The organism is Azonexus sp. MM2026_4 (assembly GCF_055901855.1).
This window is the reverse complement of sequence record NZ_CM148380.1, coordinates 3,147,561-3,202,412: the sequence shown is the minus strand read 5'-3', so window position 1 is coordinate 3,202,412 and position 54,852 is coordinate 3,147,561. Positions and strand designations below refer to the sequence as shown.

At 65.5% G+C, this 54,852-nt stretch carries 58 protein-coding genes and 2 riboswitches (2 of these 60 running past the window's edge); of the genes, 37 read left to right on the top strand and 21 right to left on the bottom strand.

The window, feature by feature from the left end; all coding sequences use genetic code 11:
* The 4 genes from AC0KWY_RS15045 to AC0KWY_RS15030 form a co-directional block, all read right to left on the bottom strand.
* A protein-coding gene (locus tag AC0KWY_RS15045; protein ID WP_474026303.1) for an adenosylcobinamide-GDP ribazoletransferase crosses the window boundary here: on the bottom strand, positions 1-629 show its 5' portion. It extends 133 nt beyond the left edge of the window; the window shows 629 of its 762 coding nt (coding positions 1-629); the start codon lies at positions 627-629; the stop codon falls past the left edge of the window.
* Positions 630-631: 2 nt separating this feature from the next.
* Positions 632-1,675 carry a nicotinate-nucleotide--dimethylbenzimidazole phosphoribosyltransferase gene (gene cobT, locus AC0KWY_RS15040; RefSeq protein WP_474026302.1) on the bottom strand — a complete coding sequence of 348 codons (1,044 nt, stop codon included), beginning with the start codon at positions 1,673-1,675 and terminating at the stop codon, positions 632-634.
* A 94-nt stretch (positions 1,676-1,769) separates the two neighbouring features.
* Positions 1,770-1,908: riboswitch (cobalamin riboswitch) on the bottom strand.
* Positions 1,909-1,943: 35 nt separating this feature from the next.
* Positions 1,944-3,515, bottom strand: coding sequence for an AAA family ATPase (locus tag AC0KWY_RS15035; RefSeq protein WP_474026301.1), 1,572 nt, complete (start codon positions 3,513-3,515; stop codon positions 1,944-1,946).
* Positions 3,512-4,672, bottom strand: a complete 1,161-nt coding sequence (locus AC0KWY_RS15030; protein ID WP_474026300.1) for an ATP-binding protein — start codon at positions 4,670-4,672, stop codon at positions 3,512-3,514. The genes AC0KWY_RS15035 and AC0KWY_RS15030 overlap by 4 nt, the downstream gene beginning before the upstream one ends.
* 130 nt (positions 4,673-4,802) lie before the next feature.
* On the opposite strand from AC0KWY_RS15030, the gene cobU reads away from it, so the two are divergent.
* Complete coding sequence (gene cobU, locus AC0KWY_RS15025) at positions 4,803-5,354, top strand: bifunctional adenosylcobinamide kinase/adenosylcobinamide-phosphate guanylyltransferase (protein ID WP_474026299.1); 552 nt, start codon at positions 4,803-4,805, stop codon at positions 5,352-5,354.
* Here cobU and AC0KWY_RS15020 read toward each other — a convergent pair whose 3' ends face one another.
* On the bottom strand, positions 5,355-6,026 hold the full coding sequence (locus tag AC0KWY_RS15020) for a class I SAM-dependent methyltransferase (RefSeq protein WP_474026298.1): 672 nt from the start codon (positions 6,024-6,026) through the stop codon (positions 5,355-5,357). It abuts the gene before it with no gap.
* 51 nt (positions 6,027-6,077) lie between these two features.
* Positions 6,078-7,607 (bottom strand): cobyric acid synthase, encoded by a 1,530-nt coding sequence (locus tag AC0KWY_RS15015; protein ID WP_474026297.1) that lies wholly within the window; start codon positions 7,605-7,607, stop codon positions 6,078-6,080.
* A 68-nt stretch (positions 7,608-7,675) separates the two neighbouring features.
* A riboswitch (cobalamin riboswitch) is annotated at positions 7,676-7,851 on the top strand.
* A 40-nt stretch (positions 7,852-7,891) separates the two neighbouring features.
* On the opposite strand from AC0KWY_RS15015, the gene bluB reads away from it, so the two are divergent.
* From bluB to AC0KWY_RS14975, 8 genes are read left to right on the top strand one after another with little or no spacing between them, the layout of a single operon-like run.
* Positions 7,892-8,617 (top strand): 5,6-dimethylbenzimidazole synthase, encoded by a 726-nt coding sequence (bluB, locus tag AC0KWY_RS15010; RefSeq protein ID WP_474026296.1) that lies wholly within the window; start codon positions 7,892-7,894, stop codon positions 8,615-8,617.
* Entirely contained in the window at positions 8,614-8,859 is a 246-nt protein-coding gene (locus AC0KWY_RS15005) for a hypothetical protein (RefSeq protein WP_474026295.1), read from the top strand. Before bluB ends, AC0KWY_RS15005 begins: the two co-directional genes overlap by 4 nt.
* Positions 8,847-9,770 carry an adenosylcobinamide-phosphate synthase CbiB gene (cbiB, locus tag AC0KWY_RS15000; RefSeq protein ID WP_474026294.1) on the top strand — a complete coding sequence of 308 codons (924 nt, stop codon included), beginning with the start codon at positions 8,847-8,849 and terminating at the stop codon, positions 9,768-9,770. The genes AC0KWY_RS15005 and cbiB overlap by 13 nt, the downstream gene beginning before the upstream one ends.
* Positions 9,763-10,755, top strand: coding sequence for a threonine-phosphate decarboxylase CobD (cobD, locus tag AC0KWY_RS14995; RefSeq protein WP_474026293.1), 993 nt, complete (start codon positions 9,763-9,765; stop codon positions 10,753-10,755). Before cbiB ends, cobD begins: the two co-directional genes overlap by 8 nt.
* Positions 10,752-11,633 (top strand): cobalamin-binding protein, encoded by an 882-nt coding sequence (locus AC0KWY_RS14990; RefSeq protein ID WP_474026292.1) that lies wholly within the window; start codon positions 10,752-10,754, stop codon positions 11,631-11,633. The genes cobD and AC0KWY_RS14990 overlap by 4 nt, the downstream gene beginning before the upstream one ends.
* Before the next feature lie 7 nt (positions 11,634-11,640).
* On the top strand, positions 11,641-12,441 hold the full coding sequence (locus AC0KWY_RS14985) for a cobalamin-binding protein (protein WP_474026291.1): 801 nt from the start codon (positions 11,641-11,643) through the stop codon (positions 12,439-12,441).
* Between the two features lie 49 nt (positions 12,442-12,490).
* Positions 12,491-13,384: an ABC transporter substrate-binding protein gene (locus AC0KWY_RS14980; RefSeq protein WP_474026290.1), complete on the top strand. Its 894-nt coding sequence runs from the start codon at positions 12,491-12,493 to the stop codon at positions 13,382-13,384.
* Positions 13,381-15,474: a diguanylate cyclase domain-containing protein gene (locus AC0KWY_RS14975; RefSeq protein ID WP_474026289.1), complete on the top strand. Its 2,094-nt coding sequence runs from the start codon at positions 13,381-13,383 to the stop codon at positions 15,472-15,474. Before AC0KWY_RS14980 ends, AC0KWY_RS14975 begins: the two co-directional genes overlap by 4 nt.
* 9 nt (positions 15,475-15,483) lie before the next feature.
* Here AC0KWY_RS14975 and AC0KWY_RS14970 read toward each other — a convergent pair whose 3' ends face one another.
* Together AC0KWY_RS14970 and AC0KWY_RS14965 are read right to left on the bottom strand one after the other, a co-directional pair.
* Positions 15,484-17,550 (bottom strand): TonB-dependent receptor plug domain-containing protein, encoded by a 2,067-nt coding sequence (locus AC0KWY_RS14970; protein WP_474026288.1) that lies wholly within the window; start codon positions 17,548-17,550, stop codon positions 15,484-15,486.
* A 13-nt stretch (positions 17,551-17,563) separates the two neighbouring features.
* Positions 17,564-18,151 (bottom strand): PilZ domain-containing protein, encoded by a 588-nt coding sequence (locus AC0KWY_RS14965; protein WP_474026287.1) that lies wholly within the window; start codon positions 18,149-18,151, stop codon positions 17,564-17,566.
* Positions 18,152-18,402: 251 nt separating this feature from the next.
* On the opposite strand from AC0KWY_RS14965, the gene metX reads away from it, so the two are divergent.
* Genes metX through AC0KWY_RS14950 form a run of 3 tightly spaced genes read left to right on the top strand, consistent with a single transcriptional unit; the run spans position 18,403 to position 21,412 of the window.
* Positions 18,403-19,536 carry a homoserine O-succinyltransferase MetX gene (gene metX, locus AC0KWY_RS14960; protein WP_474029737.1) on the top strand — a complete coding sequence of 378 codons (1,134 nt, stop codon included), beginning with the start codon at positions 18,403-18,405 and terminating at the stop codon, positions 19,534-19,536.
* Positions 19,533-20,144 carry a methionine biosynthesis protein MetW gene (gene metW, locus AC0KWY_RS14955; RefSeq protein WP_474026286.1) on the top strand — a complete coding sequence of 204 codons (612 nt, stop codon included), beginning with the start codon at positions 19,533-19,535 and terminating at the stop codon, positions 20,142-20,144. Before metX ends, metW begins: the two co-directional genes overlap by 4 nt.
* A 35-nt stretch (positions 20,145-20,179) precedes the next feature.
* Positions 20,180-21,412 (top strand): AmpG family muropeptide MFS transporter, encoded by a 1,233-nt coding sequence (locus AC0KWY_RS14950; protein ID WP_474026285.1) that lies wholly within the window; start codon positions 20,180-20,182, stop codon positions 21,410-21,412.
* On the opposite strand, the gene AC0KWY_RS14945 is transcribed toward AC0KWY_RS14950, so the two are convergent.
* From AC0KWY_RS14945 to AC0KWY_RS14925, 5 genes are all read right to left on the bottom strand, one after another.
* Entirely contained in the window at positions 21,396-21,695 is a 300-nt protein-coding gene (locus AC0KWY_RS14945) for a hypothetical protein (protein ID WP_474026284.1), read from the bottom strand. The two genes, AC0KWY_RS14950 and AC0KWY_RS14945, sit on opposite strands and share 17 nt — an antisense overlap.
* Before the next feature lie 5 nt (positions 21,696-21,700).
* Positions 21,701-21,985, bottom strand: coding sequence for a YqjK family protein (locus AC0KWY_RS14940; protein ID WP_474026283.1), 285 nt, complete (start codon positions 21,983-21,985; stop codon positions 21,701-21,703).
* Positions 21,982-22,383: a phage holin family protein gene (locus AC0KWY_RS14935; RefSeq protein ID WP_474026282.1), complete on the bottom strand. Its 402-nt coding sequence runs from the start codon at positions 22,381-22,383 to the stop codon at positions 21,982-21,984. Before AC0KWY_RS14935 ends, AC0KWY_RS14940 begins: the two co-directional genes overlap by 4 nt.
* 4 nt (positions 22,384-22,387) lie before the next feature.
* On the bottom strand, positions 22,388-22,702 hold the full coding sequence (locus tag AC0KWY_RS14930) for an ElaB/YgaM/YqjD family protein (RefSeq protein WP_474026281.1): 315 nt from the start codon (positions 22,700-22,702) through the stop codon (positions 22,388-22,390).
* Between the two features lie 62 nt (positions 22,703-22,764).
* A complete protein-coding gene (locus AC0KWY_RS14925; protein ID WP_474026280.1) occupies positions 22,765-23,562 on the bottom strand; it encodes an exodeoxyribonuclease III in 798 nt (265 codons plus the stop codon).
* Positions 23,563-23,604: 42 nt separating this feature from the next.
* Between AC0KWY_RS14925 and pyrE the strand changes: the two genes are divergently transcribed.
* Both pyrE and AC0KWY_RS14915 read left to right on the top strand, forming a co-directional pair.
* Positions 23,605-24,246, top strand: coding sequence for an orotate phosphoribosyltransferase (gene pyrE / locus AC0KWY_RS14920; protein ID WP_474026279.1), 642 nt, complete (start codon positions 23,605-23,607; stop codon positions 24,244-24,246).
* Positions 24,239-24,883 (top strand): hypothetical protein, encoded by a 645-nt coding sequence (locus tag AC0KWY_RS14915; protein WP_474026278.1) that lies wholly within the window; start codon positions 24,239-24,241, stop codon positions 24,881-24,883. The genes pyrE and AC0KWY_RS14915 overlap by 8 nt, the downstream gene beginning before the upstream one ends.
* Here AC0KWY_RS14915 and gatB read toward each other — a convergent pair.
* From gatB to gatC, 4 genes are read right to left on the bottom strand one after another with little or no spacing between them, the layout of a single operon-like run.
* Positions 24,849-26,300 (bottom strand): Asp-tRNA(Asn)/Glu-tRNA(Gln) amidotransferase subunit GatB, encoded by a 1,452-nt coding sequence (gene gatB, locus AC0KWY_RS14910; protein ID WP_474026277.1) that lies wholly within the window; start codon positions 26,298-26,300, stop codon positions 24,849-24,851. The two genes, AC0KWY_RS14915 and gatB, sit on opposite strands and share 35 nt — an antisense overlap.
* A gap of 12 nt (positions 26,301-26,312) precedes the next feature.
* Positions 26,313-26,846, bottom strand: coding sequence for a hypothetical protein (locus AC0KWY_RS14905; RefSeq protein ID WP_474026276.1), 534 nt, complete (start codon positions 26,844-26,846; stop codon positions 26,313-26,315).
* Positions 26,843-28,300, bottom strand: a complete 1,458-nt coding sequence (gene gatA / locus AC0KWY_RS14900) for an Asp-tRNA(Asn)/Glu-tRNA(Gln) amidotransferase subunit GatA (RefSeq protein ID WP_474026275.1) — start codon at positions 28,298-28,300, stop codon at positions 26,843-26,845. Before gatA ends, AC0KWY_RS14905 begins: the two co-directional genes overlap by 4 nt.
* A complete protein-coding gene (gene gatC / locus AC0KWY_RS14895) occupies positions 28,297-28,584 on the bottom strand; it encodes an Asp-tRNA(Asn)/Glu-tRNA(Gln) amidotransferase subunit GatC (RefSeq protein ID WP_474026274.1) in 288 nt (95 codons plus the stop codon). Before gatC ends, gatA begins: the two co-directional genes overlap by 4 nt.
* Positions 28,585-28,689: 105 nt before the next feature.
* Here gatC and AC0KWY_RS14890 point away from each other — a divergent pair, with 105 nt between their 5' ends.
* Genes AC0KWY_RS14890 through AC0KWY_RS14865 form a run of 6 tightly spaced genes read left to right on the top strand, consistent with a single transcriptional unit; the run spans position 28,690 to position 35,155 of the window.
* Positions 28,690-29,733: a rod shape-determining protein gene (locus AC0KWY_RS14890; RefSeq protein ID WP_374325816.1), complete on the top strand. Its 1,044-nt coding sequence runs from the start codon at positions 28,690-28,692 to the stop codon at positions 29,731-29,733.
* A 31-nt stretch (positions 29,734-29,764) separates the two neighbouring features.
* Complete coding sequence (mreC, locus tag AC0KWY_RS14885) at positions 29,765-30,679, top strand: rod shape-determining protein MreC (RefSeq protein ID WP_474026273.1); 915 nt, start codon at positions 29,765-29,767, stop codon at positions 30,677-30,679.
* The gene (mreD, locus tag AC0KWY_RS14880) at positions 30,679-31,200 is read left to right on the top strand and encodes a rod shape-determining protein MreD (RefSeq protein ID WP_416694780.1); all 522 of its coding nucleotides are present in this window, start codon (positions 30,679-30,681) and stop codon (positions 31,198-31,200) included. The genes mreC and mreD overlap by 1 nt, the downstream gene beginning before the upstream one ends.
* A gap of 10 nt (positions 31,201-31,210) precedes the next feature.
* A complete protein-coding gene (gene mrdA, locus AC0KWY_RS14875) occupies positions 31,211-33,130 on the top strand; it encodes a penicillin-binding protein 2 (protein WP_474026272.1) in 1,920 nt (639 codons plus the stop codon).
* Positions 33,131-33,134: 4 nt separating this feature from the next.
* Positions 33,135-34,238, top strand: a complete 1,104-nt coding sequence (gene rodA / locus AC0KWY_RS14870; protein WP_474026271.1) for a rod shape-determining protein RodA — start codon at positions 33,135-33,137, stop codon at positions 34,236-34,238.
* Positions 34,235-35,155 carry a septal ring lytic transglycosylase RlpA family protein gene (locus tag AC0KWY_RS14865; RefSeq protein WP_474026270.1) on the top strand — a complete coding sequence of 307 codons (921 nt, stop codon included), beginning with the start codon at positions 34,235-34,237 and terminating at the stop codon, positions 35,153-35,155. Before rodA ends, AC0KWY_RS14865 begins: the two co-directional genes overlap by 4 nt.
* 6 nt (positions 35,156-35,161) lie before the next feature.
* On the opposite strand, the gene AC0KWY_RS14860 is transcribed toward AC0KWY_RS14865, so the two are convergent.
* Positions 35,162-36,064 (bottom strand): response regulator, encoded by a 903-nt coding sequence (locus AC0KWY_RS14860; RefSeq protein ID WP_474026269.1) that lies wholly within the window; start codon positions 36,062-36,064, stop codon positions 35,162-35,164.
* A 124-nt stretch (positions 36,065-36,188) separates the two neighbouring features.
* Between AC0KWY_RS14860 and ubiU the strand changes: the two genes are divergently transcribed.
* The 3 genes from ubiU to ubiT are packed head-to-tail and all read left to right on the top strand — an operon-like array spanning position 36,189 to position 38,556.
* Positions 36,189-37,196 (top strand): ubiquinone anaerobic biosynthesis protein UbiU, encoded by a 1,008-nt coding sequence (gene ubiU / locus AC0KWY_RS14855; RefSeq protein ID WP_474026268.1) that lies wholly within the window; start codon positions 36,189-36,191, stop codon positions 37,194-37,196.
* A gap of 2 nt (positions 37,197-37,198) precedes the next feature.
* On the top strand, positions 37,199-38,107 hold the full coding sequence (locus AC0KWY_RS14850) for a U32 family peptidase (RefSeq protein WP_474026267.1): 909 nt from the start codon (positions 37,199-37,201) through the stop codon (positions 38,105-38,107).
* Complete coding sequence (gene ubiT, locus AC0KWY_RS14845) at positions 38,104-38,556, top strand: ubiquinone anaerobic biosynthesis accessory factor UbiT (protein WP_474026266.1); 453 nt, start codon at positions 38,104-38,106, stop codon at positions 38,554-38,556. The genes AC0KWY_RS14850 and ubiT overlap by 4 nt, the downstream gene beginning before the upstream one ends.
* A gap of 43 nt (positions 38,557-38,599) precedes the next feature.
* Here ubiT and AC0KWY_RS14840 read toward each other — a convergent pair whose 3' ends face one another.
* From AC0KWY_RS14840 to AC0KWY_RS14830, 3 genes are all read right to left on the bottom strand, one after another.
* Positions 38,600-39,265 (bottom strand): YiaD family glycine zipper/OmpA-like lipoprotein, encoded by a 666-nt coding sequence (locus tag AC0KWY_RS14840; protein ID WP_474026265.1) that lies wholly within the window; start codon positions 39,263-39,265, stop codon positions 38,600-38,602.
* A gap of 136 nt (positions 39,266-39,401) precedes the next feature.
* Positions 39,402-41,234, bottom strand: a complete 1,833-nt coding sequence (locus AC0KWY_RS14835) for a PHA/PHB synthase family protein (protein ID WP_474026264.1) — start codon at positions 41,232-41,234, stop codon at positions 39,402-39,404.
* Positions 41,235-41,249: 15 nt separating this feature from the next.
* The gene (locus AC0KWY_RS14830) at positions 41,250-42,290 is read right to left on the bottom strand and encodes an MBL fold metallo-hydrolase (protein WP_474026263.1); all 1,041 of its coding nucleotides are present in this window, start codon (positions 42,288-42,290) and stop codon (positions 41,250-41,252) included.
* Positions 42,291-42,387: 97 nt separating this feature from the next.
* Between AC0KWY_RS14830 and AC0KWY_RS14825 the strand changes: the two genes are divergently transcribed.
* The 14 genes from AC0KWY_RS14825 to AC0KWY_RS14760 form a co-directional block, all read left to right on the top strand.
* A complete protein-coding gene (locus AC0KWY_RS14825) occupies positions 42,388-42,777 on the top strand; it encodes a MerR family transcriptional regulator (protein ID WP_474026262.1) in 390 nt (129 codons plus the stop codon).
* A 61-nt stretch (positions 42,778-42,838) separates the two neighbouring features.
* Positions 42,839-43,282 carry a PaaI family thioesterase gene (locus AC0KWY_RS14820; RefSeq protein ID WP_474026261.1) on the top strand — a complete coding sequence of 148 codons (444 nt, stop codon included), beginning with the start codon at positions 42,839-42,841 and terminating at the stop codon, positions 43,280-43,282.
* A gap of 28 nt (positions 43,283-43,310) precedes the next feature.
* Positions 43,311-44,483 (top strand): isovaleryl-CoA dehydrogenase, encoded by a 1,173-nt coding sequence (locus AC0KWY_RS14815; protein ID WP_474026260.1) that lies wholly within the window; start codon positions 43,311-43,313, stop codon positions 44,481-44,483.
* 111 nt (positions 44,484-44,594) lie between these two features.
* The gene (gene can, locus AC0KWY_RS14810) at positions 44,595-45,737 is read left to right on the top strand and encodes a carbonate dehydratase (protein WP_474026259.1); all 1,143 of its coding nucleotides are present in this window, start codon (positions 44,595-44,597) and stop codon (positions 45,735-45,737) included.
* A 48-nt stretch (positions 45,738-45,785) separates the two neighbouring features.
* Entirely contained in the window at positions 45,786-46,976 is a 1,191-nt protein-coding gene (locus AC0KWY_RS14805) for an acetyl-CoA C-acyltransferase (RefSeq protein ID WP_474026258.1), read from the top strand.
* A complete protein-coding gene (locus AC0KWY_RS14800) occupies positions 46,977-47,891 on the top strand; it encodes a DMT family transporter (RefSeq protein ID WP_474026257.1) in 915 nt (304 codons plus the stop codon).
* Entirely contained in the window at positions 47,888-49,024 is a 1,137-nt protein-coding gene (locus AC0KWY_RS14795; protein ID WP_474026256.1) for an acyl-CoA dehydrogenase family protein, read from the top strand. The genes AC0KWY_RS14800 and AC0KWY_RS14795 overlap by 4 nt, the downstream gene beginning before the upstream one ends.
* A gap of 63 nt (positions 49,025-49,087) precedes the next feature.
* Entirely contained in the window at positions 49,088-49,708 is a 621-nt protein-coding gene (locus AC0KWY_RS14790; protein WP_474026255.1) for a DsbA family protein, read from the top strand.
* A 1-nt stretch (position 49,709) separates the two neighbouring features.
* Positions 49,710-50,528 carry a metallophosphoesterase gene (locus tag AC0KWY_RS14785; RefSeq protein ID WP_474026254.1) on the top strand — a complete coding sequence of 273 codons (819 nt, stop codon included), beginning with the start codon at positions 49,710-49,712 and terminating at the stop codon, positions 50,526-50,528.
* Positions 50,525-51,124 carry an LOG family protein gene (locus AC0KWY_RS14780; RefSeq protein WP_474026253.1) on the top strand — a complete coding sequence of 200 codons (600 nt, stop codon included), beginning with the start codon at positions 50,525-50,527 and terminating at the stop codon, positions 51,122-51,124. Before AC0KWY_RS14785 ends, AC0KWY_RS14780 begins: the two co-directional genes overlap by 4 nt.
* 55 nt (positions 51,125-51,179) lie before the next feature.
* Positions 51,180-52,799 carry a carboxyl transferase domain-containing protein gene (locus AC0KWY_RS14775; protein ID WP_474026252.1) on the top strand — a complete coding sequence of 540 codons (1,620 nt, stop codon included), beginning with the start codon at positions 51,180-51,182 and terminating at the stop codon, positions 52,797-52,799.
* A 129-nt stretch (positions 52,800-52,928) separates the two neighbouring features.
* Positions 52,929-53,999, top strand: coding sequence for an IS30 family transposase (locus AC0KWY_RS14770; RefSeq protein WP_474025629.1), 1,071 nt, complete (start codon positions 52,929-52,931; stop codon positions 53,997-53,999).
* A gap of 33 nt (positions 54,000-54,032) precedes the next feature.
* Positions 54,033-54,821 (top strand): enoyl-CoA hydratase/isomerase family protein, encoded by a 789-nt coding sequence (locus AC0KWY_RS14765; protein ID WP_474026251.1) that lies wholly within the window; start codon positions 54,033-54,035, stop codon positions 54,819-54,821.
* Between the two features lie 3 nt (positions 54,822-54,824).
* A protein-coding gene (locus tag AC0KWY_RS14760) for an acetyl/propionyl/methylcrotonyl-CoA carboxylase subunit alpha (RefSeq protein WP_474026250.1) crosses the window boundary here: on the top strand, positions 54,825-54,852 show its 5' portion. The gene runs 1,970 nt beyond the window's last position; the window shows 28 of its 1,998 coding nt (coding positions 1-28); the start codon lies at positions 54,825-54,827; its stop codon lies beyond the right edge, outside the window.

The window sequence follows — 54,852 nt, the reverse complement described above, 5'->3', positions numbered from 1 at the left end:
AGCGCCAGCAGCAGGCCGGCCGCCGCTTGCGGCCAAGGAAGCCAGAGTAGCGGCGCCAGCGCGAACGCCAGGGCGAACAGCAGCGCCCCCGGCGCCAGCCGGCTGGCCAGCGGCCTGGCCTTCGACTGCGCGTCGTCGCGCACGTAGTCCATGCTCGCCAGCAACAGCGTCGCGCAGCCGCGCGAGCAGGCATGGCCGGCGAGCAGCGCCACCGGCACCAGCGCCGGATCGAGCGCCGCCAGCAATACGAACTTGCCGGTCAGCCCAAGCCACAGCGCGACCACGCCGTAACTGCCGACGCGCGAATCCTTCATGATCGCCAGGATGCGCGACTTCTCCCAGCCGCCGCCGAGACCGTCGGCAGTGTCGGACAGACCGTCCTCGTGGAAGGCGCCGGTGGCGTAGAGCGTCGCCGCCATCGCCAGCAGTACCGCCACCGATTGCGGCCAGAACTGCAGCGCTGCCAGGTAGACCAGCGCGCCAATCCCGCCGACGACCAGACCGACCGCCGGGAACCAGCGCGCCGAATGCTGCAGCGCCTCGGCCGAATGACCGACCCAGGCCGGCACCGGCAGCCGGGTGAAGAAACGCAGGGCGCCGAGGAAGTATTCGAGCTCGCGGCGCAGCATGGCTAGCCGGCGACGCCGGCCGACTCGAAACTGGCCATTTCGTTGAGAAAGGCGACCGCCGCCTGGACCAGCGGAAAGGCCAGCGCGGCGCCGGTGCCCTCGCCCAGGCGCAGGCCCAGGTCGAGCAGCGGCTCGGCTTGCAACGCCTGCAACTGGGCACGCTGGCCGGGCTCGGCCGAACGGTGGCAGAAGACGCAGTAGTCGAGCAAGGCCGGTTCGAGACGCGCGGCGACCAGCGCCGCCGCGCCGACGATGAAGCCGTCGATGAGCAGCACCATCTTCGCTTCCGCCGCCGCCAGCATGGCGCCGGCCATGGTTGCTATCTCGAAGCCGCCGAACTCGGCGAGCACGGCAAAGGCGTCGTCGTCGCCGCCAGCGGCGCGATAGCGGGTCAGCGCCTGCTCCAGCAGCGCCTGTTTACGCGCCAGCCCGGCATCGTCGAGACCGGTGCCGCGCCCGACGCAATCGGCCAGTGGCACGCCGGTCAGGCAATGGGTAATCAAGGACGCCGAAGCGGTGTTGCCGATGCCCATTTCGCCGAAACCGACCACCTTGCAGCCGGCTGCCGCCAGCCCGAAGACCACGCCCGCCCCCTGTTCGATCGCCTGCGCGCATTGCGCTGCCGTCATCGCCGGGGTTTCCAGGTAATTGGCCGTGCCCGGCGCCACCTTGAGATCGATCAGGCCTTCACGCGGGCCGCCGAAATCGTGCGCCACACCGGCATCGACCACCGCCAGGCCAAGCCCGTTCTGGCGCGCGAAGACGTTGATCGCCGCGCCGCCGGCGAGGAAGTTCTCGACCATCTGCCAGGTCACGTCCTGCGGATAGGCCGAGACACCGGCCCTGGCGGCGCCGTGATCGCCGGCGAAGACCAGCATCTGCGGCCGGTCGAGCGACGGCGTCAGCGTCTGCTGGATCAGGCCGATGCGCACCGCGAGCGACTCCAGTTGACCGAGCGCGCCGAGCGGCTTGGTTTTGCGATCAACCTTGTGTCTGAGCGAATTTTCGATGCCCCGGTCGGGGGCGACGATTGCGAACGAATGCATCCGATTCTCCAAAAGCGAAAGGGCCTCGTGCCCGCATCGTCCAGACGCGAACACGAAGCCCTGTCCACAGGCTTTCTGTTTTTCCGTCCGACAGGTCTTCTGGCTTCCGGATCGTCCCCCTGACCGCGCCTTCCCGGAGCGTCTGTTTCCGCTCGTAGTGGCCTATTGCGATCGGAGTCCCCGGTTACAGCGGCGGGCCCGCCCCGGAATAGAGTTGCCTCGCACCGGGTTCCGTTTTGTCGAACGCGGCGATTATACCCGCGCCGCGCTAGCCGGCGACCAGCGACGGCGCCATGCGGGCGAGGATCTCCCGCGCCGGCAAGCGGATTTCGGGCGCCACGTCGTTGAGCAGTTCGGCGTTGCCGGCCACCGCCGCCACCAGGGCGGCACGCACCGGCTGCAGGGACTCACCAATGCCGGAGGCGTCCAGCTCGGCCAGGACGCGCTTGCCGACCTGCAATTCCACGGCAGACGGAAGCAGCGCCACGATTACCCGCAAAAACGCCGTGCCTGCAACCACTTCGTGTTGCTGCGCGGTGAACAATCGGCGAACTTCGCTCATCAGTTCGTCGGCTTGGCGGATTGGCGGCGCTCGCGATGGCGCCGGCTCGGCGCAGCGCAACATATCCGGCCCGGCGGCGAGATCGAGGCTGTAGTAGGCATGCAGGAATCCGACCAGCCGCATCAACCTGCGCCGCGCACGTTGACCGGCGCGCATCAGGTACCAGATGTTGAAGAAGCGTTCGGCAACCTGGAAAGCCATGCGCTTGCCTTGCCCGGCCTTGACCTTTTCGACGATGCCGGCCTGGGCCAGACGATCGAGCTGGGCCGAGGCCTGGTTGACGTTCCAGCCCAGGGCATCGGCAACCTGACGAGCAGTCATCGGGTCCCAGTGCAGGGCCAGCTTATCGAGCAACAGTTGCGCCTGCACCGGCAGTTCGTCGAAGCGAGCCTTGTACTGTGGCGTCACTTCATCGAGCAGGCTCTCGAGATCGGCGCACACATCGCTATCGAATCCCTTCAACAACACGCCGTAGGCCAGCACGGCGAGACGCGGGTTGCCGCCGGTCAGCGTATGCAGCACGCGCATGCGCCCGAAATCCTCCTGCACTCGCCTGATCAGCGCTTCGGCACCGTGCCGGCGCGCGAGGTTGACGATGGTCTCGCGCATTTCCTCTTCGCTGAGACCGCGCAGCTCGTCGATGCGGAAGAAATCGTAGAAGGCACGACCGTAGTCGTAGCTGGCTTCCAGCGCCCGACTACTGGCACCGATCAGCATCAGTTGCGGGTGTTCCTGCAGGGCTTCGCGCAAGGCCCAGTCCTTGTCCTTGAGGCGGTCGAGAATCAAGTCGATGTTGTCGACGAGCAGGATCAGGCGGCGCCCCAGCTTTCCCGCGCTGCGTAGCAAGGCCTGCAGGGCACCCTCGCCGTCCTTGCGATCGAGGCGCGCAACTTCGGCGTCGATGGCGCTCATTTCGGCGGCGCGTCCGTAGCTTTCCAGGTAGCCGCCCAATGCATCAAGGCAGTTGAGCCAGAAATCGGCAAGACTGGCGACGTTGTACTGCTCCTCCGGGAAAACCAGCGGTATCCAGGCAGCGGCAAGCTCGGCGTCGTCATCAACGGCAATCGCCAGGCGGCGCAGCAGGGTGGATTTGCCCATGCCGCGCTGGCCGAGGATCAACCTGTGTTGCGGGCGAGTGCCCGGTTTTTCGCGACGGAAATCGTCGATGAAGCGGGCGAGCAGTTTCGGGCGGGCAACGTAGTAGGCGCGCACTTCGTCGCGGCTCCACAGTGCCGGGTTATAGAGGGCGGGACGTTTCAGGGCGGTATCGCGGTTCATGCCAGCCTCCGTTGCCAGAAGACACGCAGCCATTCCAGGCGGAACGCGTAGCGACCGGCGCGCTCAATTAAGTAGCCATCGCTGACCAGCACTTCGAGCAGGTAGTTGAGCGTCTTGTCGCGCACAGCCGGATCGCCGATGGCGGCGGCCAGCGCCTGCGCCAGGTTTTCCCGGGTGTTGCCCGCAGTCAACCGGCAGATTTGCGTCAAAATCCTTACTGCGTGCCCCGCCTCCGGCTGGCCGAGTTCCTCGTCCAGGCGCTGGCGCCAGTAGTCGAAATGGTTGCGGTAGCCCATGCCCAGCAGTTTCTCGAATACCAGCTCGACCATCGCCGCATCCGGCGCCCGACCGCATTCCTCGCTCTCTTCGCGCAGATGCTCGAACATCAGTTGCAAGTAGTAAGGCACCGGCCAGCCGACACGCCCGACGATGGCGGCACGCAAGCCTTCGTCAAGTTCGATCGCGTAGCTCTTGGCCAACTCGCCAAGGAAACGACAGGCGCTTTCCTCGCTGAAGGCATCGAGCGGAAACGGTTCCAGATCGTTTATCGTGTCACTCAGGCCGAGCCGTGCAGCGAGCGTATCCAGACCGATGGAGCCGGCAAGCAGCCATTTGATGCGTCGATAATGGGTTTGCCGCAGGTCGCGCAACCAGTACAGGAAGGCCCGCGCCCGGCGCCGACCGTCGTCCCCCTGCTGCAACAGGTTGATGATGAAGACCGGCAATTCGTCGACACACACCAGCCAGTCGTCGTTGCCATCTGCCAGCGCCTTGCCCAGTTCCTCGCCGGCCTCACGCCAGCTTTCAGGCCGGGCTTCGTGCCAATCGATACCCAACGGCCCCAATTTGACGCTCTTGATCTTGTCGAACAAGGCCTTTCGACGCTGCTCGATGCTGTGCTCGGTCGCCAGAGCCTTGAACAGTTCGCGAATGCAGTCGCTCTCGCTTTCGCACTTGGCAAAACTGCAATGCACGGCGTAGCGCCCGTGCTGCCGAGCGGTGGCGCACAGGCGCAGGATCAGCGAGGTTTTGCCGATTCGGCGCGGGGCAAGCATCAGCAGGTGGCTGCCTTCCAGCTTGCGCCAGGCGCGCGCCTGCTCCTGCTCGCGGTCGAAAAAGTCTTCGCCTTCCACCGGATTGCCGACACTGATTTTCATCGTCGCCTGCCAACAGAAAATTTGTACAACCATTCTGTTGCAAAACTTTTTTGTTGTAAAGCCGTTTGCGTACGCTCATTCGCACCCGTTCAACTTCACTAAAAACAAGGGAGACGCCACAATGCCGGCCATGGCAAAAAGCATTCTGATCCTCGGCGGCGCCCGTTCGGGCAAGAGCCGCCACGCCGAGCAAATCGCCGCCGCATCCGGCCAGCGGGTCATCTACGTCGCCACCGCCGAGTCGCGCGACGGCGAGATGGCGCGCCGCATCGCCCACCACCGCGAACGCCGCCCGGCCGACTGGGGCTGCGTCGAGGAACCGCTCTACCTGGCTGCCCGCCTGCGCGAACTAGCGGAGTCCGACACCTGCCTCCTGGTCGACTGCCTGACGCTGTGGCTGTCCAACCTGCTCTTCGCCGGCCGCGCCGCCGCCCAGACCGAAGCCGGCGAGGCCATCGACTGCCCGCTGTTCGCCGGCCAGACGGCGGCGCTGGTCGATGCGTTGCCGCAACTGCCCGGGCAGATCGTCCTGGTCTCCAACGAAGTCGGCTGGGGCATCGTGCCGATGCATCCGGTTTCACGCCTGTTTGCCGACGAACAGGGGAGACTCAACCAGCGCATCGCGGCGGTCTGCGAGCGGGTGACGCTGGTCGCCGCCGGCCTGCCGCTGACGCTGAAGTAGTCAGCCGCGTTTGCGCAGCGTATAGACACGCCACATCGCGTAGCCGGGCAGAAAATCCTTGTAGCCGACGACGTCGAAACCGACGGCGGCGAACTCGGCCTCGATCACCTCACGCGCGACGACGAAACGGTTGTTGTTGACCAGCCGCCGCGCTTCCAGCCGGGCCCGCCGCCAGGCCTTGAAATTGCCGTCCACCCACAACGAAAGGACGACGGTTTGACGGGAAACGCGGTGGAACTCGCGCAGCATCGCCAGCCGGTGCGCCGGCTCGGCGACATGGTGCAGCAGGCGCATGCTGAACACGCAATCCACGGCGCCGTCGGCCAGCTCGATGGCGAAGGCCGAAGTCTGGAAGGTCTCGACGCGGGCAACGATCTCCGGCGCCTGCGTAGCGCGGGCGACAACAATCATGTCGGCCGAGTTGTCGGCGGCGAGGATGCGACGCTCCGCCCGTTCCGCCAGCATCGGCCAGAAACGCCCGGCACCGCAGGGCAGGTCGAGGACGCTCGCCGGATCGCCGGCCAGCGCCAGCGCCGCCCGCGCGATCTGCTGCTCGCGCCAGTCGGAAAGACGGCGCATCAACCCGGCCCGGTGCTTGTGAAAATACTGCTGCGCGTGCTGGCGGTCGTACTTGCGGGAAAACTCGAGTTCGATCGGGGCCGGTTGTGTCATGGGCTGAATCCAGAAATGTACGATCCTGGATTCTAGGCAGCCCCCTCTTAATCAATCATGAACGGATTGCGACTGATTGCTACCGGATGTTTCCGCAGCCACCCCGTACTTGCCGGCGAGCAAAGGCAACACGGCGGCCAGTCTTTCCCAATCGAAGGCTGCCTCGACCGAATCGGCCAGCCGTTCGAGATCGGCCTCGCGGCGGGCGGCGAAATCGACATGGTCGACCTCGCCGGCACCGGCCCAGTGCAAGAGCGCGGCCAAGGCCTCGGGATGATCGAAAACGCCGTGGCAGTAGGTGCCGAGCACCTGGTCGTCGGCCGAAATCGCGCCATCGCTGCGCCCGTCGGCGAGCGCTATGGCGGCCCGGGTCAGGCCGTCGCCCTCAGTGACGCCGAGGTGGATCTCGTAGCCGGTCATCGCCGGCCGGCCTTCAATATGCAAGTGACCACTCACATTGCGCAGTTGCTTTTCCGTTTCCAGCGTCGTATCCACCGCCAGGAAGTCAAGGCCGGGCGTCGTTCCCGGCGGGCCTTCGAGACCGAGCGGATCGGCGATGCTGCGGCCGAGCATCTGGTAGCCGCCGCACAGGCCGATCACCTTGCCGCCGTAGCGCAGATGACGGGCGATGGCCTGGTCGTGGCCTTGGGCGCGCAGCCAGTCGAGGTCGGCGCGCACCGCCTTGGAACCGGGCAGGACGATCAGGTCAGCCGGCGGCAACGCCTCGCCCGGCGCGATCCAGCGGAAATCGACCTGCGGGTGCAGGCGCAGCGGATCGAGGTCGTTGTGGTTGGAAGTGCGCGGGTAGGCCGGCGCGACGACGCGGATTCTTGCCGTTGTCTTGCCGTCGACCGCGGCCGTCGCGATCGCGTCCTCGGCGTCGAGCAGCAGCCCGTGCAGGTAGGGCAGCACGCCGAGCACCGGCTTGCCGGTGCGCTGTTCGAGCCAGTCCAGGCCAGGTTCAAGCAGCCCGATGTCGCCGCGAAAGCGGTTGATGACGAAGCCGACGACGCGCGCCTGCTCGGACGCCGACAGCAGCTCCAGCGTGCCGACCAGGTGGGCGAAGACGCCGCCGCGGTCGATGTCGGCGACAATGATCACCGGGCAATCGACGGCCTCGGCGAAACCCATGTTGGCGATGTCGCGGGCGCGCAGGTTGATTTCGGCCGGCGAGCCGGCACCTTCGACGAGAACGCAGTCGTAGTGCGCAGTCAGCCGCGCCCAGGATTCGAGCACCGCGCCCATCGCCCGCGGCTTGTACTCGTGGTAGGCCTTGGCGTCGAGATCGATGGCGACCTTGCCGTGGATGATCACCTGCGCCTTGCGGTCGGTGGTCGGCTTCAACAGTACCGGGTTGAAGTCGGTGTGCGGCTCGAGACCGCAGGCCAGCGCCTGCAGCGCCTGCGCCCGGCCGATCTCGCCGCCGTCGACGGTGACCGCCGAATTGAGCGCCATGTTCTGCGGCTTGAACGGCGCCACGGAAACTCCGCGGCGCTTGAGAATCCGGCACAGCGCCGCGACCAGCGTCGATTTTCCGGCGTCGGAGGTCGTTCCCTGCACCATCAGCGCGTTGCCTATCATCGTCCCGGCCCGTGAAAAAAGGCGGTAATTATGGCACCATCGCCGACTTCCGACGAAAGTCGGGATTGTGTCTCCGGGTGCCTTCCGGCTTTGCCGGCAGGAGAATCGGGAAGGCGGTGCGAATCCGCCACGTGCCCAACGCTGTAAGGAGGACGTTCGCCGCATCAGGCCACTGGTTTCGACCGGGAAGGCGCGGCAGCGGATGAATCCGAGTCAGAAGACCGGCCGGGAGACGTCACACGGCGCCGTGGACGGGTGCCTTCGCGTTTCCAGAAGGGGAATCCATGGAAAACCAGCTCGCTTTTTCCGAGGCCGAACGGGCCGCCGTCTATCGTGCCATCTTCAACCGCCGCGACGTGCGCGGCCAGTTCCTGCCCGACCCGGTCGCCGACGACCAGCTCGCGCGCATCCTGCTGGCGGCGCATCACGCGCCTTCGGTCGGCTTCATGCAGCCGTGGAATTTCCTGGTCGTCCGCTCGGCGGACGTGAAACAGCGGGTGCACGACATCTTCCGCGAAGCCAACGCCGAGGCCGAACGGATGTTCCCCGACGAGAAGCGCGAGATCTACAGCAAATTGAAGCTGCAGGGCATCCTCGACGCGCCGGTGAACCTGTGCATCACCTGCGACCGCTCGCGCAGCGGCCCGGTAGTGCTCGGCCGCACCCACATGCCGACCATGGACCTGTATAGCAGCGTGTGTGCAGTGCAGAACCTGTGGCTGGCGGCGCGCGCCGAGGGGCTGGGCGTCGGCTGGGTCAGCATCTTCCACGAGCGTGCCCTGCAGGACGCACTCGGTATTCCGCACCACATCGTGCCGATTGCCTACCTGTGCATCGGCCAAGTCAGCCATTTCAAGGACCGCCCGGAACTCGAAAGCGCCGGCTGGCTGCCGCGCCTGCCGGTCGAGGAACTGGTCTTCCACGAACAGTGGGGGACGCGCGATTTACCCGAAAATGCCGGATTGACCGCCGCACTGTCGGCGCTCGCCGCGGCGGAGCGCGGCGCATGAGCAGCACCTTCCCGGCCGACCAGCGCGCCGCGCTGCTCGCCCTGCCCGGCGTCGGCCCGACGGTGATCCGCCGCCTCGAAGACGCCGGCTACGCGCCGCTGGACCGCCTGGCCACCGAAGAAACCGCCGTCGTCACCTTGCACATCGCCCGCATGATCGGTTCGACCTGCTGGCACAACAGCCCGCAGGCGCGCGCGGCAATCGACGCCGCCATCGCCCTGGCCCGCCAATGGCCGAACTGAACCTGCTCGCCGGCCCCTACGCCATGCCGCTGGCGGCGCTCGCCGCCGTGCTGCTCGACCGCCTGTTCGGCGAAGTGCGGCGCTTTCACCCGCTGATCGGCTTCGGCACGCTGGCGGCGGCGATCGAAATACGCCTGAACCGGCGCACGATTGCCGGCGGCGTGCTCGGCTGGGCGCTGGCGGTGCTGCCCTGGGTGGCGCTGGCGCTGGCCTTGCGGCCGCTCGCACCGTTCGCGGTCGACGTGCTGCTGCTCTATTTTTCGCTCGGCGCGCGCAGCCTGTGCGAACACGCCGAAGCGGTCGCCCGGCCGCTGCGCGAAGGGCGCCTCGACGAGGCACGGCAGCGCGTCGGCTGGATCGTTTCCCGCGATACCGCAGCACTCGACGAATCCGGCGTCGCCAAGGCCGGCGTCGAGTCGGTACTGGAGAACGGCAACGACGCGATCTTCGGCGCGCTGTTCTGGTTCGCCCTGCTCGGCGGCCCCGGCGCCCTGCTCTTCCGGCTGGCCAACACGCTCGACGCGATGTGGGGTTACCGTACCGAACGCTACAACCTGTACGGCCGCTGGGCCGCCCGCGTTGACGACGCGCTCAACTGGCTGCCGGCGCGGCTGACCGCGCTGAGCTATGCCCTGCTCGGCCGCTGGCGCGACGCGCTGGCCTGCTGGCGGGCCCAGGCGCCGGGCTGGGAAAGCCCGAACGCCGGCCCGGTGATGGCGGCGGGCGCCGGCAGCCTCGGCGTGCAATGCGGCGGCGCCGCCATCTACCACGGCCGCGAGGAAATCCGCCCGCCACTCGGCTGCGGCCCGGCGCCGGTCGCCGCCGACCTCGGCCGGGCGATCACGCTGATCCGGCGCAGCCTGTGGCTGTGGCTGGCCGTTCTTTTCCTGATCGGAGCCCTGCATGCTTGACCATGGCGGCCGCCTGCGCGAAGCCGCGGCCCACTACGACCTCCCGCTCGCCGACTGGCTCGACCTGTCCACCGGCATCAACCCACTGGGTTGGCCGGTGCCGCCATTGCCGGCGGCAGCCTGGCAGCGCCTGCCAGAAGACAACGACGGCCTCGAAGCCGCCGCTGCCGCCTACTACGGCAACGCCAACCTGCTGCCGGTGGCCGGCTCGCAAGCCGCCATCCAGTGGCTGCCGGCGCTGCTGCCGCGCGCCGCGGTGGCCTGCATCGCGCCGCTCTACAACGAACATCCGCAGGCCTGGCAGCGCGCCGGCCACAAGCTGCGCTTCCTGCAAAACGCGACGCTGCCGCGCGCGCTGGCGGCGGCAACGCCCTACGTGCTGCTGTGCAACCCGAACAACCCGACCGCCGACCGCCATCCGCGCGATCTCGCGGTCGACGCCGCAGCGCAACTGAAAAAGCGCGGCGGCTGGCTGATCGTCGACGAGGCCTTCATTGACGCGACGCCGGACGACAGCCTGACGCCGCTGGCCGGCACGGCGGACGCGCCTAACCTGATCGTCTTCCGCTCGCTCGGCAAGTTCTTCGGCCTGGCCGGGCTGCGCGTCGGCTTCCTGTTCGCCGCCCCCGAGCTGCTGGCGAAGCTGGCTGAGGCGATCGGGCCGTGGAGCATCGCCGGCCCGTCGCGCGCCGCGGCCACGCTGGCACTGGCCGACAACGCCTGGCAGACAACGACCCGGCAGCGCCTGCACGTCGACGGCGAACGCCTGCGCCAGTTGCTGGCGCCGCTCGGCGAGGTCAAGGCAACGCCGCTGTTCGCGACCTTGAACGCGCCGACCACCGCCGAGCTGCACGAACACCTGGCGCGCCGCGCCATCCTCACCCGCCGCTACGAAACCAACCCGCTGCTGCGCTTTGGCCTGCCGCCCGACGAAGCCGGCTGGCAGCGCCTGGCCGACGCGCTCACGGAGTGGAAGCCCGCATGAAACGCTGTCTCTTTGCCTTGCTTGCCACCGCCTGCCTGGGCGGCGCCCACGCCGAAATCGTCGTGCGTGACGACAGCGGCCGAGAAGTCCGCCTGCGCGAGCCGGCGCGACGCATCGTCGCCCTCGCCCCGCACATCGCCGAAACGCTGTTCGCAGCCGGCGCCGGCGACAAGCTGGTGGGCACCGTCGATTACAGCGACTACCCGCCGGCGGCGAAGAAAGTGCCGCGTGTCGGCGGCTATTCGCGCATCGATCTGGAAGCCGTCGTCGCCCTCAAGCCTGACGTGGTGCTGGCCTGGGAAAGCGGCAACAACATGGCGCAGGCCGACAAGCTGCGCGCGCTCGGCCTCACCGTCTTCATCGTCCAGCCCAACCGGATCGCCGACGTTGCCGGCCAACTCGAACGTTTCGGCCGCCTCGCCGGCACCTCGGCCGTTGCCGACGCCGCCGCCCGCCAGTTCCGCGAGCGTCTCGCCGCGCTGCAGGGCGGCAACGCCGGCAAGCCGAAAGTGCGCACTTTTTACCAAATCTGGAAAGCGCCGCTGATGACGGTCGGCGGCCCGCAGATCATCAGCGACGCGATGCGCATCTGCGGCGGCGACAACGTTTTCGGCCAGCTCGAGCAGATGGCGCCGCGAGTCAGCCTGGAAGCGGTGATCGAGGCCGATCCGGAAGCCATCGTCGCCACCGGCATGGGCGACGCCAAACCGGAATGGCTCGACGACTGGCAGCAGTGGAAGCGCCTGACCGCGGTCCGGCGCGGCAACCTCTTCCACATCAACCCGGACATCATGCAGCGCCACACGCCGCGCATTCTCGACGGCACGGCGAAACTCTGCGACTACCTCGATGTCGCACGCAGCCGTCGCCCCAAGTGAGAACACCATGCCCCGCCTGCCCCAGCGCATCGTCTGCCTGACCACCGAAACCGTCGAAGTCCTCTACGCGCTTGGCGAGCAGGACCGCATCGTCGGCATCAGCGGCTACACCGTCCGCCCGCCGCAGGCGCGAAAGGAAAAGCCGAAGGTCTTCGCCTTCACCAGCGGCGACATCGCCAAGATCCTCGCCGTCGAACCGGACCTGGTGCTGACCTTCTCCGATCTCCAGGCCGACATCGCGCGCGACCTGATCAAGGCCGGCATTCCGGTCTACGCGCTGAACATGCGCAGCGTCGACGACATCCTGGCGATGATCGAGACCGTCGGCCGCCTGGTCGGCGCGGACGATCGGGCGCAGGCGCTGGTCGCCGGGCTGGAAGTGCAGATCGCGCAGGCTCGGGCGATGGCCGAAACACGCATTGCCCAGTGCGGCCGCCGGCCGCGCGTCTATTTCGAGGAATGGGACGAGCCGCTGATCAGCGGCCTGCGCTGGGTTTCCGAACTGATCGGCATTGCCGGCGGCGAGGATGTCTTCGCCGAACGCGCCCGTTCGCCGCTCGCCGCCGACCGCCGGCCGACGTCGGAAGAAGTGATTGCCGCCGCCCCGGACATCATCATCGGCTCCTGGTGCGGCAAGCACTTCCGTCCCGAGCGGGTCGCCGCCCGTCCGGGCTGGCAGACCATACCGGCCGTCGCCCATGGTCGGCTGCACGAGATCAAGTCGGCAATCATCCTGACCCCGGGACCGGTAGCGATCAGCGAAGGCCTGCCGCTGCTGGAAGAAATCCTCTGGCCCGAGGACGCCTGACGGAAAACGCTTATTGCCATGGCATCACGCAAACCCCTATAGTTATTGCATGTTGCGTTCGGCATTGATTCTCCTGGTCTTTTCCCTGCTCGCCCTGGCTGCGCGGGCGGGCGAAATCGCCATCGTCCTGGCCGACAACAGCGCCCCCTACCAGGAATTTGCGAGCAGCCTGCAGCAGCGGCTCAAAGGCAGCAACTGGCAGGTCAGCTACACCGATACCGAACTGCATGCTCCCGAACGCCAACCGGTCGCACTGATCGTCACTGCCGGCAGCGAAGCCCTGCGCAAAGCGCTGGCCAGCTCACCGAAGGTACCGGTCCTCGCCACCCTGCTCACCGAGCACGCCTACCAAGGCCAGACCGGGGCCAGCCGCCCGCCGGCAATCTCGGCAATCTATCTCGACCAGCCGGCACAGCGTCAGGCGCGTCTGCTGCGCCTGCTCTTCCCCGAACTGCAGCGGGTCGGGCTGCTGCTCAGCGAACAGTCCCGCCAGCAAGCCGACAACCTGCGCGCTGCCCTCGCCGGCCAACGTCTGCAACCGGTCAGCGAGTTCGCCAACGGCGAGGAATACATCCTGCCGACGCTGGAAGCGCTGATGCAGCGCAGCGAAGTGCTGCTCGCCCTGCCCGATCCAATGCTCTATTCGCGCAACACGATCAAGGCCATCCTGATCACCTCGTATCGCCACCGGCGGCCGGTGATCGCCTTCTCGCCCGCCATGGTCAAGGCCGGCGCGCTCGCCGCGCTGTACTCGACGCCGCAGCAGATTGGCCGCCAGGCGGCCGATCTGCTCATCGCGCATGGCACCCGGCTACCGTCTCCGGTCAGCCCGTCAAAATTCTCGATCGACATCAACCGCAGCGTCGCCGACGCCTTCGGCCTCCGCCTGCCGGAGGAAAGCGATCTGTTCCAGAAACTGCTAGCCAGTGAAGTCAATCCATGAAGAACCTGACCCTGCGCCAACGCCTGCTGGTTCTGACGCTGCTGCCCAGCGCCCTGATCACCACGCTGCTCGTCGTTTATTTCGCCATCACCGGCATCAGCACCCTGGAAAACCAGCTACGCGCCAAAGGCCTGGCCACCGTCCGCTACCTGGCACCGATCAGCGAATACGGCATCATCGCCGGCCAGATGGACAGCGTTTATGGCCTGGTCCAGGCCGCCATGCAGGAACCCGGGATCAAGGCGGCAATCATCGTCAACCCGAAAGGTCGTACCCTGGCCGTCAGCGGGCGCGTCTCGCTCTCCGCCGAAGCCATCCGCCAGCGACTGAACGCGCCCGCGCTGGTCGGCGAAGGCGACACCTGGATTGCCTTCGGCGCGCCGGTCGTGCGCAGCCAGAGCGACAGCGATCCCCTGTTCGACATCGCCGGCCTCGACGAAAACCCGCAGGAAACCATCGGCCATGTCTTCATCGAGCTGGACAAGGAAGAGCTGCAGGTCCGCCAGAAGGAGCTGATGCTGCAGGGCTTCATCGCCGTCCTCTGCGGTCTCGGCCTGATGGGCGTGCTCGCCATCGCCATGGCCGACCATCTGGCGCGCCCCCTGCAGCGCCTTGCCGCCGCCGTCCGCAACATGTCGGCCGGACGTTTCGACACCCGCGTCCAGGCCAGTTCGAGCGGCGAACTGCGGGTACTCGAGGACGGCTTCAACGAGATGGCCAGCCATATCGAAGAAGCCCACCAGTCGATGCAGACGCGGATCGAGGAAGCCACCGCCCAGCTGGTCTTCCAGGCCCGCCACGACGCCCTGACCGGGCTGGTCAACCGGCGCGAGTTCGAACTGCGCCTCGACAAGGCGCTGGCCGCCGTCCATGCCGGGGGCGACGAATTCAGCGTGCTCTACATCGACCTCGACCGCTTCAAGGCGGTCAACGATGCCTGCGGCCACATCGCCGGCGACGAACTGCTGCGCCAGATCGCCCTCCTCTTCCAGGGACGCCTGCGCGAGGAAGACACGCTGGCCCGCCTGGGCGGCGACGAATTCGGCATCATGCTGGCCAATTGCAGTCTCGCCAAGGCCCGCCAGGTGGCGCAGGACATCTGCGCCCTCTCGGCCGAATACCGTTTCGTCTGGCAGGACAAGATCTTCGCCATCGGCGCCAGCATCGGCCTGGCGCCGGTCACCCGCGACGTGCGCGACGTTCATGAAATCTTCGCCCTGAGCGACGCCGCCTGCCTGCAGGCCAAGGAAAGCGGGCGCAACCGGGTCTGCGAGATGGCACCGGCAGCGCCGACCGACCGCCGGCGCGACCGCGGCAACTGGGCCAGCCGGTTGGCCAGCGCGCTGTCCGAAGGCCGCCTGATCGTCGAGGCGATCCCGGTCCGCCCGCTGCAACCGGGCGTGCCGCACGGGCCGATGGCCGAGATCAGCGCCCGCCTCAACGAGGCGGGACAGGCGCCGATCGCCCTGAGCGCGCTGATCGACGCCGCCGAGCGCTACGACATGGCGACGGTCTTCGACCACCATTTCCTGGAAACGGCGATTCGTTCGCTGGTCCGGGCGCAGGGACAACAACTGAAGATGCAGTGCATGGTGCCGCTATCGCGGGCCGCCATCACCAGCGCCAAGACCGGCGATTTCATTGCCGGCAACCTGGCCGCCGCCGGCGTGCGGGGCGAAGGGCTGTGCCTGATGTTCCCGGAAGAAGTCGGCACCCACCATACCAGCCTGCTGATCGAATTTTCCCGGCGCATGCGCGAGCTCGGCTGCCAGATCGCGCTCACCGAATTTGGCGGCGGGGTCGCCTCCTTCACCCAGCTACGCACCCTCCAGCCGGCCTATGTCCGGCTCAGCCAGAGCCTGACCCGGGACATCAGCGACGGTCTCAGTTCCACCGCGCTGTTGCGCGCGATCCTCGAAATCACCGCCGAACAGCAGATCTTCTCGATTGCCGAAGATGTCGACGACACCCCCTCGCTCGAACACCTGCGCAAGCTCGGCATCGCCTACGCGCTAGGCAAGGCGGTCGGCCCGCGCGAACCTTTCGAGGCCTGGTTCGAAGGCGCCGTCATGCGCGGCATGCGCGCCTGAGCGGCAAGTTCAGAAATCGAGACGCAAGGTCAGCCAGTGCCGCCGGTCGACGTAACGGCCGTTCGGCTTCGTGCCGCTCTTGCGCTGTTCGGCGTGGCTGCCTTCGAGCGACTGCGCGGTATAGGCGAGCTCACCGCGCTGCCCGGCAAACTTGAAGCTGTAGGCGAGGCGGGCATCGGTCCGATAATATTTCTCGGCGTCGGTATTGCGCGTCCATTTGATCGCATCGACCCAGTAGCGCATCAGCGAGAAATCGAACCCCGCCGGCAGCTTCTGCATCCACATCAGCGATGAAGAGCGACGCGGCGCGGAACCCTCGGCAAGGCGCTGATAGACCGCGTACTGAGGTTCGGGCAGACCGTCCGGGCCGGTCGCCAGCCCATTGGCGTCACTGAAATGGCTGCCCGGCGTGGCCTGGATCACCTCGCCATTGTCCGATAGTCGGCTATCCAGCCTCAAACTGGCATGATTGATCAACAAACGCGTCGAATCCAGCGGTTGCCACCGCCACTGCAGTTCGTAGCCGGCAATCCGGATGTCCTGGATCGACTGCTCGGAAAGCACGCGCGACGCATCCGGTCGAACTTCCATCAGGCGGTCGCGAACCTTCTCCCGGAAGTGCCGGACATCCAGACTCATCCGCCACTGGCGCCAGTTGCCGAGATAGCCGATTTCCCAGCTGTCCAGGCGCTCCGCGGGAAGATGCGGATTGCCGCGCGAGACGACCCGGCTGCCATCAACCTCCACATGGTTGCCGCGATAGGCGAGGATGCTGGCCGTCCGCCAGGCCTGGGTATAGCCCAGACGCAGGGTATTTTCCGGTGTCACGTGGAAGGCCACGCTGGCGCGCGGCGACAGGTGGTTGCCGGCCAGCGTGTCGTACTCGTTCGATGCGCCAAGGTTGGCGGTCAGCCAGGTCATGGGTTTCCACTCGCCGTTGGCAAAGGCGCGCCAGACCTGGCGGCTCTCGCTACCCCGGTCACGCATCAGGGTTTTCGACGCCATCTCGTCATGCCGCCAGCTCGCCCCCCAGACCAGCCGGGTCTGCGCCATCGGCACGAAGTTGTGGGTGGCCTCGATTTCGTGCCGGCGCCCCCAGTCTCCGGAATCATTGACCTTCGGATACGGGACCACGCCGCAAGTGACCGGGTCGATGCGATAGGCGTTATCGCCGCGATCCTCGCTGAAGGTGTAACGCAGCGAGAAATCGGCGGTTTCGGAAAGCGCCCGCAACCAGCGCGCCTGCATCCAGGTGGACGACTCGTCGCGATTGCGCAGGGGGTCGTCGCAAGGGTCGGATAGACGGGTCACCTTGTCGAGCGAACCCGACAAGAACCGCCCCTCGATCTTGCCCAGCGAGAATTCCAGGCTGTCCCGCAAATTCACCGCGTAGTCGAAACGGGCGTCGAAGCGACGATTGCGGTAGCTGTCCTCCCAGTCGTAACGTCCTTTCAGGCCGTCATCGCTGGTCTGCTGGTAGCTGAGGCGGAAGTTCCCGGCCTCGCCCAGCTTGCCACCGCCACGCACCGAGTAATCGTTGATCCCCTGCGTACCACGGCTGGCGGAAACCGAAACACCGCGCACCAGGGAAGGATCGATGGTAACGATGTTGACGACGCCGAGGAAGGCATTGGTCCCGTAGGAAACGCTGTTGCTGCCGCGCACCACCTCGATGCGTTCGATATCCTCGAGGGCCACGGGAATCAGCGCCCAATTGACGCCACCCCGGAACAACGGCGAATGCAACGAACGACCGTCGATCAGCACCTGCACCCGCGGCGAGAAATCGTTGTTATCCGTGATTCCATGGTAATTGACCCGGGCCGCGACATCGCTGTGGGCAAAGGTCTGGAAGCCCGGCACCAGGCGGAACAGATCGTTGAGGGAACGATAGCCGGAAGCGCGGATCATCTCCCGGTCGATCACCGTCACCGAAGCCGGTGCGTCGGCGAGGCGCTGCGGCAGGCGACTGACCGAGGCAACCACCGGCAGTTCGGCGAAAAACAACTCGTCCTCGGCCAGCAGCGAGCCGAAAGGAAACAAGAAAACCAAGGCGGAGAGATAACGCCGCCGCATCACCCGCCCCAAGTCAGCGCGTTCCCGGGGCCGGTACGGCCTGCGCCCAGGCATCGGCAAAACAGGCGGAGCGACTGCCGATGGTCACGCCGTGCCGGTCGGTCGCCACCAGGCAGAGCGCCAGTCCGGCCTGTTCGACCAGGGTCACCCCGCCGACATCGAGCTCTTCGACGCCGACCCGGGTCAAGGCATGCATGAAATCGTTGCGCAGGGCGCCGTTGAGCCCGCCGACGATACGCATCACCTTGCGCCCGGCCAGTTCATGCACCGAGAGCACCGATGCCTTGCCGGAAGCCAGAGCGTCGCGGATCGCATCCTCGATCAGCACCTGGTTGATCAGTCCGATCTGGAACCGGGCACCATACAATCCGTCGCCGATCCGGCTGACGATATTGACCGCGATGTCGATCAACGGCGAACCGAACAGGGAAAACTCGCAGCCGACCAGGCGCCCGATATCAAGCGGCTCCGGACTGCGCAACATCAGTCCCGACATCGACAGGTTCTCGACGGAACCCTCGCCAGTCTTCCCCCCATAGCCGATCCTGACCGGGGGCGAAACCCCGAAACGGATGCGCTGATGTCGCCGCTGCTCGATCATGCCTGCCCCTCTTTCATCAATCCCCGGTGGGCAATGGTACCAAAGTACGGGGCCGATGAAGCAATCCTGGCGCCGGCTGATGACTGCAAACCGCCTGAATTGACATTTCCCGGGGGGCTGGTTATCTTCTTCCTGCCGAAATCATCCGGCAGCGCCGATTTGTACTCTGATTGCGGGCGCTCAAAAATGCAGCTAAAACGGGAACCGCCCAGTTCGCGTTTCGGCCAACTGGGTTTTTTGTTTTCGGGAGCATCATGCCGGGACAGTCCGTCGGCGTCGTCGAGGCGCAACGCATCCATTTCAGCGAACCGCTGCCTCTGCGCAGCGGCGGCGTCCTGCCGTCCTACGACCTTGCCGTCGAGACCTACGGCACGCTGAATGCCGCAAAATCGAACGCCATCCTGGTCTGTCATGCGCTCTCCGGCCACCACCATGTCGCCGGTCATTACGCCGACCAGCCGCAGAACGTCGGCTGGTGGGACAACATCATCGGCCCGGGGCGGCCGCTGGATACCGACAAATTCTTCATCGTCGGCCTCAACAACCTCGGGGGCTGCCACGGCTCAACCGGTCCGTCGTCGATCAACCCGGCCACCGGCAAGCCCTGGGGCGCCGATTTCCCGATCGTCGCGGTCAGCGACTGGGTCAATGCCCAGGCGCGCCTTGCCGACGTCTTCGGCATCGACCGCTGGGCAGCGGTGATGGGCGGCAGTCTGGGCGGCATGCAGGCGCTGCGGTGGACCATTTCCTACCCGGAACGGGTGCGCAACGCGCTGATCATCGCTTCGGCGCCGAAGCTGACCGCGCAGAACATCGCCTTCAACGACGTCGCCCGCCAGGCCATCCTGACCGACCCCGATTTTCACGGCGGCCACTTCTACGAACACGGCACGCGGCCGGTACGCGGCCTGCGCCTGGCGCGCATGCTCGGCCACATCACCTATCTATCCGATGACCAGATGGGCGAGAAATTCGGCCGCGAACTGCGTAACAGCTCGTTTTCCTTCGACTACGACGTCGAGTTCGAGGTCGAATCCTACCTGCGCTACCAGGGCGACAAATTCGCCGGCTACTTCGACGCCAACACCTACCTGTTGATGACCAAGGCGCTCGACTACTTCGACCCGGCACGCCTCGACGACGGCGACCTGGTCAGAACAATGGCGCGCACGCATCGCGACACCAATTTCTTCGTCGCCTCGTTCACCACCGACTGGCGCTTCTCGCCGGCCCGCTCCCGGGAAATCGTCGCGGCGCTGCTGGCCAACGGGCGCAAGGTTTCCTACGCCGAGATCGACCTCAATTTCGGCCACGACTCCTTCCTGATGGAAGATCCGCAGTACCACGGCCTGGTCGCCGCCTTCCTGGGGAACATCAAGCCATGACCCACACGCTCGGACGCCCCGACTTCGACGTCATCGCCGCCTGGGTCGAACCCGGTCACCGGGTGCTCGACCTTGGCTGCGGCGACGGCGCCCTGCTCAAGCACCTGATCGACACCCGCAACGTGCACGGCTGGGGCGTCGATATCGAAGACGCCAACGTGCTGGCGGCGATGCGCAACGGCATCAACGTGATCCAGAGCAACCTCGAAAACGGCCTCAAGGATTTCGCCGACGACGCCTTCGACCACGTCGTGCTGTCGCGCACCCTGCAGACGGTGCGCCACACCGAGGGCATCCTGCGGGAAATGCTGCGCGTCGGCCGCGAAGCGGTCGTTTCCTTCCCCAACTTCGCCTACTGGCGCAACCTGCGTTCGGTGCTCGACGGCCGCATGCCGGTCTCGGAAGACCTGCCATACCAGTGGTACGACTCGCCCAACGTGCGCTTCTTCACCTTGCTCGATTTCGAGGCGCTGTGCGAACAGATGGGCTTGATCATCGTCGAGCGCCGCGTGCTCGACGAAGCCGGGGAGATCGTCCAGGCCGACACGGCCCGCGACCTGAACTTCCTCGGCAGCCTCGCCGTCTACCGCCTGACCCGCCCGCACTGATGCCCGCCTGGCTGGCCGCGTTGTGGAACAGGCGGATGCTGATCTGCATCTTCACCGGTTTCGCCTCCGGATTGCCGCTCTACCTGCTGCTCAACCTGGTACCCGCCTGGTTGAAGACGGAGGGGCTGTCGCTGCGCACCATCGGCGCCTTCGCGCTGATCCAGTTTCCCTACACCTGGAAGTTCATCTGGGCGCCGCTGCTCGACCGCTACGGCATCCTGCCCTGGCTCGGCCGGCGCCGTAGCTGGATGTTCGTCTCGCAGCTCGGCCTGATCGCGGCGATCGGCTGGCTCGGTCAACTCTCGCCGCGCACCGACCTGATGCTGATCGTCGGCCTGACCGCCCTCCTCGCTTTCCTGTCCGCCACCCAGGACATCGCGCTCGACGCCTTCCGCCGCGAAATCCTGCCCGATGCAGAGCTCGGCCTGGGCAACGCGATCCACGTCAATGCCTACCGCATCGCCGGCCTGGTGCCCGGCTCGCTGTCGCTGATCCTCGCCGATCACCTGCCGTGGAGCCAGGTGTTCATGATCACCGCCGCCTTCATGATCCCCGGCCTGCTGATGACGCTGGCGGTCGGCGAGCCACGCGCCGCCACCGGCACACCGCGCACGCTGCGCGACGCGGTGGTCGAGCCCTTCCGCGAATTTTTCGGCCGGCACGGCGTGCAGTCGGCGCTGCTGGTGCTCGCCTTCCTGTTTTTCTACAAGCTCGGCGACTCGCTGTGCACGGCGCTCGCCACCCCCTTCTATCTGGACATGGGCTACAGCAAGACCGAGATCGGCATCATCGCCAAGAACGCCGGTCTCTGGCCGATGGTCGCCGGCGGCATCCTGGGCGGCATCTGGATGGTCAAACTGGGCATCAACCGCGCCCTGTGGCTGTTCGGCGTCGTCCAGATCGTCACCATACTGGGTTTCGTCTGGATGGCCTGGATCGGCCCCGGCGAATCGACCCCGGCCCGCCTGGCGACGCTGGCCATCGTCATCGCCGGCGAGGCGATCGGCGCCGGCCTCGGCACCACGGCCTTCGTCGCCTTCATGGCAAGAACCACCCACCCGGCCTACACGGCAACCCAACTGGCCCTGTTCACCAGCCTGATGGCGGTGCCGCGCACCTTCATCAACGCCAGCGCCGGCTGGCTGGTCGAAGCACTGGGCTGGACCAGCTTCTTCTGGCTCTGTTTCCTGTTCGCCTTCCCCGGGATGCTCCTGCTGCTGCGCGTCGCCCCCTGGAACGACTCACCGGCGACTAATCCTGCCGGCTGATCCGGCGCCGATCCAGCCACCAGGCGTAGATCGGCAGCAGGACGATCGACCCCGGCAGCAGCAGACCGATCAGGTAAGGCGACAGGTGCGCCAGACGGCGCAGATGCTCGACCAGGATGCGGCGCTCCTCGGCCGTCCAGGGTTCGCCATTGCGCGCCTTCATCAACAAGGGCATCAGGCCACGCGTCGCCATCAGTTCGACGATCACGCGCCGTGCTTCGCGCCGTTGCGAAGACAGCAGTTGCCGGAACCAGCCCGAACTGGTCGCTGCGACAGGCTCCACCACGGTCAGTGCAACAGACTGCGCAGCTTCTGCCAGCCCCGCCAGACGAAGACGCCGCGCGCCGCCCAACGCCAAGCACGGCGCGGACGCAAGACAACAGCCGCAGCGACGGCGGCAAACACCGCCCCCGGGTGCAGCTTGAGCCAGTCAACACCGCGCAACGCGGCATCGCCAGTGGCAAACAGTGGGGCCAGCCCGCGCGCATGCCGGCCCAGGGCCTCCCGCTGGCCAGCGATACGTACGCCGAGAGCGCCGCGGCGAGCGGCCAGCTCAAGCAGCTTCTCGTTCATTCCCGGCGCTGCCCGCGCAATTGCGCGAGGTCGGTGTCGAGTTCGGCGAGGCTGCTGCGGAATAGCTGGCTGGGCGCCCTGACCTGGCGGCGCAGGGCGAGAATCAACACGGCAGCACCGAGGAAGAAGAGCAAGGCGAAGGCGCCAAAGACCAGGACACGCTGCTCCCAGAAGGCCAGGGCGAGGCTGAATACCGCCATGATCACGGCCAGCGTGAGCAGGAAGGCGGCGCCGATGGCCTTCGACCACAGTGCGATGAGCCGGTATTTCTCCTCCTCGATTTCGAGGACGAGCAATTCGGCCCGCGTCCGCCCGATCGACAGCAGCGTCGCGGCACTGTTCTTCAACGCGGCGAAGAGGCTTTCCCGGCCGCCTTCGCCACCTTCGGATCCAGTCATCCGGTTAGCGACGGCCGATCAGCACGCCGAGCGCCAGACCCAGCGCGGCGGCAACGCCGACCGCCTTCCACGGCTGGTCGTGCACGAAGTCGTCGGTAGCGCGAGCCGCTGCCTTGGTCTTGTCGACCAGAGCCTGCTCGAGGTCGAGCATACGGTCCTTGGCGTCGCGCAGGCGGGCACCCAGGCGTTCGCGCAATTCCCCGACCTTCTCGCCGGCCATGCCGGTCGTCGCACGCAGCAGTTCTTCGGTATCGGCGATCACGACCTTCAGGTCCGAAACCAGTTTTTCCTTGTTCGCGGCGGTCATTTGTTCAGACATTGGAAACCTCGTCTTGGAGCGGTTATTCAGGGATTACAGGTTATCCCTTCCGCTGGCGTAAATCAAATCGCATTGCCCGCAAGCTGATAGTCGTAATCGACGATCAGCGGCGCATGGTCGGAAAAACGCTGTTCCTTGTAAACCGAGGCCTGGCGGGCGGTGGCTGCGATCCCCGGGGTGGCGATCTGGTAGTCGATCCGCCAGCCGACGTTCTTGGCCCAGGCCTGCCCGCGATTACTCCACCAGGTGTAGGCCGCTTCGCCGACTTCGGGATAGAGGTGGCGATAGACATCGACCCAGCCAAGTTCGTCGAATACCCGGGTCAACCAAGCGCGCTCTTCCGGCAGGAAACCCGAGTTTTTCTGGTTCGATTTCCAGTTCTTCAGGTCGATCTCGCGATGCGCGATGTTCCAGTCGCCGCACAGCACGATTTCCCGTCCTTCCGCGCGCAACGCCTGCATCTGCGGCAGGAAGAGATCAAGGAAGCGGAACTTCGCTTCCTGGCGCTCGGGCGACGACGAGCCCGACGGCAGGTAAAGGGAGATCACCGACAGGTTGCCGAAATCGACGCGCAGATAGCGCCCTTCGGCATCGAACTCGCCGCCATCGAAGCCTTCGACGACACCACGCGGCGGCGTCCGCGTCCAGATACCGACACCGCTGTAGCCCTTTTTCTCGGCGCAATGATAGAAGGCTTGCATGCCTTCCGGCGCCAGCATCCCCGGCGCCAGGTCGGTGGCTTGCGCCTTGAGCTCCTGGAAGCAGACGACATCCGCCTGTTGCGCAGCCAGCCAGGGTTGGACGTTTTTGCTCCACGCGGAGCGGATGCCATTGAGGTTCAGGGAGATGATGCGTAACATTGCGGGACTCTCGGTCGTATTTCCGACTGACACTGGAGATTTATGGATTTTCGTCAGGAATTCATCGAATTCGCCGTCGCCTGCAAGGTGCTCCGCTTTGGCGAATTCACCACCAAGGCCGGGCGCCAGTCGCCCTACTTCTTCAACGCCGGCCTGTTCAACGACGGCGCGTCGCTCGGACGGCTCGCCGGATTCTACGCGAAAGCGGCCCAGACCGGCGGCGTCGCCTTCGAGATGCTGTTCGGTCCTGCCTACAAGGGCATTCCGCTAGTCGCCGCAATCGCCATCGCCCTCGCTGGCGCCGGCAGCAATTACCCGTTCGCCTTCAACCGCAAGGAAGCCAAGGACCACGGCGAAGGCGGCAATATCGTCGGCGCCCCGCTGGCCGGCCGCGTGCTGATCGTCGATGACGTGATCTCGGCCGGCACCTCGGTCCGCGAATCGGTGGAACTTATCCGCGCCGCCGGTGCCACACCGGCAGGCGTACTGATCGCGCTCGACCGCCAGGAACGCGGTCAAGGCGAACTGTCGGCGGTTCAGGAAGTGCGGCGCGACTATGGCATTCCGGTGGTCGCAGTCGCTGGCCTGCACGACCTGATGACCTATCTTGAGAGCCATCCGGAATTCGACGCGCACCGGGCCGCCGTCGCCCGCTACCGCGAACGCTACGGTGTCGATGCCTAAACTGCCCTTCGCCCTCCTGCTGATCGTACTGAGCGCCCCGAGCTGGGGAGCGGAGGAGTACTACTGCTGCACCGACCCGGGCAACGGTCGCCGCGCCTGCGGCGACACCCTGCCCCCCCAGTGCCGGGGACGCGCCTATCGCGTCTTCGACCGGGCGGGCAATCCAATCCGGGAAGTTGCGGCCGCCATGACGCCGGAGGAAAAAGCGGTCGCTGCTGCCGCCGCCAAGCGCCAGCAGCAGCTCGAGGAGCAGAGACTGGAACGGCGGCGCATGGACGCCGCCCTGCTCTCCACTTACGCCACGCCGGAAGATATCGACATGGCGCAGGACAAGGCGGAAGGCGACGTCAACCTGACCATCCGCGACGCCACCGAGAAGATCACCGAGTTGCAGAAGCGGCAAAGCAAGCTGATGGCTGAAGCCGAGTTCTACAAACGAACGCCGATGCCCCCGGTACTGGCCAGCGACCTGCGCACGGTCAACCATGAAATCCGCCTGCAGCAGGAACTGATCGAGGTCAAACGCAAGGAGCTGGCCAAGATCCACGCCAAGTACGACGGCGACCGCCAGCGCTACTACGAGCTGACCGGCCGCCGCTCGCTCAGCCGGCCAGTTTCTCCTTCAACAGCGCGTTGACCTGCTGCGGGTTGGCCTTGCCCTTGGCCGCCTTCATCACCTGACCGACCAGGGCGTTGAACGCCTTTTCCTTGCCGGCACGGTATTCGGCGACATTGCCCGGGTTGGCGGCAATGACTTCGTCGACCAGCGCGGCGATGGCCCCGCTGTCGGTAATCTGGCGCAGCCCCTGCTTCTCGATCACCTCGTCGGCGCTCGCTCCCTCGCCGTTCCACAATGCCTCGAAAACCTTCTTGGCGATGTTGTTGGAAATGGTGTTGTCGGCGATGCGTTGGATCAAGCCACCCAGTTGCGCGGCGCTGACCGGCGACTCGCCGATCTCGCGGCCTTCCTTGTTGAGGCGGGCGGCCAGGTCGACCATCACCCAGTTGGCGCAGGGCTTGGCGTTGGCGGCGCCGGCAATGCCGACGACGGCTTCGAAATAGGCGGCGATCTCCTGGCTGGCGGTCAGCGTCGTCGCGTCATAGGCGGAGAGGCCGAACTGCGCCATGAAGCGCTGCCGCTTCTGCCCCGGCAATTCCGGCAGCTCACCGCGCACCCGGTCGATCCAGTCAGCCGGGATGAGCAGCGGCAGGAGGTCGGGATCGGGGAAATAGCGGTAGTCGTGCGCGTCTTCCTTGCTGCGCATCATGCGGGTTTCGCCGCTATCCGGGTCGAACAGCACGGTGGCCTGCTGAATGGCGCGGCCTTCCTCGATCTCGTTGATCTGCCACTGCACTTCGAAATCGATCGCTTCCTTGAGAAAACGGAAGGAATTGAGGTTCTTGATCTCGCGCCGGGTACCGTAAGGCGCGCCGGGGCGGCGCACGGAAACGTTGGCGTCGCAGCGGAACGAGCCTTCCTGCATGTTGCCGTCGCAGATGCCAATCCAGCGTACCAGCGCGTGCAGCGCCCGGGCGTAGGCAACAGCCTCGTCGCTTGAGCGCATGTCCGGCTCGGTGACGATTTCGAGCAGCGGCGTGCCGGCGCGGTTGAGGTCGATCCCCGACTTGCCCTGGAAGTCCTCGTGCAGCGACTTGCCGGCGTCCTCTTCGAGATGGGCGCGGGTCAGGTTGACCGTCTTCTCGTAAGCCTTGTCGCCGCTACCGACGGCGACGGTGATCGCCCCGCCCTGCACCACCGGCAGTTCGAACTGGCTGATCTGGTAGCCCTTCGGCAAATCCGGGTAAAAGTAGTTCTTGCGTGCGAACACCGATTTCGGCGCAACCTGGGCGCCGATCGCCAGCCCGAAGCGGATCGCGCATTCGACCGCCTTGCGGTTGAGCACCGGCAGGACGCCGGGCAACGCGAGGTTGACGGCACAGGCCTGGGTGTTGGGCGCGGCGCCGAAGGCGGTGGAGGCGCCGGAGAATATCTTGGAGATGCTCGAGAGCTGGGCATGGGTCTCGATGCCGATTACGACTTCCCACTGGTTCATGGTTTCATCCGTTCAATGACAACGTCCGGTCTTCGCATCGACGATGACCGGCCACAGGTACTGGAACGCCTGACCTTCGCAGGCTTGCGGGCAACTGTTGAAGGCGATCGTCACCTCCTTGCCCTGCTCCCACATGCGCACCGTGCAATCGTTCTGGGTCTTGTGCCGCAGCAGGACCTGCGGCAGCCTGGCATCCTGCTTGAAATCGCTGGAATTGAAACGGCAGGCGCCATGTCCCTTCAGGCTGACCTGGACGTCGAAGGCTTTGACATCGGCCTCCTTGACCAGCAGATTGAGGCGGGTCACGGTGCCGATCGCGTCCTTGTGCGAGCAACGGGAACGCACGTTGAGCGGACGCGTCGGCTGCGGCTTCAGATTGCGCTTGGCCAGGTACTTCAAGGTCGAGTTCTTGAACTCCGGCGATTTCTCGGCACTCGGCGCCGGCGCGGTCGACGCCGGTGTCGTTGCCTCGGGCGTCGGCGCCGGCGGCGTCGCGCAGGCGGCGAGCAAGGCAACCGCCAGGCCCAGAGTCAGACGCCGCTTCATTCGATGCCTGCCGGACGACGCAGATGCCAGTCGGTCGCCTGTTGGAAACGGTGTGCGACATTGAGCAGGCGAGCCTCGCCAAAATAGTTGCCGATCAGTTGCAGACCGACCGGCAGGCCGTCGGCGAAACCGCAGGGAATCGACATGCCGGGCAGGCCGGCAAGGTTGACGGCGACGGTATAGATGTCGGACAGGTACATCTGCACCGGATCGGTAGACTTTTCGCCGAGACGGAAGGCCGTCGATGGCGAAGTCGGCCCGAGGATGACATCGCAGGACGCGAAAGCGGCCGTGAAATCGTCGGCGATCAAGCGGCGGATGCGCTGCGCCTGCAGGTAATAGGCGTCGTAGTAACCGTGCGAGAGGACGTAGGTACCGATCAGGATGCGCCGCTTCACCTCGCCGCCGAAGCCCTGGGCGCGGGTCTTCGCGTACATGTCGTCGAGGCTGCCGTAGTCCGGCGCGCGATAGCCGTAGCGGACGCCGTCGAAGCGGCTCAGGTTGGAACTCGCCTCGGCCGGCGCGATCACGTAGTAAGCCGGCACCGAGAGATGGGAATTGGGCAGCGAGACGTCGACGATGGTCGCGCCGAGCCGCTCGTATTCGCGGATCGCCTCTTGCACCGCCGCCATCACCCCGGCATCGCAACCGGCAGCGAAGAACTCCCGGGGCAGGCCGATGCGCAGGCCGGCCAGCGGTTGTTCGAGGTCACGCGTGTAATCCTCGGTCGGGCGCTCGAGCGACGTCGAATCGCGGGGATCGAAGCCGGCCATCGCGTTGAGCAGCAGCGCGCAGTCTTCGGCCGTGCCGGCCATCGGACCGCCCTGGTCGAGCGACGAGGCGTAGGCAATCATGCCGTAGCGCGAGACGACGCCGTAAGTCGGCTTGAGGCCGGTCAGGTTGCACAGCGCCGCCGGCTGGCGGATCGAGCCGCCGGTATCGGTGCCGGTGGCTGCCGGCGCCAGGCGGGCGGCGATCGCCGCCGCCGAACCGCCGGACGAACCGCCGGGTACCCGCGCGCGATCCCAGGGATTCTTCACCGGCCCGAAATGCGAGCTTTCGTTTGACGAGCCCATCGCGAACTCGTCCATGTTGGTCTTGCCCAGCGAGACCAGGCCGGCCTCGCCATGCATTTTTGCGATCACCGTCGCATCGTAAGGCGCGACGAAGTTGGCGAGCATCTTCGAACCGCAGGTCGTCGTCCAGCCTTCGGCGCAGAAGATGTCCTTCTGGGCGATCGGGATACCGGTCAGCGCACCGCCGCTGCCCACCGCCAGGCGCTGGTCGGCAGCCGCCGCCATGGCCAGTGTCTTCTCCCGGTCGACGGTGATGAAGGCGTTGATCTCGGGATTGAGGCGGGCGATGCGATCGAGGAACAGCGTGCTCAGTTCGACGCTGGAAATTTCCTTCGCCGCCAGCGCCTGCGACAGCTGCTTCAGACTCCTGGTTATCATTCGATCACCTTCGGCACGAGATAGAGACCGGCCTCGGTTTCCGGAGCGACCGCCTGGAAGGCGGCGCGCCGGTCGAATTCGCTGACGACATCGTCGCGCAGGCGCTGGCCGAGATCCTGAGCGTGTGCCATCGGCTCGATACCGCGGGTATCGACCGCCTGCATCTGTTCGATCAGCGCGAAGATGCCGTTGAGGTGGGCTTGCGTGGTCAGTGCCTCGGATTCGCTGACCTCGATGCGGGCGAGATGGGCGATCCGCAGAACCTGTTCAGTAGAGAGCGACATGGCTTGAAAAAGGCTTTTTGCAGCGCACAAAGCCTTATAAACGAAAGCGTTGTAAGGTATCATAAAAGCTTTATCTACCGCACCCCCCAACGCGGAGCTCAACAGATGTTCGGATTCCTCTCCAAGTATTTTTCCAACGACCTTGCCATCGACCTCGGCACGGCCAATACGCTGATTTACGTGCGTGGCCGCTCGATCGTCCTCGATGAGCCGTCGGTCGTTGCGATCCGCCTCGAAGGCGGCCCCAACGCCAAGAAAACCATCCAGGCCGTCGGCCGGGAAGCCAAGGAAATGCTGGGCAAGGCGCCCGGCAGCATCACCGTGATCCGGCCCATGAAAGACGGTGTGATTGCCGACTTCACGGTCACCGAGCAGATGCTCAAGCAGTTCATCAAGAAGGCGCACGACTCCAAGCTCTTCTCGCCCAGCCCGCGCATCATCATCTGCGTGCCGTCCGGCTCGACTCAGGTCGAACGCCGCGCCATCCGCGAATCGGCGCTCGGTGCCGGCGCCAGCCAGGTGTACCTGATCGAGGAGCCGATGGCGGCCGCCATCGGCGCCGGCCTGCCGGTCGCCGAAGCGACCGGTTCGATGGTCGTCGACATCGGCGGCGGCACGACGGAAGTCGGCGTCATCTCGCTCGGCGGCATGGTCTATGCCGGCTCGGTACGCGTCGGTGGCGACAAGCTCGACGAGGCGATCATCAATTACATCAGCCGCAACTACGGCATGATGATCGGCGAGAACACCGCCGAAAACATCAAGAAGAACATCGGCTCCGCCTTCCCGGGCGCCGAGATCAAGGAAATGGAAGTCTCCGGCATCAACAAGGCCGAAGGCATCCCGCGCAAGTTCACGATCTCGTCGAACGAAATCCTCGAAGCGCTGACCGACCCGCTCAACCAGATCATTTCCGCGGTCAAGTCGGCGCTGGAAAAGACGCCGCCCGAACTCGGTGCCGACATCGCCGAGAAGGGCATGGTCCTGACCGGCGGCGGCGCCCTGCTGCGCGACCTCGACCGCCTGCTGATGGAAGAAACCGGCCTGCCGGTGATCGTCGCCGACGAACCGCTGACCTGCGTTGCCCGTGGTTGCGGCATGGCGCTGGAAAAGATGGACAAGCTGGGCAGCATCTTTGCCTCGGACTGACCGGTCAACCACCCGCTTGCAGGACTAAGCGATGGCCGGCTCCGACCACGCACCACCTCCCTTCTTCAAGCGAGGGCCAGCACCGCTGGCCCTTCTGACTTTCTACGTGGCGCTGTCATTGGCGCTGTTTTTTGTCGACCTCCGTTTGCGCAGCCTTGATCTGCTGCGCCAGACCGTCGCCCTGATCACCGACCCGATCCAGCGCATCGCCCAGATGCCGGGCGGCCTGGTCGACAATGCCGGTGACTATCTGCGCGGACTGGACAAGCTGCTCGAGGAAAACCGCAGCCTGAAGCAGGCCCAGTTGCAGACCGCCCCCAACCTGCTGCGCCTGGAGCAGCTGGAAACCGAGAACGACCGCCTGCGCAAACTGCTCGCCGTCAAGGAGCGGGAAAAAGCGCGCGGCGAGGTGGCGCGCATCATGTACACGGCGCGCGATCCCTTCACCCGCCGCATCGTCATCGACAAAGGCCAGCAATCGGGCATCGTCGCCGGCCAGCCGGCGATCGACGAAGCCGGCGTGGTCGGCCAGGTAACCCGGGTCTTCCCCTTCTCCGCCGAAATCACCTTGATCACCGACAAGGACCAGACGGTTCCCGTCCAGGTCGTGCGCAGCGGCCAGCGCTCGGTCGTCTTCGGTCTCGGCAGCGGCGAACTCGAACTGCGCTACATCCCCGCCAACGCCGACATCCGCGAAGGCGACCTGCTCGTCACCTCGGGGCTGGACGGCGTCTACCTGGCCGGTTTCCCGGTGGCCAAGGTGGTCAGCATCGAGCGCGACAATTCCTACGCCTTTGCCCGCATCCGTTGCGCCCCGGTCGCCGCCGTCGAGAACTTCGGCGAAGTCCTGGTCCTCGCCCCGCGCGAATCCCAGCCGCCGCCACCGCCGGATTCACCGGGCCGCGCCGGCAACAGCGGCACGCCGGGCCAAGCGGAAAAGAAATGATGCAACCGACCTTCTCCTCCTCGCGCATCCTGCTGCCGGTCCGCCCCTGGTTCATCGTCGCCAGCCTGTTCGCCGCCCTGCTCGCCAACTTCCTGCCGACCGCCCACTGGCCCGGCATTCCCGATTGGGTCGCCCTAGTCCTCTGTTTCTGGTGCATCCGCGAGACCCGCCGGGTCGGCATGGGCTGGGCCTTTTTCCTCGGCCTGGCGATGGACGTCGCCGACGGCGCGGTCCTCGGCCAGCACTGTTTCGCCTATGTCCTGCTCGCTTATTTCGCCGCCGGCCAGTCGCGGCGCATCCTGTGGTTCCCGCTGGCCCAGCAGGCACTGCAGATTTTTCCGCTACTGCTCGCCTGCCAGGTCATCCAGTTGCTGATGCGCCTGCCGACCGGCGCCGATTTCCCCGGCTGGGGTTACCTGATCGGCCCGCTGAGCGCCACCCTGCTCTGGATTCCCGCCACCTTCCTGTTGCTGCTGCCCCAGTACCAGCCGGTGGAAAGGGACGCCAACCGCCCGCTCTGACCCCCCGACCATGAGCGAATTTCATCACGGAGAACAGGACCCCGACCGTTTCCGGCGTCGGATTCTGTTCGCTGGCGCCTTCGTCCTGACCTGTTTCGTACTGCTGTTCGGCCGCTTTTTCTACCTGCAGATCGTGCAGCACGAGTACTACACCACCCGCGCCGAAAGCAACCGCATTTCGCTGGTCCCGGTGATGCCCAACCGCGGCAACATCATCGACCGCAACGGCGTCATCCTGGCCCGCAACTATTCCGCCTTCACGCTGGAAATCACGCCGTCGAAAACCCTCGGTCTCGAGGAAACCATCGATCGCCTCGGCGAAATCGTCGAAATCCAGCTCAAGGATCGACGCCGTTTCAAGCGCCTGCTCGAGGAATCGAAGAACTTCGAATCGATCCCGATCCGCACCCGCCTCACCGACGAGGAAGTCGCCCGCTTTGCCGCGCAGCGCTATCGCTTCCCTGGCGTCGAGGTGAAGGCCCGGCTGTTCCGGCAGTATCCCGAAAACACGCTGGCCGCCCACGCCATCGGCTACATCAGCCGGATCAACACCAAGGACAAGGAGATGATCGACGCCGGTGGACACGATGCCAACTACAAGGGCACCGAACACATCGGCAAGATCGGTCTGGAAGCCAATTACGAATTCGAACTGCACGGCACGGCAGGCTACGAACAGGTCGAAGTCGACGCCGGCGGCCGGGCCGTGCGCGTCCTCTCGCAAACCGCGCCGATCCCCGGCAACAACCTGGCGCTGACCCTCGACGCCCGCCTGCAGTCGGTGGCCGAACAGGCCTTCGGTGGGCGCCGCGGCGCGCTGACGGCGATCGACCCGAGCAACGGCGCCGTACTCGCGCTCGTCTCTTCGCCGGCTTTCGACCCCAACCTGTTCGTCGACGGCATCCGTTACGACGACTGGGACGAACTGAACAACCACCCGGACAAGCCGCTGCTCAACCGGGCGATCTACTCGACCTACCCGCCCGGTTCGACCTTCAAGCCGCTGATGGCGCTGGCGGCGCTGTCCACCGGCAAGCGCACCCCGAACCAGGCAATCGCCGATCCCGGCTACTTCAATTTCGGCAACCGCCGCTTCATGGACGACAAGGTCGGCGGGCACGGCATGGTCGACATGCACAAATCGATCGTCGTCTCCTGCAACACCTACTACTACACCCTGGCCAACGACATGGGGATCGACAACATCGCCCGTTTCATGGGCGAAATCGGCCTGGGACGACGCACCGAGATCGACATTCCCGGCGAGGCGACCGGCATCCTGCCGTCGCCGGAATGGAAGCAGAAACGCTTCAAGAAGCGCGAGCAGCAGAAGTGGTACTCCGGCGAAACCATCTCGGTCGGCATCGGCCAGGGGTACAACGCCTATTCGACGCTGCACATGGCGCACGCCCTGGCCAACATCGTCAATTACGGCAGGGTCTTCCGCCCGCACCTGGTGCATAGCATCACCAACCCGACCAGCGGCGAAGTCCGCATCGTCGAACCGCAACCGATCCGCCAGGCGCCCCTGAAACCCGAGCACGTCGAGGTGATCAAGCGCGCCATGGCCGGCGTCGTCCGTGAGGGCACCGGCGCCCGCGCCTTCGCCGGCGCCGCCTACGAATCCGGCGGCAAGACCGGGACGGCCCAGGTCTTCAGCCTGAAAGGCGGACAGAAATACATCGCCGGCCAACTCCGCGAACGCCTGCGCGACCACTCCTGGTACGTCGCCTTCGCGCCGGTGGACAAGCCGAAAATCGTCGTCGCCGTAATGGTCGAAAACGGCGGCTTCGGCGCCCAGTCGGCAGCGCCCATCGCCCGCCAGGTGTTCGACTACTACCTGATCGGCAAACTGCCGGGCGGCCCGGCGCCGGAGGTTGATTCCGGCGAAGAAAACGGCGACGACGGCGTCGCGGCGAGCGAGGAATAGCGCAATGAAACTGCTCCGGCGCATCATCCAGAACCTCACGGCACACCTCGACATGCCGCTCTTCCTGATTGTCATGGCGCTGATGACGATCGGCCTGGCGACGATCTACTCCGCCACCGCCAGCGACGGCTTCTGGAAACTGGACCGGCAACTGGTCAACATCGCCGCTTCGACCGCCGTCATGTTCGCCGTCGCCCGTACCCCGCCCCAATCGCTGATGCGCTGGGCGGTACCGCTCTATCTGCTGGGCCTGATCCTGCTCATCGGCGTCGCCCTCTTCGGCATCGTCGTCAACGGCTCGCGGCGCTGGCTGTCGCTCGGCTTCGTGCGCATCCAGCCGTCCGAGATCATGAAGATCGCCATGCCGCTGATGCTTGCCTGGTATTTTCACAAGTACGAATCGATGCTGCGCGCCAAGCACTTCGCCATCGCCAGCGTCATCCTCCTACTGCCGATCGCCCTCATCCTCAAGCAACCCGACCTCGGCACCTCGCTGCTGATCGGCGCCGCCGGCTTCTTCGTCATCTTCTTCGCCGGTCTGCCGTGGAAGGTGATGTTCGGGCTGGCCGCCGCCGCCGGCGCCGCCATGCCCTTCGCCTGGAACATGCTGCACGACTACCAGCGGCGGCGCGTCCTGACCCTGCTCGATCCCAGCTCAGACCCGCTCGGCGCCGGCTACCACATCATCCAGTCCACCATCGCCATCGGTTCCGGCGGCGGCCTCGGCAAGGGCTGGCTCAAGGGGACCCAGACCCACCTCGAGTTCATTCCGGAAAAGCACACCGACTTCATTTTCGCCGTCTTTTCCGAGGAATGGGGCTTGCTCGGCAACGGCATCCTGCTCTTCCTGTTCACGCTGCTGATCGGTCGCGGCCTGATGATCGCCGCCGCCGCGCCGACCCTGTTCTCGCGCCTGCTGGCCAGCGCGCTGACCCTGGTCTTCTTCATCTACGCCTTCGTCAACATGGGCATGGTCTCGGGTATCCTGCCGGTGGTCGGCGTACCGCTGCCCTTCATCAGCTACGGCGGCACCGCGCTGATCACGCTGATGCTGGGCATCGGCATCCTGATGAGCATCCATACCCACCGCATGCTGGTCAAGAAATGAAAGACACCTGGCGCCTGCTCCTTCCCTGCATCCTGCTCGCCGCCTGCGGCAGCACCCCCGAGCCCGCGGCCAGGAATGAGCGGCCGACGGCGAGCGCCAGCCGGCCGGCCCCCCAGCCAGCGCCGAACCGGCGCTGGGGTGGCGGCTATTACAAGGACGACGGCCCCGGCGACGAAATCCCGGAAAATCTCGACCAGACCCCCGACGCGATCCCGCGCTGGGAACCGCTGCACAAGCCGGCGCTGCGCCCCTACGAAGTCTTCGGCACCAGTTATGTGCCGCACACCAGCGTCCGCCCCTACAAGGCCCGCGGCATCGCCAGCTGGTACGGCAAGAAGTTCCACGGCCAGAAGACCTCGATCGGCGAGCCTTACGACATGTTCGCGATGACCGCCGCCCATCCGACCCTGGCCCTGCCCTCCTATGTGCGCGTCAGCAACGTGCAGAACGGCCGCTCGGTGATCGTCCGCGTCATCGACCGCGGCCCGTTCCACGCCAGCCGCATCATCGATCTTTCCTACACCGCCGCTTACAAGCTCGGGCTGGTGAACGGTGGCAGCGGCGAAGTCGAGGTCGAGGCAATCATCCCCGGCCAGGAAACCGCCACCGCCTACGCCCAGGTGGCGCCGCCAGCCGCCCCCAGCGTCGCCGCCACGCCTGCGCCGGCGGTCGAGACCGCCCTGCCGCCCGGGGTTTACCTGCAGCTTGGCGCCTTCGGCAACGCCGACAACGCCGACAACCTGAAACGGCATCTGGAACGAGAATTCGACTGGATCGAGGCAAAGATGCACATCCTGCGCGCCAATGGACTGCACCGCCTGCAACTTGGCCCCTACGCCTCGCGCGCCGCGGCGCAGGTGGTCGCCGAGCGCTTCCGCAGCAGTTTCGGCTACCAGCCGACGATCGTCACCCGCTGAAGCCGCTTACGCCACCACGGGCAAATCGACGGTGGCGACGACGACGTTGCCGCAACCTTCGTACTGCAGGCTGCTGAAGCTGGTCATCCGCGCCATGGCGATTCCCCGGCCGTTGGGGTCAAAGACGCGCTCGGGGTCGAAATCGAGGAATTTTCGCCAGTCGAAACCGCGCCCCTGGTCGACAATGCGGAAGGAAATCGCCGACGCCGTCCGCTCGATGCGCACACACGCCCGCCGCTCGCGGAATTCCGGCTGGGCGAGCCGCTTGCGAATCTCGCCTTCCCAGTCGCCGTCCCATTTGAGCAGCGATTTCTCGCGGTAGGAAATCCCCAGATTGCCATGTTCGACCGCGTTGACCATGAGGTCGGACAATCCGGGAGCGACGCGGTCGGGTTCCGGACAGATGCCGGCCAGCACCGGCACCAGGCAGGAGATTTCCTCCAGCGTGGAAAACCCGTATTCGGCGCAGACCAAGAGTTTCTGCGCTTCCTCAATGTGCGCCGCCAGCGTGCGCAGCGAAACGCGGGCCCGGCGATCCTCGAGCGCCGCGCGGACGATCGAGATCAGCGCCTCCGGCGCGTAAGGCTTGGTCAGGTAGTAATAAGCCCCGGCTTCCAGTCCCTCGCGCACCTGCTCCGGCGCCGAGGCCGCCGTCTGCATGATCACCGGCACATCGGCGAAACGGCGGTCGGCCTTGACCCGGCGCAGGAACTCGATGCCATCCATGCCCGGCATCATGCGATCGAGCACGACCAGCGCGAAATCGCTGTCGGGCGCCGCCAGACGCTGCCAGGCGGCGAGCGGGTCGGCGAACAGTTCGAGCGCCAACTGCTCCTGCTCGAGAAAATCCTCGATCAGCATCAGGTTGATGGCTTCGTCATCGACGACGAGGACACGATGGTCGGACATGAAGCTGAGTTCCGGGCGAACGTTGTGTTGCCCAATCCTAGCACGAGCCCGGCTTTTGATGCGGATCAACGGCGGCACGATACGAGTCGCTATACTTCTCCGCTTCATCTGCCTGGAACCAGCCATGCCCCCACTGCCCGACCTCGTCTGTCCGGCCGGCAGCCTGCCGGCCCTCAGGGCCGCCGTCGACAATGGCGCCGACGCCGTCTATCTCGGCTTCAAGAACGATACCAACGCACGCAATTTCGCCGGGCTCAACTTCGATCCGAAGACCATGGGCGAAGGTATCCGCTATGCCCATGCCAAGGGCCGCGAGGTGCTGCTGGCGATCAACACCTTCCCCCAGGCCGGCCGCGTCGGCGACTGGCACAAGGCGGTCGATGCCGCGGTCGACCTCGGCGTGGACGCGATCATCCTGGCCGATGTCGGCCTCCTCGATTACGCCAGCCGGCGCCACCCGCAGCAGCGCCTGCACCTGTCGGTGCAGGGCTCGGCCACCAGCTACGAGGCGATCAACTTCTGCCGCCGCGAATTCGGCATCCGCCGCGCCGTCCTGCCGCGTGTACTGACGCTCGCTCAGGTCGAGAACGTCATCCGCAACACCGACGTCGAAATCGAGGTCTTCGGCTTCGGCAGCCTGTGCGTGATGAACGAGGGCCGCTGCTGGCTGTCGTCCTACGCCTGCGGCGAATCGCCGAATACCGTCGGCGCCTGCTCGCCGGCCAAGTACGTCAAGTGGGACAAGCAACCCGGCACCATGGAAACCCGCCTCAACGGCATCCTCATCGACCGCTTCGGCGACAGCGAGCCGGCCGGCTACCCGACGCTGTGCAAGGGCCGCTTCGAGGTGCGCGGCGAAACCTATTACGCGCTGGAAGAACCGACCAGCCTCAACGTCCTGGAAATCCTCCCGGAAATCGTCAAGATCGGCGTCCGCGCGATCAAGGTCGAAGGCCGTCAGCGCAGCCCGACCTACGTCACCCAGGTCACCCGCACCCTGCGCGCCGCCCTCGACGCGCTGCGCGACGGCGCCGAACGCTACCACGTGAAGCCGGCCTGGCAGGCCGAACTGGCCAAGGTCTCGGAAGGCAACCAGGCGACGCTGGGCGCCTACAACCGGCCCTGGAGATAAGCATGAAACTGTCGCTCGGCCCCCTGCTCTGGTTCTGGCCCAAGGCAGAAGTGATGGAATTCTACGCAGCGATGTCGGAAAACCCGGCGCTCGACATCATCCACGTCGGCGAAGTCGTCTGCTCGCGGCGCCAGCAACTGCGCACCGCCGACTGGATCGGCCTGGCCCGCGACCTGAGCGATGCCGGCAAGGAAGTCGTCGTCTCGGCGCAGGCGCTGCTCGAATCGGAAAGTGACCTCAAGGCGCTCCGCCGGCTGGTTGACGAAGCCGGCTGCAAGGTCGAAGCCAACGACCTCGGCGCGATCAACCTGGTGACCGGACAGGATTTCGTCGCCGGTCCGCACCTCAACATCTACAACGAAGCCACCCTCGCCACCTTCACCCGCTACGGCATGAAGCGCTGGGTGCCGCCGCTGGAAGCTTCGCGTGCCCTGATCGAACCGCTGCACGCCAGCCGGCCGGCCGGCGTCGAGACGGAAGTGTTCGCCTTCGGCAAGATTCCGCTTGCCTTCTCGGCGCGCTGCTTCACCGCCCGCCATTACGAACTGAACAAGGACGACTGCCAGTTCAAGTGCCTCGAGCATGCCGAAGGACTGACGCTGAAGACCCGCGAAGGCCAGGCCTTCCTGACCATCAACGGGATCCAGACGATGTCGGCGCAGACCTACTGCCTGCTCGGCGAGATGCCGACCCTGCTTGCGCTGGACATCGACATCGTCCGTCTCAGCCCACAGCAGCAGCGGATGGACGAAATCATCGCCGCCTTCGATGCCGCTCGGCACGGCCAGACGCCCGCCGTCGATACGGCGGCGTGGAGCGAATGCGGTCTGGTCGACGGTTACTGGTTCGGCGACGCCGGGATCGCCAGTCATCACCTCCCGCCACCCGCCCGCACCGGAGTCCCCGCATGAGCCCGCATTTCGTCATTCCCCGTTTCCGGCTGCCGGCACTGATCGCCGAAATCGGCCACAAGCTGCCGCAGTGGCCGCATTCGCTGGCGCTGGTGACGGCACTCAACGCCGCCCTCAAGCTCAAGCTGCTGCCGGAGAGCGAACTCGGCGCGCTGGAGGACAAGCTGTTCCGGGTCCGCGTCCTCGACACCGGCGGCGTGGCCCACTATACCTTCAGCAACGGCCTGTTCCGCCCGGTCTTCAACGCACAACGCGAGCCGGACCTGGCGTTTGCCGCCAACCTGTCGGCCTATCTGCAGTTGCTGGCACGGCAGGAAGACCCGGATACGCTGTTCTTCAACCGTGAACTGGAAATCACCGGCGACACCGAGCTTGGGCTGATCGTCAAGAACATGCTCGACGCGATCGAATGGCCCAGTCTGCCGCGGCTGCCGTTCCCCGGAAACTGAACGGCCCGCGCGCGGCGGGCCGTGATCGCGGGATGGCCGGCCCTCAGTTGGCGGCCTGCCCCTCGGCAATGAAGATTTCGACCCGCCGGTTCTTCGCCCGGCCTTCCGCCGTCGCATTGTCGGCCAGCGGCTCACGCGCGCCGCGCCCATCGACGCCGACCCGCGACGCCGCCACACCGCGCGGTACCAGATAGTCGCGCACCGCTTCCGCCCGCTTCACCGACAAGGGATTATTGATCTTGTCCGAGCCGGAACTGTCGGTATGACCGACGATCGTCACCCGCGTCACCGCGTGTTCGGCGAGACCGGCGGCCAGCTTGTCGAGCACCGGCCGCAGCGAAGGCTTGATCGCGTAACTGCCGGAATCGAAGGAAACATCGCTGGGAATCTCGAGCTTCAGGCGATTGTCAGCCGTCTGCGTCACTTCGACACCAGTCCCCTGGGTCACCTGTTCCATCTCGGCCTTCTGTTCCTGCATGCGTTTCGACCACAGGTAGCCTCCGCCAGCGCCGATCGCCGCACCGGCTGCGGCGCCGATCGCCGCCCCCTTGCCGCGGTCGGACTTGCTGGCCGTGGCGGCACCGAGCACCGCCCCGGCGACGGCACCGATCGCCGCCCCGGTACCGGTATGGCGCTGCGTTTCGTCCATGTTCGCACACCCCGCGAATGCCAGGCTGATGGCACTCAGGGCAATCATCATTCGTTTCATGGTTTTACCTCCTGTTGCCGGTCTGTCCGGCCTTTGCAGACTAGCACGCTCACCGATGCCGGCTGTTAGCAGTTGTAACAGCCAGAAAAAAGGGAGGCTGACGCCTCCCTCGTTGATTGCCGCAGGATGGAAAAGTTCAGTCCTGCTTCTGCGCGTCGAGACGGAACTTGACGTAGCTGCCCGGCGCCTCTTCCAGCGCCTTGAGCGCCCCGGCCGCCGGGTCGCGCGCCGGCACCTTGGCCGAGCCGCCCGGCAGCGCGGTCACCCATTCCTGCCAGTGGGTCCACCAGGAACCGGCGTGCTGCGTTGCACCGGCCAGGAAATCCTCCGGGCTTTCCGGCAGGTTGCCGTCGGTCGCGTCATTGGTCCAGTAGCCGTACTTGTTGGCCGCCGGCGGATTGACGATGCCGGCGATATGCCCGGAGCCGCCGAGGACGAACTTGGTCTTGCCGGTCGGCAGGCGAGCCCCGGTGTAGGTGCTCTTCCACGGCGCGATGTGGTCTTCGATCGTCGAGATGAAGTAGCACGGGGTCTTGACCTTGCGCAGATCGATCTTGACGCCGCCGAGCTCGACGCCGCCAACATCCTTGAGACGGTTTTCGAGGTACATGTTGCGCAGGTAGAAGCTGTGCATTGCCGCCGGCATGCGCGTCGAATCGGAGTTCCAGTAGAGCAGGTCGAAGGGGAAGGGGTCCTTGCCCATCAGGTAGTTGTTGACCACGAAGGACCAGATCAGGTCGTTGGCGCGCAGCATGTTGAAGGTGCCGGCCATTTCCGAACCCTCGAGGAAACCGCGCTTCTCCATCTTCTTCTCGAGTCCTTCGATCGTCCCTTCGTCGAGGAAGACCGACAGTTCGCCCGGCTCGGAGAAATCGAGCATGGTGGTGAAGAAGGTGGCCGAATTGACGCGCTTGTCCTTCTTCGCCGCCATGTAGGCGAGCGTGGACATGGTCAGCGTGCCGCCGATGCAATAGGCCGCCAGATTGACCGAATCCTCGCCGGTCTGCGCGCAGACCTGGGTGATCGCTTCCAGCGTGCCGTTCAGCATGTAGTCTTCGAAGCCGACCTGGGCCATCTTCTCGTCCGGGTTGACCCAGGAGATGATGAAGGTGGTGTGCCCCTGGTCAGTTGCCCATTTGACGAAGGAATTCTTCTCGCGCAGATCGAGGATGTAGTACTTGTTGATCCACGGCGGCACGATGAGGAAGGGCTTCTTGTACTGCTCGGTGGTGCCCGGGTTGTACTGGATCAGCTGGAACAGCTCGTTCTGGTAGACCACCTTGCCCGGCGTCGTCGCGACATTGCGGCCCATTTCGAAGGCGGAGGTGTCGGTCATCCGGATGCGCAGCTGGCCATCCTCGTTCATGTCGTGCAGCAGGTTGTTCAGACCCTTGATCAGGTTCTGGCCGTGGCTCTTGACCGTTTCGCGGAAGACTTCCGGGTTGGTCAGCGCGAAGTTGGACGGCGACAGGGCGTCGATGTACTGACGGGTGAAGAAATTGACCTTCTGCTGGGTGGCATCGTCGAGCCCCTCGGTACAGCAGACCGTGTCATGGATGTGGCGGGCGGCGATCAGGTAGGACTGCTTGACGAAGTCGAACAGGAAATGCTGTTCCCAGTCTTCGTCCTTGAAGCGCTTGTCGCCCTTCTGCGGCACGGCGACCGGCGCGGCGCCCGGCATCCCGAGCATCTTCATCATCGAACCCTGCCACAGCGAGAAGTAATCCCACATCATGTTCATCTGGGTCTGCGCCAGCTTGTAGGGATTGGCCATCAGGCGGGCGGAAAGGTCCATGAAGGCGCGGGCGACGCCCATCTCGTCGGACGGCGCCTCGACGCCGTCCTTGGCCTTCCTTTCCATGTACTGGGTGATGATGCGCGAGGCGCGCTGGGCAACCTCGGCATAAGTCTTGGCCATTTCGGCCGGGTTGGGCAGGTTGAGGCCCTGTTCTTCGGTTTGCTGCGGCATTTGAAACTCCCTCTGTCAGTGCGCGGCGGATTGCTTTGGCAACCGCGAATAGCGAAGCACGCCGTCGTCGCCGATTTCCTTCGACAATCGTCCGGCGTGTTCCAGATAGTTCAGATGGGCAATCGCTTCACCCATCGCGAACATGGTTTGGTGTGTATCGAGCGCCCGACCAAACAACACGTCGAGCAACCCGGCTGCGCTCTGCGGCGCTTGTTCACAGCTATTCTCCAGCGCATGCAATCGTTCTTCGTGGTGCGCATGCAAGGCACCCACACGCGCCTGCACCCCCGTGAAGGGCAGGCCGTGCGACGGCAGGACCAACGTCTGCGGCGGAATTTCCTCGGCCATCACCGTCAGCGATTCGAGATACCAGCGCAGGGCGTCGGCATCCGGCGTCGCGGCAAAAACGCTGATGTTGGTCGAGATTTTCGGCAGCAGCATGTCGCCTGAAATTAACACGCCCAGTTTGGCACAGTAAAGCGCCAGATGTTCCGGCGAATGGCCGTAGCCGATGAGAATTTTCCATTCCAGATCGTCGATCGTCACCTGATCGCCCGCCTTCAGGCGGTAATAGTGCACCGGCAAACCCGGCACCGCCCGCCGGTAGCCCGAACCGCGGCTGGCGAACTTGCCCAGGCGTTCTTCGTCCAGGCCGTGCCGCCGGAACTGTTCGACCATGTACTGGGCGCCATGACCGCCGACCTCGTTCCAGACCGCGTGCGCGGTCAGGAACTCGGCGCTGGTCATCGCCAGCGGCGCACCGGTCTGCTCCATCAGCCAGGTCGCCAGGCCGAGGTGATCGGGGTGGAAGTGGGTGACGATCAGACGTTTCACCGGCCCGTCCAGGCGGTCGAGGATGCTGCGCCAGGTGGCGCGCACGCCGTCATCCGCGAAGCCGGTATCGACGATGGTCCAGCCGTCGCCATCGCGCAACAGCCAGAGGTTGATGTGATCGAGCTGGAAAGGCAGCGGCATGCGCAGCCAGAAGATGCCGGGCGCAACCTCGCGCAACTCGCCGGCGGCGGGAATCTCTGTGAAGGGATAATGCAGGGACATGGTTTTCCGTTTTCGTTTTTCGAGCAAGTTACCATACGGTAGCGGATTGAAAAAAGCCCCGCCATCTGCTTAACTTCGCCGCAACCAAGGAGACATGATGAGCCAGCCGGCCACCTTCGGCATTTCCGACCTCGCCCGCGAGTTCGCCATCACCCCGCGCACCATCCGTTTCTGGGAAGACCAGGGCATCCTGGCCCCGCAGCGCGAGGGCCAGAAGCGCATTTTCACCCGCCGCGACCGCGCCCGCCTGAAGATGGCCCTGCGCGGCAAGCGCCTCGGGTTGAGCCTGGCCGAGATCAAGGACCTGATCGGCATGTACAACTCGACCGAGGACGAAACGCCGCAACTGCTCGAATGCCTGCGCATCATCGAAAAGCGCCGCGCCGCGCTGGAACAGCAACGCGAAGACATCGAGGCGGTGCTCGCCGAGATCGGCCAGTTCGAGCAGCAGTGCCAGCAGGAACTGGCACGCCGGAAAAATGCGTGATTTTTTTTGCCGGTTGGTTTACGTTTACGTCAACGTAAATTAATTCACCGCCCTGACCACCATGACCCGACCCGCCGATCCCGGATTCGCTGCCCGCGTTCTTGCCAGTTTCGCGCGCCAGAACGCCATGCACCTGATCCGCGCGACGATGCCAGTGGTCGACTACGGTTGTACCGAAATCCATGTTCCGCACTGGGACGGTATCGAGCAGCAGCACGGCTTCGTCCATGGCGGCGTCGTCGGCATGATCGCCGACTCGGCCGCCGGTTACGCGGCGATGACCACGGTGCCGGCCAGCGCCTCGGTGCTCACCGTCGAATACAAGATGAACCTGCTCGCCCCGGCCGACGGCGAGAAGCTGATCGCCCGCGGCAAGGTGGTACGCGCCGGACGTACGCTGATCGTCACCCAGGCCGAGGTTTTCGCGGTCAAGGGCGACAGGGAAGTAGCCTGCGCGCTGATGCAGCAAACCATCATGACCATGCAAGGCAAGACGGAAAAGTAAGACCAGACAACAAACCGGAGACAAACCAATGAATATTCCCAGCCTCGACTTCGCCCTCGGCGAGGACATCAACCTGCTGCGCGACGCCGTCAAGGCTTTCGCCGATGCCGAGATCGCCCCGCGCGCCGCCGAGATCGACCGCGTCAACGAATTCCCGGCCGACCTGTGGCAGAAATTCGGCGACATGGGCCTGCTCGGCATGACCGCCGGCGAGGAATACGGCGGCACCAACCTCGGTTACCTCGCCCACATCGTCGCGCTCGAGGAAATCTCGCGCGCCTCCGCTTCGGTCGGCCTCTCCTACGGCGCCCACTCCAACCTGTGCGTCAACCAGATCCGCCGCAACGGCACCGAAGCGCAGAAGCAGAAATACCTGCCCAAGCTGATTTCCGGCGAACACGTCGGCGCGCTCGCCATGTCCGAGCCGAACGCCGGTTCCGACGTGGTCTCGATGAAACTCAAGGCCGAAAAGAAGGGCGACCGCTACGTGCTCAACGGCGCCAAGATGTGGATCACCAACGGCGGCGACGCCGACACCCTGGTGGTCTACGCCAAGACCGATCCGGAAGCCGGTGCCAAGGGCATGACCGCCTTCATCGTCGAGAAGGGTTTCAAGGGCTTCAGCCACGGCACCCACCTCGACAAGCTGGGCATGCGTGGCTCCAACACCTTCCCGCTGTTCTTCGACGACTGTGAAGTGCCGGAAGAAAACGTGCTCGGCGGCGTCGGCAACGGCACCCGGGTGCTGATGTCCGGCCTCGACTACGAACGCGCCGTGCTCTGCGGCGGCCCGCTCGGCATCATGGCCGCCTGCATGGACGTCGTCGTCCCCTATCTGCACGAACGCAAGCAGTTCGGCCAGGCGATCGGCGATTTCCAGCTGATGCAGGGCAAGGTCGCCGACCTGTACTCGACCTGGCAGGCCACCCGCGCCTATGTCTATGCCGTCGGCCGCGCCTGCGACAGCAGCGACCACAGCCGGACGCTGCGCAAGGACGCCGCCGGCGCCATCCTCTACTCCGCCGAAAAGGCAACCTGGATGGCCGGCGAGGCGATCCAGACGCTGGGCGGCGTCGGCTACACCAACGAATACCCGACTGGCCGCCTGTGGCGCGACGCCAAGCTGTATGAAATTGGTGCCGGCACCTCGGAAATCCGTCGCATGCTGATCGGCCGAGAACTGATGGCGGAGACCCGCTGAATTCATAATTACCGGCGCAGGTAGAATGGGCGATTGTCCCCGGCCACCCCGGGGACAGCGTAACCGAAGCGAAGCGGTACCCCGCCACGCCCTACCCGGAGCCAACCCAATATGAACATCACCCTGCGCACGCTTTCCGCCGCCGACACCGAGGCCATCGAACAGGTCCGCCAGTATTTCCGCAACTATGCGGCCTGGCTGGGCGTCAACCTCTGTTTCCAGAACTTCGACCAGGAAATGGCTTCGCTGCCCGGCGCCTATGCCGGACCGGAAGGCCGCCTGTTCTTTGCCGAGGTCGATGGCCGGCCGGCCGGCTGTGTCGGGGTGCGTCCGTTCTCGGAAGGCGTCTGCGAAATGAAGCGGCTCTACGTCACGCCCGAGGAACGCGGCCAAGGGGTCGGCCGTGTGCTGGTCGTCGCGGCGATCAAGGCGGCCAAGGAAATCGGCTACAAGCGCCTGCTGCTCGACACCCTACCGAACATGCGGATGGCGGTGAAGCTCTACCGCGAACTCGGCTTCAACGAAGTGCCCGCCTACTACCCGACGCCGGTCGAGAACACCATTTTCCTGGCGCTCGACCTCGACAACTGGTCGGAAGAGGAAAACTGCAACGAGAACCTCTGCCACCTGTTCGACTACAACCGCGCCTGGGCCCGCCAGATGCGCGAGATCGACCCGACCTACTTCGACAAGCTGGCCCAATTGCAGAACCCGGAATTCCTGTGGATCGGCTGCTCCGATTCGCGCGTCCCGGCCAACCAGATCGTCGGCCTGCTGCCGGGCGAGGTCTTCGTCCATCGCAACGTCGCCAACGTCGTCGTCCATACCGACCTCAACTGCCTGTCGGTGATCCAGTATGCGGTCGACGTGCTGCGCGTCAAGCACATCATGGTCGTCGGCCACTACGGCTGCGGCGGCGTGCTGGCCGCGCTCAACCGCGCCCGCGTCGGCGTCGTCAACCTCTGGCTGCGCCACGTGCACGATGTGCACAACAAGCATGTCGCCGCCGTCGACGCGCTGCCGCCGGAAAAGCGCCACGACCGCCTGTGCGAACTCAACGTCCTCGAACAAGTGGTCAATGTCTGCCACAACCCGGTGGTCCAGGACGCCTGGCAACGCGGCCAGCAACTGACCGTGCACGGCTGGATCTACGGCCTCAAGGACGGCCACATGCACGACCTCGGCATCACCATCGACGCGCCGACCGACCTGCCGACCCGCTACGCGGCGGCGCTCCTGGCGCTCGACGCCTGACCCTTTCCCGCAACCCATTCCCATAACAAACCGCAAGGAGAAAACAGCATGAACGACCCGATTGTCATCGTATCCGCCGCCCGCACCGCGATGGGCAGCTTCCAGGGCGGCTTCGCCGGTATGACCGCCGCCAACCTCGGCGCCGAAGCCATCAAGGCCGCCGTCGCCCGCGCCGGCATCGACGCCAACCTGGTGGAAGAAGTCCTGATGGGCTGCGTCCTGCAGGCCGGCCAGGGCCAGGCGCCGGCCCGCCAGGCCGCACTGCAGGCCGGTCTGCCGCTGTCAGCCGGCTGCGCCACCATCCACAAGGTCTGCGGTTCGGCAATGAAGGCCACCATGCTCGGTCACGACGGCCTGCTCGCCGGATCGTATAACGTCGCCGTCGTCGGTGGCATGGAGTCGATGACCAACGCCCCCTACCTGCTGCCCAAGGCGCGCGGCGGCTATCGCCTCGGCCACGGCCAGATGTTCGACCACATGTTCATGGACGGTCTCGAAGACGCCTACAGCAAGGAAACGCGCGGCCGCCTGATGGGGACCTTTGCCGAAGAGTGTGCGGCCACTTACGGCTTCACCCGCGAAGCGCAGGATGCCTACGCCGTGCAATCGACGACGCGCGCCATCGAAGCCAGCAACAACGGTTCCTTTGACTGGGAAATCACCCCGGTCACCGTCGCCGGCCGCAAGGGCGATGTCGTCGTCGACAAGGACGAAGGCCCGTTCGCGGTCAATGTGGACAAAATCCCGACCCTGAAGCCGGCCTTCAAGAAGGATGGTACGGTCACCGCTGCCAACTCCTCGTCGATTTCCGACGGCGCCGCCGCCATGGTGCTGATGCGCGAATCGCAAGCCGCCAAGCTCGGCCTCGCCCCGCTTGCCCGCATCGTCGCCCACACCACGCATGCTGGCGTGCCGGCACTGTTCCCGTCGGCGCCGGTCGGCGCCATGCAGAAGCTGTTCGCCAAGACCGGCTGGAGCGCCGACAGCGTCGACCTGTTCGAGGTCAACGAAGCCTTCGCCGTCGTCGCCATGGCCGCGCTGCACGACCTCAAGCTCGATCCGGCCAAGGTCAACGTGCATGGCGGCGCCTGCGCGCTGGGCCACCCGATCGGCGCTTCCGGTGCCCGCATCGTCGTCACCCTGCTCGGCGCACTGAAGAAGTACGGCAAGCAGCGCGGCGTCGCCTCGCTGTGCATCGGCGGTGGCGAAGCCACTGCTCTCGCGGTGGAAATGCTCTAAGTGCCGCAAGCGGCCCGGACCCTGACCTACGTCAAGCTGGTGGCAGCGATGGCGATGTGGGGCGGCACCTGGATTGCCGGGCGGGTGATCGCCCAGGAACTCAGTGCCCCGCTCGCCGTCGCCGCGCTGCGCTTCGTCGTCGCCGGCCTGGTGGTCGGCGGCGTCATGCTGATCTCCGGCGGCGGCATCCCGCTGCCGAAGGACCGGCAGGAATGGGGTCTGGTCTGGGCGCTGGGCTTTTTCGGCATCTTCCTCTACGGCCTGTGCTTCTTTTTCGGGCTGCAGCACATTTCCGCCGGGCGCGGCGCCCTGGTGGTTGCGCTCAACCCGGTGGTCATCGTGCTGCTCGCCTGGGCCATCGGCAAGGAAGGCATGAACCGGCGCAAGGCGCTGGGCAGCGCAATCGCGCTCGCCGGCTGCCTGACGGTGATCGGCAACGGCGACCCGCTGGCCCTGCTGCAGGGCACGGTCGGCATCGGCGAATGGCTGATCCTCGGCTGCGTGCTGAGCTGGGCAGCCTACACCTTCATCGGCTGGCGGGCGACCGGCCATTTCTCGGCGCTGGCGACCACGCTCTACGCCAGCTTCAGCGGCGCCTTCCTGCTCGGCCTGGCCGCGCTGGTCCAGGGCGACGTCGATCTGGCCGGCTGGTCGTGGCGGGTGTGGAGCAGCATGCTCTTCCTCGCCGTCTTCGGCACCGCCATCGCCTACACCTGGTTCACCGCCGCCGTGCAGCAACTCGGCGCCGGCCACGCCTCGGTCTTCATCAATCTGGTACCGGTCTTCGCCGTGCTGCAGGCCGCCGTCCTGCTCGACGAGCGACTCGGCCTGCCGGTGCTTTTCGGCGGCCTGCTGGTAATTGCCGGCGTCTGGCTGACCACCGTACAAAAAACAACTCTGGAGAAAACAGCATGATTCTGACGCAAGAACAGGAAATGATCCGCGACACCATGCGCGCCTTCGCGCAGGAACGCCTCGCCCCCTTCGCCGCCGAATGGGACAGGAACCATACCTTCCCGGCCGACGCCCTGAAGGAACTCGGCGAACTCGGCGCCATGGGCATGTGCGTGCCGGAAGAATGGGACGGTGCCGGCATGGACTACATGAGCCTGGTGCTGACGCTGGAAGAAATCGCCGCCGGCGACGGCGCCACCTCGACCATCGTCTCGGTGCAGAACTCGCTGGCCTGCGGCATCACGATGAAGTACGGCAGCGACGCGCAGAAGGAAGAATGGCTCAAACCGCTCGCCCGCGGCGAGAAGTGGGGCTGCTTCTGCCTGACCGAGCCGCATACCGGCTCCGACGCCGCCGCCATCACCACGCGCGCCGACAAGGATGGCGACTTCTTCGTGCTCAACGGCGTCAAGCAGTTCATCACCACCGGCAAGCACGCCCACATGGCCATCGTCTTCGCGGTGACCGACAAGGCCGCCGGCAAGAAGGGCATTTCCTGCTTCCTGATCCCGACCAGCACGCCGGGCTTCGTCGTCGGCCGCACCGAGGACAAGATGGGTCAGCACGCCTCTGATACCGTGCAGATCATCCTGGAAAACTGCCGCGTGCCGGCTTCCGCACTGCTCGGCAAGGAAGGCGAAGGCTACAAGATCGCCCTCTCCAACCTCGAAGCCGGCCGCATCGGCATCGCCGCCCAGAGCATCGGCATGGCGCGCGCCGCCTTTGAAGCCGCCGTGCGTTATGCGAAAGAACGCGTCACCTTCGGCGTGCCGATCATCGAACATCAGGCGGTCAATTTCCGCCTCGCCGACATGAACACCCTGCTCGACGCCGCCCGCCTGATGGTCTGGCGCGCCGCCCAGCTCAAGGACGCCGGCAAGCCCTGCCTGAAGGAAGCGTCGATGGCCAAGATGTTCGCCTCGGAAGCCGCCGAGAAGATCGCTTCCGACGCCATCCAGATTCACGGCGGCGTCGGCTACACCAGCGACTTCCCGGTCGAGCGCATCTACCGCGACGTGCGCATCTGCCAGATCTACGAAGGCGCCAACGACATCCAGCGGCTGGTGATCGGTCGTTCGATCGCCGCCGAGTAAGCCAAATCGCGGTCGACCGGACAGAGAATCCCGGCGACCGCGCCCAACCCCGAGGAGACATAGATGAGCGAAACCAGCGACAAGAACCCGATCGATTTCTGGTTCGATTTTTCCAGCCCCTACGGCTACCTGATGGCCGAGAAGATCGACGACGTCGCCGCCCGCTTCGACCGCAAGGTGCGCTGGCACCCGATCCTGCTCGGCGTCATCTTCCAGGCCACCGGCTCGCGGCCGCCGGCTGACGGCGTCAGCAACAAGGGCAAGTACATGCTGCACGACTTCGCCCGCTCGGCGCGCTTCCTCGGCGTCCCCTACAACCCGCCCAGCCGCTTTCCACTGCCGACGCAGAACGCCGCCCGTGCCTACTACTGGCTACACGGCCAGGATTGTGCGCTGGCCCGGCGCTTCGCCCGCGCCGTCTATCGCGCCTTCTTCGTCGACGACCTCGACATCTCGTCTCCCGATACCGTGCTCGACATCGCCGCCGGCCTCGGCATCGACCGCGAAACGCTTGCCGCCGCGCTGCAGGCCCCGGAAATCAAGGCCCGCCTCAAGGACGAATGCGAGCAGGCGCTGGCCATCGGCGTCTTCGGCTCGCCGCACGTGATCATCGACGGCGAAGCCTTCTTCGGCGCCGACCGCCTGCCGCAGATCGAACGCTGGCTGGAAAGCGGCGGCTTCTGAGATGCGATTGCGTCTGGTCATCTACGCCTGCTTGCTGGCTTTTGCCGGCTGGTCGCTGGCCATCGAGCCGGGCCAGGTGCAACGCCGCGACCTGACGCTGAGCACCGCCCAGCTCAAGCAGCCCTTGACCATTGCCATGGCCAGCGACCTCCACGTCGGCGCCCCGCATGTCGGGCGCGCCGCCCTGCGTCGACTGGTCGAGCGCATCAACGAGGCAAACCCCGACCTGATCCTGCTGCCGGGCGATTTCATGATCCAGGGCGTCCTCGGCGGAACCCAGGTCGCCCCAGAAGATCTCGCCGCCGACCTGGCCGGCCTGCATGCCCGGCTCGGCGTTTTCGCAACGCTCGGCAACCACGACTGGCGTTTCGATGGACCGCGCGTGCGGCGGGCGCTGGAGCAAGTCGGTATCCGCGTGCTGGAAAACGAAGCGCTCGAGCTGCCCGAAACCGGATTCTGGCTGGCCGGCATCGGCGACGACATGACCGGCCATGCCGAACCGGCGGCCGCCTTTGCCGCAGTGCCAACCGGCGCCGGCGTCATCGCCATGCTGCACGACCCGGCCAACGCACCAGATCTGCCGGCCTCGACCCGCGTCGCCCTGGCCGGCCACACGCACGGCGGACAAGTCCGCCTGCCCTTCGTCGGCGCGCTGATCGTCCCCGGTCGCTCCGCCCGGGAACACGCTTACGGCTGGATTCCGGGAAGCGCCGTGCCGACCTGGGTGAGTTCGGGCGTCGGCACCAGCATTCTGCCCATCCGTTTCAACTGCCCACCGGAATTCGTCGTCCTGCGGCTCGCCAACAAGGAAACCTCATGAAAAGCCTCTGCGTCTTCTGCGGCGCCAACGCCGGCCACAAACCCGTCTATCGTGCCGCGGCCGAAAACCTGGGCCGCCTGCTCGCCGGCCGCGGCATCCAGCTCATCTATGGCGGCGGCAATGTCGGCCTCATGGGTGCCGTCGCCGATGCCTGTCTCGACGCCGGCGGCACGGTCATCGGCGTCATCCCGCAAGCCTTGATGGGCAAGGAAGTCGAAGGTCGCCCGGTAGACCACCGGACACTGACCCGGCTCGAAGTCGTCGATTCGATGCACACGCGCAAGGCGCGGATGGCCGAGCTGGCCGAGGGTTTCATCGCCATGCCAGGCGGCTTCGGCACCTTCGAGGAATATTGCGAAATCCTGACCTGGGCGCAACTCGGGTTCCATGTGAAACCGATCGGTCTGCTCAACGTCGCCGGCTTCTACGACCCGCTGCTGGCGATGTTCGATCATGCCGCGGCAGAAGGCTTCCTGCGCGAACAGAACCGGGCGATGGCGCTCAGCAACAGCGACGCCGAAGCGTTGCTGGCGGCAATGGCTGCCTTCCGCCCCGAACCGGTCAGCAAATGGCTCAAGGAGGAAAGGCAGTTGTAAAGCCTTTTCCGTTTTTCATTTTCAGGCAACGCACCGATAAAAGAAGCGAGGAGACATGAGCATCCTGAAATCCCAACTGAACCCGCGTTCGGCCGACTTCCAGGCGAACGCGGCAGCGATGCAGGCGGTCGTCGCCGACCTGCATGAAAAGGTCGAGAAGATCGCCCTCGGCGGCCCGGAAGCGGCGCGCCAGAAGCACCTGGCGCGCGGCAAGCTGCTGCCGCGCGAGCGGGTCAGCGCCCTGCTCGACCCCGGCACGCCCTTCCTCGAAATAGGACAATTCGCGGCGTACGGGATGTACGGCGGCGCTGATCCTTTTGAAGTCCCGGCAGCGTCGGTAATCGCCGGCATCGGCCGCGTCGAAGGCGTCGAATGCATGATCGTCGCCAACGACGCGACGGTGAAGGGCGGCACCTACTACCCGCTGACCGTCAAGAAACACCTGCGCGCCCAGGAAATCGCCCTGGAAAACCGCCTGCCGTGCATCTATCTCGTGGACTCCGGCGGCGCCTTCCTGCCCATGCAGGACGAGGTCTTCCCGGACAAGGAGCACTTCGGCCGCATCTTCTTCAACCAGGCCAACCTGTCGGCCGCCGGCATCCCGCAGATCGCCGCCGTCATGGGTTCATGCACGGCCGGCGGCGCCTACGTGCCGGCGATGTGCGACGAGTCGATCATCGTCCGCGACCAGGGCACGATCTTTCTCGGCGGCCCGCCGCTGGTCAAGGCGGCGACCGGCGAGGTCGTCAGCGCCGAAGACCTCGGCGGGGCCGACGTGCATACGCGCATCTCCGGTGTCGCCGACCACCTGGCCGAAAACGACGCCCACGCACTGGCCATCGCCCGGCGCATCGTCCGCGACCTGAACTGGAAAAAGACGCCGCCGGTGACATTAACCGCCCCGAGCGCGCCGCTGTTCAGCCCGGAAGAACTGTACGGCGTCATCCCAACCGACACCAAGAAGCCCTTCGACGTGCGCGAGATCATCGCCCGCATCGTCGATGGTTCCGACTTCGACGAGTTCAAGGCGCGCTACGGCACGACGCTGGTCTGCGGCTTCGCGCGCATCTACGGCTACCCGGTCGGCATCGTTGCCAACAACGGCATCCTGTTCAGCGAGTCGGCCCTCAAGGGCGCGCATTTCATCGAACTCTGCGCCCAGCGCGGCATCCCGCTCGTCTTCCTGCAGAACATCACCGGCTTCATGGTCGGCCGCAAATACGAAAACGGCGGCATCGCCCGCGACGGCGCCAAGATGGTGACCGCCGTCGCCACCGCCAAGGTGCCGAAATTCACCGTCGTCATCGGTGGCAGCTTCGGCGCCGGCAACTACGGCATGTGCGGCCGCGCCTACTCGCCACGCTTCCTGTGGATGTGGCCAAACGCCCGCATCTCGGTGATGGGCGGCGAACAGGCGGCCGGCGTGCTGGCTACGGTGAAGCGCGACGGCATCGAGGCCAAGGGCGGCAGCTGGTCGGCGGAAGAAGAAGCCGCCTTCAAGGCGCCGATCCGCGAGCAATATGAGACGCAGGGCCATCCCTATTACGCGTCGGCGCGGCTGTGGGACGACGGGATCATCGACCCGGCGGATACGCGGCGGGTGCTCGGGCTGGGGCTGTCGGCGGCGATGAATGCGCCGGCGGAAGCGACGAAGTTCGGGATTTTCCGGATGTGATGGGGATGGGGATTTCTGAACCGCTGGGTTCCGCCGTTAACCGGCGGGCTTACTTTCTTTTGCTTCGCCAAAAGAAAGTAGCGGCGGTTTCAAATCCCAAGTGCAACACTTCATAACCGGAGGAGTTGCATGACGAGAACGTATCAACAATTGAGTGCGGAAGAACGCGGCGTGGTAATGGCGATGAAGGAGCAGGCCAGTAGTGCGCGGGCGATAGCCAAGGTGCTTGGCAGATCGCCCAGCACCATCACGAGAGAACTTCGCCGCAACGGCTACCAGAGCGAAGAGGAGCAATGCGTCATGGGACGCCCCCGAGTGGCTGGCGGCTACGATGCAAACCGCGCCGGCAAGCGAGCCCGGCGGGTGCGACGTGCGGCCTGGCCGGTGCGCAAGCTCCACCGCCAAGGCGCCTTGTGGGCCGAGGTCAGGGCGTTGCTGGAACGCAAGCTCTCGCCCGAGCAGATTGCTGCCAAACTCAAGCAACGCCACCCTGAGCAGCCCCAATTGCAAGCCTCCCACGAAACCATCTACACCGCGATCTATGCCATGCCCAAGGGCGATCTTCGCCGCGAACTGGTCGTCCTGCTGCGCCAGGGGCGAGGCGCACGCAAGCCTCGCACGCGAGGCAAAGATCGGCGGGGATCGCTGCAGGACATGCTGAGCATCCACGTACGCCCGCCCGAGGCCAGCGACCGCTTGCTGCCTGGCCACTGGGAGGGCGACCTGATCAAGGGCAAGGCCAACGCTTCGGCTGTCGGCACCCTGGTGTGCCGCAAGTCGCTGTTTGCCATGCTGGTCAAGCTCGACGGCAGTACGGCGATCGATGCGCTCAACGGATTCACGCAGGCCTTCAGCGGGCTGCCGCCTGAGATCCGACAGACCCTCACCTATGACCAAGGCAAGGAGATGGCGCTGCACAAGAAGCTGGCCGAGAACACCGGCCTGAAAATTTACTTTTGTGATCCTCACAGCCCGTGGCAACGTGGCATCAATGAGCACACCAATGGTTTGCTGCGCCAATATTTGCCGAAGGGCACTGACCTGAGTGTCCACTCCCAGCGCGAACTCGATCACATGGCCTGGGAACTCAATATGCGGCCGAGAAAAACCCTGGGGTGGCGCTCTCCCGCCGAGGTGTTCTTCGATAACATCTTCATGGACAAAGCAGGGCTGATTCCAAATGTTGCACTCGGTCTTTGAAACCGCCGACCAATAAGCAGGAGACAAACCCAAATGCCCTTCCAAGCTCTGGAAATCGAACTCGCCGGCCCGGTCGCCACGATCTGGATGAACCGGCCCGACCTGCATAACGCCTTCGACGAAACCCTGATCGCCGAACTGACCGCCGCCTGCATCGCCCTCGACCAGGACGCCGACGTCCGCGTCGTCGTCCTCGCCGGGCGCGGCAAGAGTTTCTCGGCCGGCGCCGATCTCAACTGGATGCGGCGCGCCGCCAACAACGGCATCGATGAAAACCTCAACGACGCCCGCGCCCTGGCCGGCATGCTGCGCACGCTGGCCGAGATGAAGAAGCCGACCATCGCCCGCGTGCAGGGTGCCGCGCTCGGCGGCGGCATGGGGCTGGCCTCGGCCTGCGACATCGCCGTGGCCTCGACCAAGGCCGTGTTCGCCACTTCCGAGGTCAAGTTCGGCATCATTCCCTCGGCGATTTCGCCCTATGTGCTGCGCGCCATCGGCGCCCGCCAGGCGACGCGCTATTTCCAGACCGCCGAGCGCATCGACGCCGTCCGCGCCCGCGAGATCGGGCTGGTGCATGAAGTCGCCGAGCCGGAAGCGCTCGACGACAAGATCGCCGAGATCGTCGCCGCGCTGCTCGCCGGCGGCCCCAAGGCGCAGGCCGCCGCCAAGGACCTGATCCGCGCCGTCGATCACCAGCCGGTCAACCACACCCTGGTCGAGGAAACCGCCCACCGCATCGCCCACTTGCGGGCGACACCGGAGGCTAAGGAAGGCATTGCGGCGTTTCTCGAAAAGCGCCAACCGAACTGGATGGGGGAATAATCGATGTTCACCAAAATACTGATTGCCAACC

Coding starts and splice junctions, on each gene's coding strand:
- cobT (WP_474026302.1), bottom strand. CDS start 1,675: ATGCATTCGTTCGCAATCGTCGCCCCCGACCGGGGCATCGAAAATTCG.
- AC0KWY_RS15035 (WP_474026301.1), bottom strand. CDS start 3,515: ATGAACCGCGATACCGCCCTGAAACGTCCCGCCCTCTATAACCCGGCA.
- AC0KWY_RS15030 (WP_474026300.1), bottom strand. CDS start 4,672: ATGAAAATCAGTGTCGGCAATCCGGTGGAAGGCGAAGACTTTTTCGAC.
- cobU (WP_474026299.1), top strand. CDS start 4,803: ATGGCAAAAAGCATTCTGATCCTCGGCGGCGCCCGTTCGGGCAAGAGC.
- AC0KWY_RS15020 (WP_474026298.1), bottom strand. CDS start 6,026: ATGACACAACCGGCCCCGATCGAACTCGAGTTTTCCCGCAAGTACGAC.
- AC0KWY_RS15015 (WP_474026297.1), bottom strand. CDS start 7,607: ATGATAGGCAACGCGCTGATGGTGCAGGGAACGACCTCCGACGCCGGA.
- bluB (WP_474026296.1), top strand. CDS start 7,892: ATGGAAAACCAGCTCGCTTTTTCCGAGGCCGAACGGGCCGCCGTCTAT.
- AC0KWY_RS15005 (WP_474026295.1), top strand. CDS start 8,614: ATGAGCAGCACCTTCCCGGCCGACCAGCGCGCCGCGCTGCTCGCCCTG.
- cbiB (WP_474026294.1), top strand. CDS start 8,847: ATGGCCGAACTGAACCTGCTCGCCGGCCCCTACGCCATGCCGCTGGCG.
- cobD (WP_474026293.1), top strand. CDS start 9,763: ATGCTTGACCATGGCGGCCGCCTGCGCGAAGCCGCGGCCCACTACGAC.
- AC0KWY_RS14990 (WP_474026292.1), top strand. CDS start 10,752: ATGAAACGCTGTCTCTTTGCCTTGCTTGCCACCGCCTGCCTGGGCGGC.
- AC0KWY_RS14985 (WP_474026291.1), top strand. CDS start 11,641: ATGCCCCGCCTGCCCCAGCGCATCGTCTGCCTGACCACCGAAACCGTC.
- AC0KWY_RS14980 (WP_474026290.1), top strand. CDS start 12,491: ATGTTGCGTTCGGCATTGATTCTCCTGGTCTTTTCCCTGCTCGCCCTG.
- AC0KWY_RS14975 (WP_474026289.1), top strand. CDS start 13,381: ATGAAGAACCTGACCCTGCGCCAACGCCTGCTGGTTCTGACGCTGCTG.
- AC0KWY_RS14970 (WP_474026288.1), bottom strand. CDS start 17,550: ATGCGGCGGCGTTATCTCTCCGCCTTGGTTTTCTTGTTTCCTTTCGGC.
- AC0KWY_RS14965 (WP_474026287.1), bottom strand. CDS start 18,151: ATGATCGAGCAGCGGCGACATCAGCGCATCCGTTTCGGGGTTTCGCCC.
- metW (WP_474026286.1), top strand. CDS start 19,533: ATGACCCACACGCTCGGACGCCCCGACTTCGACGTCATCGCCGCCTGG.
- AC0KWY_RS14950 (WP_474026285.1), top strand. CDS start 20,180: ATGCTGATCTGCATCTTCACCGGTTTCGCCTCCGGATTGCCGCTCTAC.
- AC0KWY_RS14940 (WP_474026283.1), bottom strand. CDS start 21,985: ATGAACGAGAAGCTGCTTGAGCTGGCCGCTCGCCGCGGCGCTCTCGGC.
- AC0KWY_RS14935 (WP_474026282.1), bottom strand. CDS start 22,383: ATGACTGGATCCGAAGGTGGCGAAGGCGGCCGGGAAAGCCTCTTCGCC.
- AC0KWY_RS14930 (WP_474026281.1), bottom strand. CDS start 22,702: ATGTCTGAACAAATGACCGCCGCGAACAAGGAAAAACTGGTTTCGGAC.
- AC0KWY_RS14925 (WP_474026280.1), bottom strand. CDS start 23,562: ATGTTACGCATCATCTCCCTGAACCTCAATGGCATCCGCTCCGCGTGG.
- pyrE (WP_474026279.1), top strand. CDS start 23,605: ATGGATTTTCGTCAGGAATTCATCGAATTCGCCGTCGCCTGCAAGGTG.
- AC0KWY_RS14915 (WP_474026278.1), top strand. CDS start 24,239: ATGCCTAAACTGCCCTTCGCCCTCCTGCTGATCGTACTGAGCGCCCCG.
- gatB (WP_474026277.1), bottom strand. CDS start 26,300: ATGAACCAGTGGGAAGTCGTAATCGGCATCGAGACCCATGCCCAGCTC.
- AC0KWY_RS14905 (WP_474026276.1), bottom strand. CDS start 26,846: ATGAAGCGGCGTCTGACTCTGGGCCTGGCGGTTGCCTTGCTCGCCGCC.
- gatA (WP_474026275.1), bottom strand. CDS start 28,300: ATGATAACCAGGAGTCTGAAGCAGCTGTCGCAGGCGCTGGCGGCGAAG.
- gatC (WP_474026274.1), bottom strand. CDS start 28,584: ATGTCGCTCTCTACTGAACAGGTTCTGCGGATCGCCCATCTCGCCCGC.
- AC0KWY_RS14890 (WP_374325816.1), top strand. CDS start 28,690: ATGTTCGGATTCCTCTCCAAGTATTTTTCCAACGACCTTGCCATCGAC.
- mreC (WP_474026273.1), top strand. CDS start 29,765: ATGGCCGGCTCCGACCACGCACCACCTCCCTTCTTCAAGCGAGGGCCA.
- mreD (WP_416694780.1), top strand. CDS start 30,679: ATGCAACCGACCTTCTCCTCCTCGCGCATCCTGCTGCCGGTCCGCCCC.
- mrdA (WP_474026272.1), top strand. CDS start 31,211: ATGAGCGAATTTCATCACGGAGAACAGGACCCCGACCGTTTCCGGCGT.
- rodA (WP_474026271.1), top strand. CDS start 33,135: ATGAAACTGCTCCGGCGCATCATCCAGAACCTCACGGCACACCTCGAC.
- AC0KWY_RS14865 (WP_474026270.1), top strand. CDS start 34,235: ATGAAAGACACCTGGCGCCTGCTCCTTCCCTGCATCCTGCTCGCCGCC.
- AC0KWY_RS14860 (WP_474026269.1), bottom strand. CDS start 36,064: ATGTCCGACCATCGTGTCCTCGTCGTCGATGACGAAGCCATCAACCTG.
- ubiU (WP_474026268.1), top strand. CDS start 36,189: ATGCCCCCACTGCCCGACCTCGTCTGTCCGGCCGGCAGCCTGCCGGCC.
- AC0KWY_RS14850 (WP_474026267.1), top strand. CDS start 37,199: ATGAAACTGTCGCTCGGCCCCCTGCTCTGGTTCTGGCCCAAGGCAGAA.
- ubiT (WP_474026266.1), top strand. CDS start 38,104: ATGAGCCCGCATTTCGTCATTCCCCGTTTCCGGCTGCCGGCACTGATC.
- AC0KWY_RS14840 (WP_474026265.1), bottom strand. CDS start 39,265: ATGAAACGAATGATGATTGCCCTGAGTGCCATCAGCCTGGCATTCGCG.
- AC0KWY_RS14835 (WP_474026264.1), bottom strand. CDS start 41,234: ATGCCGCAGCAAACCGAAGAACAGGGCCTCAACCTGCCCAACCCGGCC.
- AC0KWY_RS14830 (WP_474026263.1), bottom strand. CDS start 42,290: ATGTCCCTGCATTATCCCTTCACAGAGATTCCCGCCGCCGGCGAGTTG.
- AC0KWY_RS14825 (WP_474026262.1), top strand. CDS start 42,388: ATGAGCCAGCCGGCCACCTTCGGCATTTCCGACCTCGCCCGCGAGTTC.
- AC0KWY_RS14820 (WP_474026261.1), top strand. CDS start 42,839: ATGACCCGACCCGCCGATCCCGGATTCGCTGCCCGCGTTCTTGCCAGT.
- AC0KWY_RS14815 (WP_474026260.1), top strand. CDS start 43,311: ATGAATATTCCCAGCCTCGACTTCGCCCTCGGCGAGGACATCAACCTG.
- can (WP_474026259.1), top strand. CDS start 44,595: ATGAACATCACCCTGCGCACGCTTTCCGCCGCCGACACCGAGGCCATC.
- AC0KWY_RS14805 (WP_474026258.1), top strand. CDS start 45,786: ATGAACGACCCGATTGTCATCGTATCCGCCGCCCGCACCGCGATGGGC.
- AC0KWY_RS14795 (WP_474026256.1), top strand. CDS start 47,888: ATGATTCTGACGCAAGAACAGGAAATGATCCGCGACACCATGCGCGCC.
- AC0KWY_RS14790 (WP_474026255.1), top strand. CDS start 49,088: ATGAGCGAAACCAGCGACAAGAACCCGATCGATTTCTGGTTCGATTTT.
- AC0KWY_RS14785 (WP_474026254.1), top strand. CDS start 49,710: ATGCGATTGCGTCTGGTCATCTACGCCTGCTTGCTGGCTTTTGCCGGC.
- AC0KWY_RS14780 (WP_474026253.1), top strand. CDS start 50,525: ATGAAAAGCCTCTGCGTCTTCTGCGGCGCCAACGCCGGCCACAAACCC.
- AC0KWY_RS14775 (WP_474026252.1), top strand. CDS start 51,180: ATGAGCATCCTGAAATCCCAACTGAACCCGCGTTCGGCCGACTTCCAG.
- AC0KWY_RS14770 (WP_474025629.1), top strand. CDS start 52,929: ATGACGAGAACGTATCAACAATTGAGTGCGGAAGAACGCGGCGTGGTA.
- AC0KWY_RS14765 (WP_474026251.1), top strand. CDS start 54,033: ATGCCCTTCCAAGCTCTGGAAATCGAACTCGCCGGCCCGGTCGCCACG.